The 57,671-nt window shown below is 44.9% G+C and carries 49 protein-coding genes and 3 tRNA genes (2 of these 52 cut by a window edge); 28 read left to right on the plus strand and 24 right to left on the minus strand.

Features of this window, described 5'->3' with window-relative positions; genetic code table 11:
- The 4 genes from C3B73_RS13540 to C3B73_RS13555 all read right to left on the minus strand — a co-directional run.
- Nucleotides 1-1,019, minus strand: partial view of a glycoside hydrolase family 53 protein gene (locus C3B73_RS13540; RefSeq protein WP_157939522.1) — the 5' portion only. 172 nt of this gene lie to the left of the window's left edge; only the first 1,019 of its 1,191 coding nucleotides appear in the window; the start codon lies at nucleotides 1,017-1,019; its stop codon lies beyond the left edge, outside the window.
- Nucleotides 1,020-1,183: 164 nt separating this feature from the next.
- Complete coding sequence (locus tag C3B73_RS13545) at nucleotides 1,184-2,203, minus strand: LacI family DNA-binding transcriptional regulator (protein WP_157939523.1); 1,020 nt, start codon at nucleotides 2,201-2,203, stop codon at nucleotides 1,184-1,186.
- A 76-nt stretch (nucleotides 2,204-2,279) separates the two neighbouring features.
- Nucleotides 2,280-3,431, minus strand: coding sequence for a 6-bladed beta-propeller (locus C3B73_RS13550; protein ID WP_103666137.1), 1,152 nt, complete (start codon nucleotides 3,429-3,431; stop codon nucleotides 2,280-2,282).
- A 105-nt stretch (nucleotides 3,432-3,536) separates the two neighbouring features.
- Nucleotides 3,537-3,611 (minus strand) — tRNA-Val (locus C3B73_RS13555).
- Nucleotides 3,612-3,780: 169 nt separating this feature from the next.
- Between C3B73_RS13555 and C3B73_RS13560 the strand changes: the two genes are divergently transcribed.
- Together C3B73_RS13560 and fadJ are read left to right on the plus strand one after the other, a co-directional pair.
- Nucleotides 3,781-5,085 carry a thiolase family protein gene (locus C3B73_RS13560; RefSeq protein ID WP_103666210.1) on the plus strand — a complete coding sequence of 435 codons (1,305 nt, stop codon included), beginning with the start codon at nucleotides 3,781-3,783 and terminating at the stop codon, nucleotides 5,083-5,085.
- Nucleotides 5,086-5,353: 268 nt separating this feature from the next.
- Nucleotides 5,354-7,471 carry a fatty acid oxidation complex subunit alpha FadJ gene (fadJ, locus tag C3B73_RS13565; protein WP_103666138.1) on the plus strand — a complete coding sequence of 706 codons (2,118 nt, stop codon included), beginning with the start codon at nucleotides 5,354-5,356 and terminating at the stop codon, nucleotides 7,469-7,471.
- 16 nt (nucleotides 7,472-7,487) lie between these two features.
- On the opposite strand, the gene C3B73_RS13570 is transcribed toward fadJ, so the two are convergent.
- Nucleotides 7,488-10,214: a non-ribosomal peptide synthetase gene (locus C3B73_RS13570; RefSeq protein ID WP_103666139.1), complete on the minus strand. Its 2,727-nt coding sequence runs from the start codon at nucleotides 10,212-10,214 to the stop codon at nucleotides 7,488-7,490.
- Between the two features lie 238 nt (nucleotides 10,215-10,452).
- On the opposite strand from C3B73_RS13570, the gene C3B73_RS13575 reads away from it, so the two are divergent.
- The 5 genes from C3B73_RS13575 to ribB all read left to right on the plus strand — a co-directional run bounded on the left by C3B73_RS13575 (nucleotide 10,453) and on the right by ribB (nucleotide 16,196).
- Complete coding sequence (locus tag C3B73_RS13575; protein ID WP_103666140.1) at nucleotides 10,453-11,667, plus strand: LVIVD repeat-containing protein; 1,215 nt, start codon at nucleotides 10,453-10,455, stop codon at nucleotides 11,665-11,667.
- 288 nt (nucleotides 11,668-11,955) lie between these two features.
- Nucleotides 11,956-13,581 carry a BCCT family transporter gene (locus tag C3B73_RS13580; RefSeq protein WP_103666141.1) on the plus strand — a complete coding sequence of 542 codons (1,626 nt, stop codon included), beginning with the start codon at nucleotides 11,956-11,958 and terminating at the stop codon, nucleotides 13,579-13,581.
- Nucleotides 13,582-13,590: 9 nt separating this feature from the next.
- Entirely contained in the window at nucleotides 13,591-14,502 is a 912-nt protein-coding gene (locus tag C3B73_RS13585; RefSeq protein WP_103666142.1) for a universal stress protein, read from the plus strand.
- A 126-nt stretch (nucleotides 14,503-14,628) separates the two neighbouring features.
- Nucleotides 14,629-14,946 (plus strand): preprotein translocase subunit YajC, encoded by a 318-nt coding sequence (yajC, locus tag C3B73_RS13590; protein ID WP_103666143.1) that lies wholly within the window; start codon nucleotides 14,629-14,631, stop codon nucleotides 14,944-14,946.
- A gap of 59 nt (nucleotides 14,947-15,005) precedes the next feature.
- Nucleotides 15,006-16,196 carry a 3,4-dihydroxy-2-butanone-4-phosphate synthase gene (gene ribB, locus C3B73_RS13595; protein ID WP_103666144.1) on the plus strand — a complete coding sequence of 397 codons (1,191 nt, stop codon included), beginning with the start codon at nucleotides 15,006-15,008 and terminating at the stop codon, nucleotides 16,194-16,196.
- Between the two features lie 244 nt (nucleotides 16,197-16,440).
- On the opposite strand, the gene C3B73_RS13600 is transcribed toward ribB, so the two are convergent.
- Genes C3B73_RS13600 through ileS form a run of 3 tightly spaced genes read right to left on the minus strand, consistent with a single transcriptional unit; the run spans nucleotide 16,441 to nucleotide 20,628 of the window.
- Nucleotides 16,441-17,046, minus strand: coding sequence for a signal peptidase II (locus tag C3B73_RS13600; RefSeq protein WP_103666145.1), 606 nt, complete (start codon nucleotides 17,044-17,046; stop codon nucleotides 16,441-16,443).
- Between the two features lie 11 nt (nucleotides 17,047-17,057).
- Nucleotides 17,058-17,459 carry a TraR/DksA family transcriptional regulator gene (locus tag C3B73_RS13605; protein ID WP_103666146.1) on the minus strand — a complete coding sequence of 134 codons (402 nt, stop codon included), beginning with the start codon at nucleotides 17,457-17,459 and terminating at the stop codon, nucleotides 17,058-17,060.
- A gap of 10 nt (nucleotides 17,460-17,469) precedes the next feature.
- Nucleotides 17,470-20,628, minus strand: a complete 3,159-nt coding sequence (gene ileS, locus C3B73_RS13610; protein ID WP_103666147.1) for an isoleucine--tRNA ligase — start codon at nucleotides 20,626-20,628, stop codon at nucleotides 17,470-17,472.
- Nucleotides 20,629-20,817: 189 nt separating this feature from the next.
- Here ileS and C3B73_RS13615 point away from each other — a divergent pair, with 189 nt between their 5' ends.
- From C3B73_RS13615 to C3B73_RS13630, 4 genes are all read left to right on the plus strand, one after another.
- Nucleotides 20,818-21,318 (plus strand): low molecular weight protein-tyrosine-phosphatase, encoded by a 501-nt coding sequence (locus tag C3B73_RS13615; RefSeq protein ID WP_103666148.1) that lies wholly within the window; start codon nucleotides 20,818-20,820, stop codon nucleotides 21,316-21,318.
- A gap of 3 nt (nucleotides 21,319-21,321) precedes the next feature.
- Nucleotides 21,322-22,176, plus strand: coding sequence for a fructosamine kinase family protein (locus C3B73_RS13620; protein WP_103666149.1), 855 nt, complete (start codon nucleotides 21,322-21,324; stop codon nucleotides 22,174-22,176).
- Complete coding sequence (locus C3B73_RS13625) at nucleotides 22,169-22,912, plus strand: helical backbone metal receptor (RefSeq protein ID WP_103666150.1); 744 nt, start codon at nucleotides 22,169-22,171, stop codon at nucleotides 22,910-22,912. Before C3B73_RS13620 ends, C3B73_RS13625 begins: the two co-directional genes overlap by 8 nt.
- Nucleotides 22,913-23,065: 153 nt before the next feature.
- Entirely contained in the window at nucleotides 23,066-23,464 is a 399-nt protein-coding gene (locus tag C3B73_RS13630) for a response regulator (RefSeq protein ID WP_103666151.1), read from the plus strand.
- Nucleotides 23,465-23,562: 98 nt separating this feature from the next.
- Here the strand turns inward: C3B73_RS13630 and C3B73_RS13635 are convergent, their stop codons facing one another.
- From C3B73_RS13635 to C3B73_RS13645, 3 genes are read right to left on the minus strand one after another with little or no spacing between them, the layout of a single operon-like run.
- Nucleotides 23,563-24,561, minus strand: coding sequence for a YhdH/YhfP family quinone oxidoreductase (locus C3B73_RS13635; protein ID WP_103666152.1), 999 nt, complete (start codon nucleotides 24,559-24,561; stop codon nucleotides 23,563-23,565).
- Between the two features lies 1 nt (nucleotide 24,562).
- Nucleotides 24,563-25,930, minus strand: coding sequence for an aldehyde dehydrogenase (locus C3B73_RS13640; protein ID WP_103666153.1), 1,368 nt, complete (start codon nucleotides 25,928-25,930; stop codon nucleotides 24,563-24,565).
- Complete coding sequence (locus tag C3B73_RS13645) at nucleotides 25,927-26,751, minus strand: SDR family oxidoreductase (RefSeq protein ID WP_103666154.1); 825 nt, start codon at nucleotides 26,749-26,751, stop codon at nucleotides 25,927-25,929. The genes C3B73_RS13640 and C3B73_RS13645 overlap by 4 nt, the downstream gene beginning before the upstream one ends.
- Before the next feature lie 115 nt (nucleotides 26,752-26,866).
- Here C3B73_RS13645 and C3B73_RS13650 point away from each other — a divergent pair, with 115 nt between their 5' ends.
- The 5 genes from C3B73_RS13650 to C3B73_RS13670 all read left to right on the plus strand — a co-directional run bounded on the left by C3B73_RS13650 (nucleotide 26,867) and on the right by C3B73_RS13670 (nucleotide 33,651).
- Nucleotides 26,867-27,949 carry a Kelch repeat-containing protein gene (locus C3B73_RS13650; protein WP_103666155.1) on the plus strand — a complete coding sequence of 361 codons (1,083 nt, stop codon included), beginning with the start codon at nucleotides 26,867-26,869 and terminating at the stop codon, nucleotides 27,947-27,949.
- Nucleotides 27,950-28,069: 120 nt separating this feature from the next.
- Nucleotides 28,070-29,722, plus strand: coding sequence for a M28 family peptidase (locus C3B73_RS13655; RefSeq protein WP_103666156.1), 1,653 nt, complete (start codon nucleotides 28,070-28,072; stop codon nucleotides 29,720-29,722).
- Nucleotides 29,723-29,832: 110 nt separating this feature from the next.
- Complete coding sequence (locus C3B73_RS13660; protein WP_103666157.1) at nucleotides 29,833-31,659, plus strand: PAS domain-containing sensor histidine kinase; 1,827 nt, start codon at nucleotides 29,833-29,835, stop codon at nucleotides 31,657-31,659.
- Between the two features lie 127 nt (nucleotides 31,660-31,786).
- Entirely contained in the window at nucleotides 31,787-32,422 is a 636-nt protein-coding gene (locus C3B73_RS13665; RefSeq protein ID WP_103666158.1) for a DsbA family oxidoreductase, read from the plus strand.
- Nucleotides 32,423-32,514: 92 nt separating this feature from the next.
- Entirely contained in the window at nucleotides 32,515-33,651 is a 1,137-nt protein-coding gene (locus C3B73_RS13670) for a DUF2911 domain-containing protein (protein WP_103666159.1), read from the plus strand.
- A 44-nt stretch (nucleotides 33,652-33,695) separates the two neighbouring features.
- Here the strand turns inward: C3B73_RS13670 and C3B73_RS13675 are convergent, their stop codons facing one another.
- Both C3B73_RS13675 and cutA read right to left on the minus strand, forming a co-directional pair.
- Nucleotides 33,696-34,460, minus strand: a complete 765-nt coding sequence (locus tag C3B73_RS13675) for an enoyl-CoA hydratase/isomerase family protein (RefSeq protein ID WP_232803235.1) — start codon at nucleotides 34,458-34,460, stop codon at nucleotides 33,696-33,698.
- Between the two features lie 4 nt (nucleotides 34,461-34,464).
- Complete coding sequence (gene cutA / locus C3B73_RS13680; protein ID WP_232803237.1) at nucleotides 34,465-34,806, minus strand: divalent-cation tolerance protein CutA; 342 nt, start codon at nucleotides 34,804-34,806, stop codon at nucleotides 34,465-34,467.
- 138 nt (nucleotides 34,807-34,944) lie between these two features.
- Between cutA and C3B73_RS13685 the strand changes: the two genes are divergently transcribed.
- From C3B73_RS13685 to C3B73_RS13705, 5 genes are all read left to right on the plus strand, one after another.
- Nucleotides 34,945-35,028: transfer RNA gene (locus tag C3B73_RS13685), tRNA-Leu, on the plus strand.
- A 66-nt stretch (nucleotides 35,029-35,094) separates the two neighbouring features.
- Nucleotides 35,095-36,390, plus strand: coding sequence for a trigger factor (tig, locus tag C3B73_RS13690; protein ID WP_103666162.1), 1,296 nt, complete (start codon nucleotides 35,095-35,097; stop codon nucleotides 36,388-36,390).
- 15 nt (nucleotides 36,391-36,405) lie between these two features.
- Complete coding sequence (clpP, locus tag C3B73_RS13695) at nucleotides 36,406-37,062, plus strand: ATP-dependent Clp endopeptidase proteolytic subunit ClpP (RefSeq protein WP_103666163.1); 657 nt, start codon at nucleotides 36,406-36,408, stop codon at nucleotides 37,060-37,062.
- A gap of 28 nt (nucleotides 37,063-37,090) precedes the next feature.
- Nucleotides 37,091-38,344, plus strand: a complete 1,254-nt coding sequence (clpX, locus tag C3B73_RS13700; protein WP_103666164.1) for an ATP-dependent Clp protease ATP-binding subunit ClpX — start codon at nucleotides 37,091-37,093, stop codon at nucleotides 38,342-38,344.
- Between the two features lie 145 nt (nucleotides 38,345-38,489).
- Nucleotides 38,490-39,755: a sensor histidine kinase gene (locus C3B73_RS13705; protein ID WP_232803239.1), complete on the plus strand. Its 1,266-nt coding sequence runs from the start codon at nucleotides 38,490-38,492 to the stop codon at nucleotides 39,753-39,755.
- Nucleotide 39,756: 1 nt separating this feature from the next.
- Here C3B73_RS13705 and C3B73_RS13710 read toward each other — a convergent pair whose 3' ends face one another.
- From C3B73_RS13710 to porQ, 6 genes are all read right to left on the minus strand, one after another.
- Nucleotides 39,757-40,332 (minus strand): sigma-70 family RNA polymerase sigma factor, encoded by a 576-nt coding sequence (locus tag C3B73_RS13710; protein WP_103666166.1) that lies wholly within the window; start codon nucleotides 40,330-40,332, stop codon nucleotides 39,757-39,759.
- 142 nt (nucleotides 40,333-40,474) lie between these two features.
- Nucleotides 40,475-41,200: a CPBP family intramembrane glutamic endopeptidase gene (locus C3B73_RS13715; RefSeq protein ID WP_103666167.1), complete on the minus strand. Its 726-nt coding sequence runs from the start codon at nucleotides 41,198-41,200 to the stop codon at nucleotides 40,475-40,477.
- Nucleotides 41,193-42,176 carry a LysM peptidoglycan-binding domain-containing protein gene (locus C3B73_RS13720; protein ID WP_232803241.1) on the minus strand — a complete coding sequence of 328 codons (984 nt, stop codon included), beginning with the start codon at nucleotides 42,174-42,176 and terminating at the stop codon, nucleotides 41,193-41,195. Before C3B73_RS13720 ends, C3B73_RS13715 begins: the two co-directional genes overlap by 8 nt.
- A gap of 6 nt (nucleotides 42,177-42,182) precedes the next feature.
- Nucleotides 42,183-42,506: a tetratricopeptide repeat protein gene (locus tag C3B73_RS13725; RefSeq protein WP_103666169.1), complete on the minus strand. Its 324-nt coding sequence runs from the start codon at nucleotides 42,504-42,506 to the stop codon at nucleotides 42,183-42,185.
- The gene (gene aroC / locus C3B73_RS13730) at nucleotides 42,503-43,693 is read right to left on the minus strand and encodes a chorismate synthase (protein ID WP_103666170.1); all 1,191 of its coding nucleotides are present in this window, start codon (nucleotides 43,691-43,693) and stop codon (nucleotides 42,503-42,505) included. The genes C3B73_RS13725 and aroC overlap by 4 nt, the downstream gene beginning before the upstream one ends.
- A gap of 39 nt (nucleotides 43,694-43,732) precedes the next feature.
- Nucleotides 43,733-44,707: a type IX secretion system protein PorQ gene (porQ, locus tag C3B73_RS13735; RefSeq protein ID WP_103666171.1), complete on the minus strand. Its 975-nt coding sequence runs from the start codon at nucleotides 44,705-44,707 to the stop codon at nucleotides 43,733-43,735.
- Between the two features lie 85 nt (nucleotides 44,708-44,792).
- Here porQ and C3B73_RS13740 point away from each other — a divergent pair, with 85 nt between their 5' ends.
- From C3B73_RS13740 to C3B73_RS13765, 6 genes are all read left to right on the plus strand, one after another.
- On the plus strand, nucleotides 44,793-45,560 hold the full coding sequence (locus C3B73_RS13740; protein WP_103666172.1) for an MlaE family ABC transporter permease: 768 nt from the start codon (nucleotides 44,793-44,795) through the stop codon (nucleotides 45,558-45,560).
- A 3-nt stretch (nucleotides 45,561-45,563) separates the two neighbouring features.
- The gene (locus C3B73_RS13745) at nucleotides 45,564-46,313 is read left to right on the plus strand and encodes an ABC transporter ATP-binding protein (protein ID WP_103666173.1); all 750 of its coding nucleotides are present in this window, start codon (nucleotides 45,564-45,566) and stop codon (nucleotides 46,311-46,313) included.
- Between the two features lie 45 nt (nucleotides 46,314-46,358).
- Nucleotides 46,359-47,258 (plus strand): MlaD family protein, encoded by a 900-nt coding sequence (locus tag C3B73_RS13750; RefSeq protein WP_232803243.1) that lies wholly within the window; start codon nucleotides 46,359-46,361, stop codon nucleotides 47,256-47,258.
- A gap of 137 nt (nucleotides 47,259-47,395) precedes the next feature.
- Nucleotides 47,396-49,168 carry a SurA N-terminal domain-containing protein gene (locus tag C3B73_RS13755; protein ID WP_103666175.1) on the plus strand — a complete coding sequence of 591 codons (1,773 nt, stop codon included), beginning with the start codon at nucleotides 47,396-47,398 and terminating at the stop codon, nucleotides 49,166-49,168.
- Between the two features lie 99 nt (nucleotides 49,169-49,267).
- Complete coding sequence (gene ribD, locus C3B73_RS13760) at nucleotides 49,268-50,398, plus strand: bifunctional diaminohydroxyphosphoribosylaminopyrimidine deaminase/5-amino-6-(5-phosphoribosylamino)uracil reductase RibD (protein ID WP_103666176.1); 1,131 nt, start codon at nucleotides 49,268-49,270, stop codon at nucleotides 50,396-50,398.
- 9 nt (nucleotides 50,399-50,407) lie between these two features.
- Nucleotides 50,408-51,013 (plus strand): riboflavin synthase, encoded by a 606-nt coding sequence (locus C3B73_RS13765; protein WP_103666177.1) that lies wholly within the window; start codon nucleotides 50,408-50,410, stop codon nucleotides 51,011-51,013.
- Here the strand turns inward: C3B73_RS13765 and C3B73_RS13770 are convergent.
- The 3 genes from C3B73_RS13770 to C3B73_RS13780 all read right to left on the minus strand — a co-directional run bounded on the left by C3B73_RS13770 (nucleotide 51,010) and on the right by C3B73_RS13780 (nucleotide 55,033).
- On the minus strand, nucleotides 51,010-53,634 hold the full coding sequence (locus C3B73_RS13770) for a putative LPS assembly protein LptD (RefSeq protein WP_103666211.1): 2,625 nt from the start codon (nucleotides 53,632-53,634) through the stop codon (nucleotides 51,010-51,012). The two genes, C3B73_RS13765 and C3B73_RS13770, sit on opposite strands and share 4 nt — an antisense overlap.
- 75 nt (nucleotides 53,635-53,709) lie before the next feature.
- Nucleotides 53,710-54,654: an ROK family protein gene (locus C3B73_RS13775; RefSeq protein ID WP_103666178.1), complete on the minus strand. Its 945-nt coding sequence runs from the start codon at nucleotides 54,652-54,654 to the stop codon at nucleotides 53,710-53,712.
- A gap of 73 nt (nucleotides 54,655-54,727) precedes the next feature.
- Nucleotides 54,728-55,033 (minus strand): FtsB family cell division protein, encoded by a 306-nt coding sequence (locus C3B73_RS13780; protein ID WP_103666179.1) that lies wholly within the window; start codon nucleotides 55,031-55,033, stop codon nucleotides 54,728-54,730.
- Nucleotides 55,034-55,111: 78 nt separating this feature from the next.
- Here C3B73_RS13780 and C3B73_RS13785 point away from each other — a divergent pair, with 78 nt between their 5' ends.
- Nucleotides 55,112-57,055, plus strand: a complete 1,944-nt coding sequence (locus C3B73_RS13785; RefSeq protein ID WP_103666180.1) for a phospholipase D-like domain-containing protein — start codon at nucleotides 55,112-55,114, stop codon at nucleotides 57,053-57,055.
- A gap of 96 nt (nucleotides 57,056-57,151) precedes the next feature.
- Here the strand turns inward: C3B73_RS13785 and C3B73_RS13790 are convergent.
- Together C3B73_RS13790 and C3B73_RS13795 are read right to left on the minus strand one after the other, a co-directional pair.
- Nucleotides 57,152-57,224 (minus strand) — tRNA-Lys (locus C3B73_RS13790).
- Nucleotides 57,225-57,288: 64 nt separating this feature from the next.
- Nucleotides 57,289-57,671: the 3' portion of a thioredoxin family protein gene (locus tag C3B73_RS13795; RefSeq protein ID WP_157939524.1), read on the minus strand. Its footprint extends 118 nt past the window's final position; only the last 383 of its 501 coding nucleotides appear in the window; its start codon lies off the right edge, out of view — the gene reads right to left on this strand; the stop codon is at nucleotides 57,289-57,291.

Genomic DNA, 57,671 nt, shown 5'->3' on the forward strand with positions numbered 1-57,671 from the left:
ACTTCATTGATCAGCTCTATCATGAAGTCACGCTGACCTTCCTGTGTGGCCGGAAATCCGTCAACCAGGCTTTCCGTGTAGAAAATATTCCCGTAATCATCGGCTCCTTCCAATGTCCACGGGTAAGCCGTTTCCAGGATCATCACTTCCCGGTTATAATCGTTTTTGAAGGTCTGCACGTAATCTGAGATCTCCCCCAGGGGTACATCAGAGTAGGGAGTGTAATATGAAAAACCGACGATCTCGAAATCTTCAACCGCACCCTCCGTTGTCACCTGATCGAACCAATAACCCACGTTTTCAGGCTGGGCAATGTGAAGCATCACCAGGATCTCCTCTCCACTTTCATTTTCAATATCCCTCACCGCGCTGATGCCGCTGTTGATCAACTCCCCGAGTTCCTGCCAGGTGGCATCCTCATACACCGCACCGTAAGGATGCACCATCCCGGAATTCGTTTCATTCCCGACCTGTACCATCTCAGGCAACAGATCCTGATCGCTCAGTGATCTCAGGGTGTTGTACGTGTAGTTATAGACTGAGTCCACTACGTCCTCAAATGATTCACCGCCCCAGGCATCCGGCACTTCCTGACTGGCAGGGTCAGCCCAGATATCCGAGTAATGAAAATCGAGCAGCACCTGCATGCCTTGTGCCTTGGCTCTTTGGATCCCAAGCGCAACATCGTCAAGATCGTGGTATAGAGGTTTGCCCGGATCATCATAGGCTTCTGTTATCCACTGTGGGTCATGAAATAATCTGAACCGAACCACATCAGTGCCTTTATCGGCAAAGATCTCGTAAGGATCTGTTTCAACTCCATCATTCTGATACACCCCACCATGATCCAGGATCTGATTCACGTACGACAGATCCGCACCCATCACAAAGGCAGAAGGGGCAACCGGTTCGCCATTGCCGTTATCATCGTTATCATAGTCATCCTCAATATCATGAGATGAGCAGGCCGCAAGAAGCCCCATCCCTAAAAGGATGAGCAGCATATTATTCTTATTCATATCAGTAGTAAGTCTGTTGGACCTCAAGGCCATTTCGGTTCCTGAGACCAGAATGTTAACGTTAACATCATTAATATACTATCAGACTGTGAAGAGTCAAAGAATATTCGGCTGGAAGAATGATATTCTTTTAAAACACTAACCCTAAGTGTTTAGAGCCAATATCAATGAACCCCACAGGAAGATCGGATCTTCATCTGCGTGAGAACTTCAATATTCTCAACCGACTCATTTTCTCCGTTTATGATACTCAATAAGGTCTCGGCCGCTTTCTTTCCTACCTCATACGCCGGTTGATGGACGGTGGTCAAAGGCACCGGAAGCAGTTCGGCGCGAATGTCGTCAGAAAACCCGACTATGGCGATGTCGTCCGGGATCACTAATCCTCTCTCCCGGATCGCTTCTATGGCTCCAAACGCTGCCGGGTCGTTGATGGCAAATACCGCTCTTGGCCGTTTGTCTTCAGGCAGATCCAGCAGCTTCATCATCGCTTCAAACCCGCCTTTTTCCTGTAAGCCGGACTCCACGATCCACTCATCCGCGATCTCAAGCTGATTCTCACTCATGGCTTCTATAAATCCCTCCAGTCTTCTTCTGCCAATGGACAGACCCTGTGCCCCTTTCAGGTGAGCGATCTTTTTGTAACCATGATCGATGAGATGTTGGGTGATCTTTTTTGCGGCGGCTTTGTCATCCACCCCCACACAACTGAAGCCTGCCTCATCCATGCAGCGGTCAAAGAATACAACAGGCAAGCCGCTGGAACGCAGCTCCTCAAAATAACTCAGGTCTGATGTAAATTGCGAGCAGGAGATCATGATACCATCCACCCGTTTTGAGCGCAAAGTTTCAATAGCCGCCTTTTCACGCTCGGCATCCTCGGCTGAATGGGTGAGAATAAGCTGATAATTTTCCTGATAGGCTACTTCTTCAATGCCTCTGATCACTTCCGGGAAAAAGGAATGAGAGATCTCCGGAACCACGACCCCAATGGTAAACGACTTGTTGGAAACCAGGCTTTTGGCCAGGTAATTAGGCGTGTACCCCATGCTTTTTGCTTTCTCCAGAACCTTCTTCCGGGTCTTTTCATCCACATTCTTTTTGTTGTTGATAACCCGGGAAACGGTCATGGCCGAGATACCGAGGGCTTCTGCGATTTGCTTTAGCGTGACGTTTGAACTCACCCTGTTACTCCAAAGAGATTCTTGTCAGGTTTTAGTTGAATGATAATGATCTGTTTTTCAGATCAGGCTAAATTAACTAAAATTTCAGGGTATATCTCTTTACCTCATCAGAATACCGATTGGCATTGTAAGATTTGATGTAAACCGTCTCTCCCACAACCGCTACGATCTGCTCTTCCCTCGAACGTTCAAAGGTAGCAAGTGGCTCTCCATCGGGGGATAAAATAAACCATTTATGGATATCCGGGTCTGATACAATAGAAGCCACCCACATTCGGTTCCGGTCATCAATAAAGGCGTGTGATAAGGCCGGCCACTGTTCAGGCAGATTGGCCCGGCGTATAGCTCTCCGCTGAAAGGTGTCTGTAAACAGATCGACCAACTCCGAGCTGATCAGGTCAGCTTTATCGATGGGGTAATGCCGGGTTTCAATGATATCGCCGGTGCTGTCTATCAGGGAAATTAAAAAGTGATCGGTGTCAATGGAGTAGATCCTTCCACCTGAATCTGTTTGGATGAGTATCTCCGGCTCATAGGGCATCATCATGATCAACGGGGGATCCATGGTTCTATCCACATGCAGCTTCCGGCTGGGAATCGTGAACATCTGATCAGAGATCACATTTCCGGATCCGTTGATCCTGTAATAAACGAGTCGGCGGTCTTCTGTGCTTTTAACCATCTGAAAACCCACCAGGTAATTTCCATCTTCCATCACCTCCAATTTCACCGGCTTAGCAGAACTAAGTGAATCGATATTCAAGGTCTTCATGACACCATCCAGTTCCGTCACACCGGTCAGTTCAAGCTTTGGCAGGTCATACTTGTATACCCGATTCAAGGCATTATCGAAAGCATAGAGATGGTTTGCCTGCACCTTTAGATATGCCGGATCCCGGTAATCGCCCGGATCACTGCCTAGTCCGCCAAGGCTTTCGATCTGATTACCAAACTCATCAAAGACCTCGATCCTTTTGTTGTAATCGTTGGCTACAAAGACCCGCCCACTTTTATCAGCCGCCACTGCTCCAATATCATTGACCGTTTGGCGGGAACCGATCCTGAAGGCATTATCTTCTATAAGCCGGACTTCCTTCACATCATCCAGACTGATCTGACGGGCATTTTCAAAAAGTTTTGGATCAGCTTCCCCGGAATCACTACAGGCTGAAAACAACAGGGGAATGGAAATAAGAACTATAACAGTAATAAAAGCTCGGTATATCATACAAGGTAAGCTAACTAATTTGACCGAGAACTTGTTTTCCTAATTCTTGGAAGTAAATTGGCTATAAACAAAAAAAGCTTCTCAAAATTGAGAAGCTTTAATATGTGGGCGATGAGGGACTCGAACCCCCGACCCCCTCGGTGTAAACGAGGTGCTCTGAACCAACTGAGCTAATCGCCCGACTTGCTTGAAGGGCGACAAATATAAGAACATTTCAAACACAGACAAAGAAAAAAGATTCAACATCTTGATTTATTGGTTAACACTGTTAACTTATACCCCGGTTATCAACTGTTATTTAGACCATACTTTAACCTTAAATGATCAGATTCCCGCTAATCCCACTTTTATGAGTAACACGAATTCAAATTCATTTAATGCTGTGATCGTGGATGGGTGCCGCATCCCTTTTTTAAGATCCGGTACGAACTATAACGACATGATGGCCTACGACCTTGGCCGCATGGCGATCAAAGGATTGCTGGCCCGCAATCCCGTGGACCCAAAAGACATTGATCGGGTCATCATGGGAACCGTGATACAAGAGGTGAAAACGAGTAACGTGGCTCGTGAAAGTGCCTTAGGTGCCGGCATCCCTAATACTGTTCCGGCCTTCACCAGCACCATGGCATGCATCTCCTCCAATCAGGCCATTGCCAGCGGGGTCGACCTGATCAGAACCGGTCAGGCCCGGATCATACTGGCGGGCGGAACTGAGACCATGTCAGATATCCCTGTTCGGTTCAGAAAGAAATTCCGGCAAAAAGTACTGGAGGCACGGAAGTACAAAAAACCCACCGATTTTCTGAAATTCTTCAAAGGACTGGGCTTCAAGGATCTACTCCCTGAACTGCCGGCCATTACTGAATTCTCAACCGGAGAAGTGATGGGCGAAAGTGCCGACCGAATGTCAGCCCGGTTTGGCATATCCCGGATTGATCAGGATGAATATGCCATGCGTTCACATCACCTGGCAGCCAAGGCGACCGAGGAAGGGTTACTGAAAGAGGAGCTCATTCCGGCCAAACTTCCACCAAAGTTCGAGGTGGTCAAACAGGACAATGGGTTTCGCGACGATACCTCCATGGAAAAACTTGGGAAATTACGGCCGGCCTTCATCAAACCGCATGGAACCGTAACAGCCGGCAATTCCTCCTTTTTAACCGATGGTGCCTCTGCTTGCTTCATCATGGAAGAACAGACAGCCCTTGAACTGGGACTCAAACCCAAGGCTTATTTACGAGAATACAATTTTGTATCCCAGGATCCCGGTGAGGAGCTTCTGCTGGGACCGGCATATGCCATCCCAAAAGTATTAGATTCCATGGGCCTGAACCTGAAAGATATGGACGTGGTCGAACTCCACGAGGCCTTTGCCGGTCAGGTACTTTCCGTACTGGCCGCACTGGATTCTGATTCCTTTGCCAAAGAAAATTTAAACCGTGATACAAAAGTCGGCACCATCGATATGGATAAGCTGAACACACTGGGTGGCTCACTTTCTTTAGGGCACCCATTTGGAGCCACCGGCGTTCGGCTTGTCACCACCGCCGCCAATCGCCTCATCCGCGAAGACGGCAAATACGCCCTGGTTTCCGCCTGCGCTGCAGGTGGGCAGGGTCATGCTATTGTATTGGAGAGGTATGAGGGTTAGGATTTGGCAATATAGCCCCATCCACGACCTCCTCTGTCTCCTCCTTAGCAAGGAGGAGGACGCCTAATTATAACTCAGAAGTATGAATCAATTTTTGATCTTAAAACAACTTCGAAAAGCCCTCTCCTTGAGAAGGAGAGGGTTGGGTGAGGTCGCATTTGGGGCAACCAAGGCTGACCTCACTCAAAAACCAATTTAAACATCATACCCTTCGGTAGCGTCGCGATGCATCGCGGCGCTACCGAAGGGTTCACATTAAACCACTATCATGAGCTACCTCAATATCTCACATAAAGACTCCGTCGCCATCATCACCCTTGACCTGCCCGGGGAGAAGGTGAATAAACTGAATGAAACAATGATGGATGAATTTTCTTCATTTTTAGACAAACTTGAAACGGATAATGATCTGAAAGGGGCAGTTCTCATTTCCGGAAAGAAAGATAACTTCATTGCCGGAGCAGATATCGACATGTTTCAGGCTCGTGAAACCGCTGAGGAAATTGAGCAACTCAGCAAGGATGGCCATAAGATCCTGAACCGTATTGCGGAGTTTAAGAAACCCATTGCCGTGGCGGTGCATGGCAGCTGCATGGGGGGCGGACTGGAGCTTTCCCTGGCCTGTCACTATCGAGTGTGCTCCAGGAGTTCAAAAACGGTGTTTGCCCTGCCGGAGGTAAAACTCGGATTGCTACCCGGCACCGGTGGCACACAACGGCTGCCACGGCTTATTGGACTTCAGAAGGCATTGACCTATATGCTCACCGGGAAAAACATGTACACTCGTCAGGCTAAAAAAATGGGGCTGGTGGATGAAGTCACCCATAAAGATGCCATCGAAGAAGCGGCAATCAAAGGGGTGCAGAAAATCGCTGATGGGAAATTCAAGCGGGATGACAAATGTTCTTTTGTGGAGAAACTGCTTGAAGGAAACCCTCTTGGGCGAAAGATCATCTTTTCACAGGCTCGTAAAAAGACGGCCGGGCAAACCAAAGGCAACTATCCGGCTCCTCCAAAGATCATTGATGCGGTTGAATATGGCTACAAACACGGATTGAAGAACGGCCTTGAGAACGAGACCGTACTGTTCGGAGAACTGGGAGCCACTCAGGAGTCACGCAACCTGGTGAACTTGTTCTTTGGTATGAATGCCTCCAAAAAGGTGCCTAATCCTGACCTGGTGAAACCCGTTAAAAAACTGGCAGTGCTTGGTGCGGGATTGATGGGCTCGGGCATCGCAGATGTCAGCATCAATAAAGGAGATTATCAGGTACTGCTAAAGGACCAATCCATTGAAAAAGCAGCAGAAGGTGAAAAGTCGATCTGGAAAGACCTGAATGAAAAAGCAAAGAAGAAGATCATCTCTGAATTTGAACGAGATCAGATAGCAAGTAAAGTCACCGGAGTGGATTCCTATGATGGATTTAAAAGTGTAGATCTCGTGATCGAGGCCGTATTTGAGGATCTGGAACTGAAGCAAAATATTGTACAGCAGGTGGAGTCAGCAACCGGCGAAAACTGCATCTTTGCCTCCAACACATCCTCACTGCCGATCACTGATATCGCAAAGGGGGCTTCACGACCTGAGAATATCATTGGAATGCACTACTTCTCACCGGTTCAGAAAATGCCCTTGCTCGAGATCATCACAACCGATCAAACCGCTGATTGGGTTACCCAGACTGCCATTCAGGTTGGAGTGAAACAGGGAAAGAATGTGATCGTGGTTCAAGACGGGCCGGGTTTCTACACCACCCGCATTCTGGCTCCTTACATGAATGAAGCCCTCAAACTGCTCGAGGAAGGAGCTTCCATCGAATACCTCGATAAGATCATGAAAGACTGGGGCTTCCCGGTAGGCCCCATGGCTCTTTTTGATGAAGTAGGCATCGATGTGGGAGCTCATGTAGCAGAAACCATGTCGCCCATGTTTGCCAAACGCGGTGTAGATACCAAGAATAAAGCTCAGGATCTTCTGGATGCGGGACTAATGGGGCGAAAGAACAAACTGGGCATGTATCGTTATACGGATGGCAAGAAAAAAGAAGTGAACTCCGATGTGTACAAGCAATTTGGCGGGTCGCAAAGAAATGATCCGGACAAAGAAACGGCTCAGCAGCGTATTGCCTTAACGATGATCAACGAAGCCGTATGGTGCCTGCAGGAAGATATACTAAGCTCTCCAACTGATGGTGATCTGGGTGCCATTTTAGGTCTCGGATTCCCCCCATTTTTAGGCGGCCCGTTTCGATACATCGATCAGACCGGTGTTCAAAATATAGTAGACACACTGAAAGCTTTCACTGAGAAATATGGGCCAAGATTCAAGCCGGCTCCGTTGCTTGAGGATATGGCGAAGAATGGTGAAAGTTTTTTTTGTGAATAGCTGAACCAGTGGCTGTTCATTTTTCTTCTTCCAAAGCTTCAGCAAGAAGCTCTTCTTCCTGCTGCCATATCGAACGGGTGACTTCAGCCAGCTGATTGACGTATGGAGACTTGAACATCAGATCACTCATAATAAATCCGTCATCATCTATCAGGTGAATATTCATCCTACCCTGAGTAAAACCGGACCAATCTTTCTGCGGATCTCTGGAATATTTTGATAGTAACTGTCTTGAAAGAATGATCTCAACGTTAGAAGCAAAGTCAGGATCCAGCTTCTTTGTGGATTTATTATGTGCCACCATATTGCACACCTCAACATCTTTTAAATAATTTGGAATAGGAATGTACACCTTGTTTTTGATGCCTATCAATATTCCAAGAAAAGCTTCATTGAATTTATTGAATACCTTTTTACCAGCTCTGTTGATGAGATAAATACTTTTTTTAATCAAACTGTTATGTTCTTCGACCCTGTCTTTATGTACCTCAACCCTTTGCCGGTTGGCTACTCTCTTAAATGCTGACACAACTTTTTTATTCAATAATCTCTCATATACATCAGGCTGTGGGTCGATCATGATTATCGGAAAACAACTTTCGCCCATTTCATCGAGTTTTTTTGCCATGACCCTAGCCACTAAAGTGCCATAGCAATATCCACCAAATGAATATGGACCAATTGGCTGAATTGTTTTCATCTCAAGAATATACCGGTCGGCCATATGATCTACACTTAACAGAGGTTCATCAGCTCCGTTTCTGCCAACTGATTGAATACCGTAAAATGGCCTTTCATCACCAAGTTTATTTGCCAGTTCTTTCAAAAACAAAATGTTTCCAAAATGTCCATGAATGCAAAAAAATGGACGACCTGACTTAGCTTCATTTATCCTGACAGCTACAGGTACTCTGACATCATTCTCTTTCAAGGCATCCTGAATATATCCCGCCATTTCCCGAATATTTGGTGCTTCAAAGAGCGCTGCTAAAGGCATTTGAATGCCAATTTCATTTCTGATCTCATCAAACAGGCTCACCGCGATCAGGGAATGCCCACCAATATCGAAAAAGTTATCCTCCACACCGATCGGATAAACATTCAATACCTTCTCCCAGATATCAAGTAACTTGCGTTCCATTTCACTTTCCGGAAGCATAATATCTCCACCGCCGGCAAGATGTTCCCGGTCGGGTTCAGGAAGAGCTCGTTTGTCCACCTTTCCATTTCTTGTAAGTGGAATTTCTCCCAGGCTTACAAATGCCGTTGGGATCATGTATCCGGCTAACACCGTTTTAAGCTCTTCTTTGAGCGACTTGGGGCTCGGTGTTTCACCTTCCGGCACAAAATAAGCCACGATCTTCTTATCTCCGGGGATATCCTCGTGAACGATCACCACACAAGCTTTCACCGACTCAAGTCGATTGATCGCCGTTTCAATTTCACCAAGTTCGATCCTGAGTCCACGTAATTTAACCTGTGAATCATTGCGTCCTACAAAAGTAATGTTTCCATCCGGCAGATAGCTGCAAACATCCCCTGTTTTATACATGACCCCGAAACGACCAGATCCAAATGGGTTTTTAATGAACCGTTCTTTGGTCAGTTCAGGACGGTGGAGGTATCCCTTAGATACCTGCGGCCCGGCTATATACAACTCACCTCGCGTACCGGGAGAGCATTGATTTAAGTCTTCATCCAGAATATAACATTCCACATTGTTGAACGGCTTTCCGATCGGAACCTTTCCCTTAGAAATATCATAATCCTGACAATCGAATCCCGTCACAACAACTGTGGCCTCACTTGGTCCATAGACATTCATCAACCTGACGGAACTGCCAAACTTTTGCTGCCACAGATCCAGCATATGCTCTGACATGGCTTCCCCTCCAAACACCATAAGTTTAACGTACTTCGCCATTTCAACATGCCGATCTTCCAATTGTGTGCATAAGGTGTGCCAGAAAGCTGTGGTCAATGTGATAAAGGTGACCTGATGTTTCTCAATGAACGACCAGAAAGCATCACCTCCAAGAGCCGACGCTTCATCCCGAAGAACTAAGGTGCCGCCAGCTAAATAGGTAGGAAATACCTCCTCGGTAAATACATCAAAATTCATGGTTGCAAACTGCAGGGTCACATCCTCGGTGTTCAACTGATATTCATCAACAGCCATCAACGTGTAACTCACCAAATTGCCAAAGGTCACCATGACCCCTTTTGGTGTACCCGTAGATCCAGAGGTGTAAATGATGTAGGCAAGATCATCCGCAGTTATAATTGGCAGCTCATAATCAGCTTTTTCCGAAGATATCTCCTCCCAATGTTCATCCACACAGAGTATCTCTGAATCAAATCCATCAAGCTTTTGGCGGTATTTTTCCTGCGACAATATCAACTTCGTGCCGGTATCCTCTACCATAAACCGGATACGGTCTTCCGGGTACTGGGGATCAAGTGGAAGAAATGCTGCCCCGGCTTTCAGGATCCCAAGAATACTCACCATCATTTCCTGTGACCGGTCAGCGTAAACCCCTATGATATCATTTGGCCTGACTCCTTTTTTCTGAAGGTGGCCCGCTAATGCATCAACGCGACCAAACAACTCACTGTAGGTCCACGCCTCGTCTTCGTGTACCAGCGCTATTGAATCAGGATCAGCCTGCCTGATTTTAGCCAACGCTTTGTCATACTCGACATCCCCTTTTGCAACTTGCAAGAACAGGTCCCTTAAACCCATATTAAATCTCTTTTTTAAATTCCCAATTTTACCCAACTGATTTGATCTTTATATCGTCAGATATAATATCAATAAATTTAACTTTTAAAAATATAAACCGTCATTATTACAGGAGTTTAATCTCATCTGCCACAACCATTAAGCAATCTTAAGAAATTCTATAAAACTATCTCTTCACTTCTGCATAGATTCAAGATAAACCAAAACATAGTTTTCAGCTTTAAGGGGTTAAAGAGTTATGGCAAATGTAAAAAAACTACTAATAGTACTGTTGGTGGCTTCCACCTTTGGTGCATGTGACATCTTATCCAACAACGACGGAAATAATTTCAAAGTCGATATCAACAATGATGTTGAATCACTGAACGAAAGAATTCAGCTCATCAATCAGCCTGTGGTTTTAGATTCCACCCGATCTAAATCGGCCGGCTCCATTACTGCCTCGGGCTCAGGCAGCTTTACGCATGTTGCCAACGTAGCCTCTCCGGAAGTGAACGGTAAAAAATTAAGTGCCACCAGTATAGAGCTTCGGGCCAACAAGGTGTACATCTCCTACCATTTGAATGGTAATGATTATGGCGGAGCCGTTGACATCATTGATATCCGGGATGAAGATAATCCAAGCCTTGTTTCCCATATTTCTTTCGCTGATACAGATGTTAATGCCCTGGATGTAGAAGAAAATAACAAGCTGCTATGGATAACCGGTGGACGAGATGTCAACAGCTCAGGTCACAGCACGGCCGACCATAATGGGGCCATCATCGGAGAGTTGGGTATCGATAAAGGCGAGTTCGAAGAAAACGATTATCGTGAAACCCCACTTCCAAGTTATTCGGGGAACGATATTGTAGATGCCCCGGGGCAATATCTTTATGTGGCAGCCGGCGCCACAGGTGGTGGCTATTATGAGCTAAGCAAAAACGATTTTCAGGTCACCAACCGTGTTGATAACACCTTTGCTAAAAGCATTGACCGGCGTCAGGACGACATAGTCGGATTGAATTTGACGGCAGACCACAAAGCGAATTTCACGATCATGGATTTCAAGAAAGAAACCGTGACCAATTTTCAGACCCCATTCACTGTAGCTCCGACTGACGGTAAAAATGTGCTTGAGCACACAGCTTCCATTACCTATGCTGCTTTGGGAGATCAAGGGGTTAAAGGCTATAAATTCAATACCGGAACAGATCCTGTCTATGAGTTTAATCCACAGGGTGATGATGTTTCCAATGGGGTGACCGTAGATGGCCAATATGTTTACATTGCCAACGGAACAGACGGACTTTTCATCACCACCATTGCCCGCAGTGGAAATAAAGAACCGGAAGAAGTGTACAGCTGGAAGGGTGGAACCGGATCAGCCAACTTTGTGAAAACGGATGGCAACTTCATCATCCTCGCCAATGGTATAGATGGACTCAATATTTTGAGAAAATCAAAAAAATGATATTTTAAGGCTGTAAAGCTTCCATATTTAGGCTTCGGAGTTAATTCTTCGAAGCCTTTTTTGTTTGTGTACTCTACAACAAACAATGGATACACTTTGATTTAATTTTGAACTGGTTTTCCATCAACCCAGATAAAAATGAATTGTATCAAACTATTTCTTGTAGTTAGTAGATGTAATTGCATTATTACCACCGGCACGATCGGGTACCTTTAGCTGCATTAATCCCGGGGCAACGTGTTCGGTTATTATCCTGAAGCCAATTTTTAATCCCTTAAAATCTCAATAATGGCCATTCGAGGAGACGATAAACCTAAAAGCAAACGTACGGGTATCAACAAATACTTTGATATTCACAAACCGGTTTTCTGGCCGGCTATAGCACTTATCACCCTCATGATAGCATCAACTCTGCTGTTGGGTGATCAGGCAGAAGAACTTTTTAATAATATACAGAGTGCCGTAACCGACAATGGTGGCTGGTTCTTTGTGATTGCCGTCAACATCTTCATAGTTTTTTCCTTATTCATTGCATTCAGCCGGTTTGGCAGCATTAAACTTGGAGGAGAGGACGCTGAAACAGACTTCAGCACCCTGGCCTGGTTTGCCATGCTGTTTAGTGCCGGTATGGGTATCGGCATCATGTTCTGGAGTGTGGCTGAACCGATCTTTCATTATCTCTCACCCCCTATGGCGGATGGTGAAACCGCCGAAGCCGCTCAACAGGCCATGAATCTGACCTACCTTCACTGGGGGTTTCATGCCTGGGGCATTTATGCTGTTGTGGGACTCGCCTTAGGTTTCTTTGCCTTTAACCGCGGACTCCCTCTTTCCTTTCGTTCTGTTTTCTATCCCTTGATCGGTGACCGCATAAAAGGCTGGATGGGAGATGTGATCGATGTGCTCGCGGTGCTGGCCACTTTATTTGGACTGGCTACCTCCCTTGGATTAGGCGTACTGCAGGTCAGTGCCGGTCTTGAACATGTGTTTGGGCTTCCTGACAATATCTACCTGCAGGTTGGGATCATAGTAGGGATCACCGCTGTAGCAACCGTATCTGTTGTATTGGGTATCGATAAAGGGGTTAGGGTCTTGAGCGAAATGAATGTCAGGATCGCGGCCTTATTCCTGGTGTTTGTGATCCTGGTTGGCCCAACCATTTTCATCTTCGATTCCTTTATTCAGAATTTTGGCGGATACCTGAATTCGGTTGCCACCTTTAGTTTCTGGACGGAATCTTATTCCGGTACCAACTGGCAATCATCATGGACCATCTTTTATTGGGCCTGGTGGATCTCATGGTCACCTTACGTCGGCATGTTTATCGCAAGAATATCCAAGGGTCGAACCGTGAAGGAATTTGTACTGGGTGTACTGATCGTACCAAGTATCATCACCTTCCTATGGATGTCTGCCTTTGGTGGATCGGCCATCAGTCTTGAAATGTCCGGAATTGGAAATATTGGCGATGCCGTAAACGATAATGTGGCTACCGCTTTATTTGTTTTCCTCGAACAGTTTCCACTTGAAATGGTGACTTCCCTCATTGCTATCGTACTCATTCTGAGCTTCTTTGTCACTTCATCAGATTCCGGTTCACTCGTTATCGATGGTCTGACAAGTGGCGGAAAACTGGATGCCCCGGTCGGCCAGCGTATTTTTTGGGCACAAACAGAGGGACTCGTGGCTGCCATCTTATTGATCGGAGGAGGACTTACGGCACTACAAACAGCCTCCATCAGTACCGGTCTTCCATTTGCACTGATCCTGCTGGTGATGTGTTACAGCTTACATCAGGGATTGAAGCGTGAGTACAGGGAAAATCAGCAGCGTATCAAAGACAAAGAGCGGGACTCATATAAAGAGCTCGTTGAAGACGCCATCAAAAATCAACAAAAAGAGAAAGAGCAATAGGAGATAGTTATGAAGAATTTAGATCATTGGTTCGTATGCTTAGATCTTTCTAAAATGGATGACATCCTGATCGGGTACACTAAATTCCTGACCTCTGTCATTCAGCCAAAAACCATTTCCTTTTTGCATGTCATTGAATCCGGCTCTGTAGCTGAAGAAATGGTGGAGCTTTTTCCTAACCTCAAGAATACGGATGATTTTGAGGATGTGATCCGTGGCGAGTTAAACAAAAAGATCGAAAAGGAATTTGACGATGATTCTGTTGAAACAAGGCTGATCCTTAAAAAGGGCCGACCTACCGATCAGATCATTGAAATGATGAAAACCATGGATCCCGACCTGTTGATGATGGGTAAGAAGACCGGTTATGTAGGAGAGGGAGTGATCGCTCGCCGCATTGTGAAATATGTGCCGGCTTCCATACTCTTTGTGCCGGAAAACAGCCGATATGCCATGGATACGGTTCTGGCACCGGTTGATTTTTCTGAGCAATCTGCCAACGCCGTTTCCTTTTCCGAACAACTTGTGGAAAAAACCAAGGGTAAGGTCCGGGCTCAGCATATTTTCAAGTACCCTTCCCACTTCTTTCCCTATATGCCATCGGATGAAGAAAAGGAGAAGATCAGATCACATATTGAAGAGCAAAAATCAGATTTCATTGAAGAATATGATATCTCTGATGAGGTCAATTTTACGCTAACTCTCCACAAAGAAGGCCGCCTGGCGGATGAGGTCTATGATGAAGCGGTTCGAAATCAGGCCGATCTCATTGTGGTGGGCGCCAAATCTACCAAGAAGATCACCAGTATCTTACGGGATGATTTTACCGATAAAATGACCTATTACTCTTTCGGAATACCTTTATTCATCGTCAAGAATAAGGAACGCCATCAGAAATTCCTGAAATCCTTGTTTGATTAGAATAAGTAATTGGTTAGTAACTGCAGAATTTTTCGGGAAAAGTTGGATCTTGGTTTTAAATCGTCATTATCCTGAGAAAATCGTATCTTCACACCGGAAAATTCAAACATACATTAATTTAATTTTATGCAGTTTCTACCTTTATTTTTGATGGGTCAGCCCGGTGATGAAAGCGCCGGTATTATCAACCTTGTGTTTCTTGGCGCTATCTTCCTGGTTTTTTATTTCTTTATCATCCGACCGCAAAGCAAGCGTCAGAAAGAAATTCAGAAAATGGTTGAGGAAATGAAAAAGGGCGACAAGATCGTTACCTCTTCCGGGATCATCGGTATACTCGACAAGATCGAAGAGAACGAAGTATTGGTTGACGTTGACAGCGGCACCAAGATCCGCATGCTCAAATCAGCGATCACTGATGTAAACCCTAATAAAAAAGATAAATAAGTAAGTCCTTATTTTACCTTTTTCAGTTCGCCTTCATCAAGATTTAGATTTAGTTCGCTATGAGTCAGGAGTTTACGTTTAATACCATCCCCGAAGCCATTGAAGACATCAAAAATGGCAAGATCGTCATTGTGGTGGATGATGAGGATCGGGAGAATGAAGGCGACTTTCTGATGGCCGCCGAAATGGTGACCAACGATGCCATTAACCTGATGGTGACCCACGGGCGTGGATTGGTTTGCGCCCCCATTACCAAAGAGAAAGCGGATAAGCTGAAACTGAAGCACATGGTTCAGGAAGGCGCAGATCCGGATGAGGCTAATTTCACCATCTCCATCGACCACAAGCGACTCACCACTACCGGGATCTCAGCTGCTGACCGTGCCAATACCATTCGTGAACTGGCCAGTGATGATTCCAAACCCGTTGACTTCCGGCGGCCCGGACACGTGTTCCCACTGCTGGCTGTAGAAGGCGGAGTACTCCGTCGTGCCGGACATACGGAAGCCGCCATTGACCTGGCACGACTTGCCGGGTTGAAGCCCGTCGGTATCATTTGTGAGATCATGAAGGAAGATGGGGAAATGGCCCGCGTGCCTGAACTCATCAAGATGGCAAAAGAGTTTGAGATGAAGATCATTACCATCAAGGATCTCATTGCTTACAGAAATGAAAATGAGACCCTGGTTCATGAGGTAATGGACGTGAATCTGCCAACCATGTACGGCGATTTCAGCCTGCGAGCCTTCAAGGAAAAACTCACCGGCGATATTCACCTTGCCCTAACCAAAGGAACCTGGAGTAAAGAAGAACCGGTGCTGACCCGGGTTCATTCTTCTGATCTGATCGGGGATATTTTTGGAGCCCGAAACAAAGATACGAGTGAGCAACTCCACCAGGCGATGTTGCAGGTGGAACGTGAAGGTCAGGGCGTGGTGCTTTACATGAACCGCAATCAGCGGGGTTCAGTGTTGGTCAATCAACTTAAAACCCTGAAAGCCCTTCAAAAAGGCAAGCTTGAGAGTAATGAGGAAGACATCTCACCACGTGGAGATGCCAGAGATTACGGGGTTGGAGCTCAGATCCTCCGCTCATTAGGTATTCGTAAACTGCGACTCATGACCAACAATCCCGTAAAACGCATCGGTATTAAAAGCTTTGGCTTAGAGATCGTGGATCAGGTCCCGATCAGCCCTAATTTTGACTTTTCAGCACAAAAGTATCCTATAGAGGGTGAAAAGAATAGTTAGATCCTCACACTCACTTTAACCCTCGTTGCGGTGCTCCGCTCCGCAATGTCCTTGTGATGCTTCGCCTCCAACTTTACAATAGGCGTAATTCTTTGATTGAATAAAGGTAGACGAGAGAACTTTATAATTGTACGGGTATGAGGCAGAGCCTCGAGATAGCGTTCCGCAGCACAGCGGAGGAACGAGTATTAAGTGACGGAGCGGCGTAATGAGTACTAAAGAGATCAGATTACCTATCCATCATTCACTTATCCCCGGAAACATCCTGAGATAACTGACCACCTTCCAATCCGATATCAGCCTCGGATTCAACTCCTGTAGCCACACCATCCCCCTCGTTATTGATAAGAAACCGCTTGTTGAACAGGATCAGCAGAATAATGGAAACAGAAATAGCAATGTCAGCTACATTGAATATGTAGGGAAATACGGTGAAATCACCGATCTGAAGAGAGAAGTAAATAAAATCCACCACGTGACCATCAAGCACGCCGCCGTAATCCATAATGAGTGCCATAAATAAACGGTCGGCGATGTTACCAAAGGCCCCGCCAATGATCAGCCCCATACACACCAGATACCCAATACCGGCCTGCCCTATATTTTTCAGGATGTAGATCAGGATCCCGGTCACAGCCAGAATAGCCACCATACTGACTACCGGAGTCGACAGAAAATCGATCCCCAACGCCATCCCGGGGTTCTTAGTGAAATAGAATTGTAACCAGCCTTCGATCAGAACTTTATTCTGAAGTTCAGGGGTGGTTCGTATCAGCCATTTCGTAAACTGATCGATCCCAAGCACAAAAATGGCCGGTACAATAAGAGCGGTTAATTTTTGTCGGTTCAAACCGGGCGTGCCTATCTGCGTTTAAGTTTGGCGTCGATACTCAACTGAGTATGCGGAACCGCTTCAAGACGTCCTTTGGAGATCTTTTTACCGGTTACTTTACACACACCGTAGGTTTTGTTATCAATCCTTTTCAGGGCATCGTCCAGGTACTTGATGAACTTCTTGGTGCGGTTAAAGAGCATGTAGGTTTTTTCACGCTCCTGAGCATCGGTGCCTGCATCAGCCATGTGATATGAGTAGGCCGATTCATCCGAAGCGTTTTCCATACTCTCGCGCAGCGTGCGTTGCAAAGCGTTTAATTCTTCCTCTGCATCTTCCATTTTCTTGATAATGATACCGCGAAAATATTCCAGCTCTTCATCGCTGTACGGAGATACTCTTTCGTCGTTTTTAGATTCGTTTGTAGCCATAGCTGCTTAGTTATGAATTAATATTTCTTCGGATGGAGATGGTGCACTCTTCCTCTCCGATATCCCAGGTTTTGGTAAAATCTGAGACTTCCAGTTCTTTAATTTGAATTTCCTCAGCCAGTGTCTCCTTCTTAATATAATCACTCATAGACACAACGGCTTCCTTAATCGTATCAGATCCTGTAAATCCGATAGCAATACGGTCGGTTACCTCAAAGTTTGCTTCTTTTCGCATATTCTGAACACGATTCACAAACTCACGGGCAATTCCTTCCTGCTTAAGTTCTTCACTCAGTGCGGTATCAACGGCCACACTCAGACCTCGTTCCGTTTCAACGGTCCAACCCTCAAGTCCGGTTCGGATGATCTCAAGCCCTTCCGAATCAATACGGATGGTCTCATCGTCGATCTCCAGGTCGATCCAGCCATTCTTCTCGAATTCCGTGATCTCTTCTGTGGTCAATTGATTGACACGGGCCGCCACGGCTTTCATCTTAGGACCAAGACGTTTACCCAATACCGGGTAATTTGGTTTCGCTGATTTTTCTACAATTCCGGAATCATCATCCACAAACTGAATGTCTTTCACATTCACTTCTTCAAGAATGATATCCCGAACAGATTCTATGGCCTGACGTTCACTTTCATCCTTGATCGGCAGAATGATGCGGCCCAAAGGCTGACGTACATTCATCTCGATCTGATTACGTACACGCAATACAATATAGGAGATGAGCCTTGCCATATCCATCTTGTGCTCAAGTGCCTTGTTGATGGCCGTTTCTTCCACGGTCGGGAAAAATGCGAGGTGAACCGATTCCTCGTCCTGCCCGGTCACTTCATTCAGTTTCTGATACAGCCATTCTCCCATAAACGGAGCGATCGGGCTGACCAATTTACTGAGGTTCAGCAAGCATTCATACAAGGTCTGATAGGCGGCCGTTTTATCCAGCGTACTGCCTTCTTTCCAGAAACGACGGCGATTACGGCGTACGTACCAGTTACTGAGTTCCTCTACAAAGTTCTCCAGTTCACGGGCCGCTTTGGTTGGTTCATAATCCTCAAGATATTCTTCAACCAGTTTAACGGTAGTGTTCAAACGTGATATCACCCACTTGTCAATTTCAGGTCGATCCGCAATTGGGATAGCCGTTCCGGAAAAGGTGAACTCATCGATATTCGCATACATCGCGAAGAATGAATACGTATTGACGATGGTATTGAAGAATTTACGCTGTACCTCTTTGAGTCCGTCATGACTAAACTTGAGGTTTTCCCATGGTGAGGAATTACTCATCATGTACCAGCGAACGGTATCGGCACCAAATTCCTGAATCACTTCAAACGGATCCACGGAGTTGCCTTTCGACTTACTCATTTTCTCGCCGTTCTCATCCAGAACCAATCCGTTGGAAACGACATTTTTGTAGGCTTCCTCATTGAACAACATGGTGCCCAAAGCGTGCAGGGTATAGAACCAGCCACGGGTTTGGTCTACGCCTTCCGCAATAAAATCTGCAGGGTAGTTCACCTGAAAATCGTGGTCATTATCAAACGGGTAATGCCATTGAGCAAACGGCATGGCGCCGGAATCGAACCAAACATCCAGCAGATCCGGGATCCTGCGCATCGTTCCACCATCCGGGGCTTCCCAGGTAATATCATCAATGTAAGGACGGTGCAGATCGATGTCCGCATCTTCATCCAGGCCGGCTTTTTCTTTCAGCTTGGCAATACTCCCGATACACTCAATGTATTCCGGGTCTTTATCACTCACCCAGATCGGGATCGGGGTTCCCCAATATCGTTGTCGGGAAACTGCCCAGTCCACATTGTTTTCCAGCCAGGTTCCAAATCGACCGGTTCCTGTACTTTCCGGCTTCCAGTTGATCTTTTTATTGAGTTCCACCATGCGATCTTTCACCTTAGTGGTCTCAATGAACCAGGATTCCACCGGGTACGACATCAATGGCGTGCCTTTTCTCCAGTCAAATGGATAGTTGTGAACCATGGTTTCATGCTTATACATCAAACCTTTGTCTTTAATAGCTCGTGCAATTTCCTTATCAGCTTCCTTGAACCACTGACCCTTAAATTCCGGAGCCAGCTCGGTAAACTTACCATCCCGGTCAATAGGATTGAACATCGGGATATTCGCTTTCTGACAGCTATCGTAGTCATCGGCACCAAAAGCAGGGGCCGTGTGCACTACACCGGTTCCATCTTCGGTGGTCACGTAATCAGCGGGAATTACCCTCCAGGCTTCATGCTTCTCATATTCATCAAAGGCAAAATCAAAGACCGGCTGATAGGTCTTCCCGATCAAAGCCGTACCCTTGAATTCATCCTGAATGATGTAATCCTCACCAAGAACTTCTTCCACACAATCTTTGGCCATAATGTAGGTCTCATCAAAATGCCCCACTTTCACATAATCCAGATTTGGATTAACGGCCAGGGCCATGTTTGAAACGATGGTCCATGGAGTGGTTGTCCAGGCCAGGTAGTAAACATCATCGGCTTCATCAGATCTGAACTTCACATAAATGGAAGGATCCTGAGTTTCCTTATAGCCAAGGCTTACCTCATGCGAGGATAATACCGTACCGCTACCAGGTGAATACCACTGGATCTTATATCCTTTATATACGAGTCCTTTTTTGTACAATTTGTTGAATGCCCACCAAACTGACTCTATATAATTATTTTCAAAAGTCACGTAAGGGTCATCCTGATCTACCCAATAGCCCATTCTTGAGGTCAGGTCATCCCAAAGATCTTTATACTTCAGTACACTTTTGCGGCACTCAGCATTGTATTTATCAATTCCGTATTCCTCGACCTGAGCTCTTCCCTCAAGTCCCAATGCCTTTTCAACTTCGATCTCTACCGGAAGTCCGTGCGTATCCCATCCGGCTTTACGTTCTACACGAAACCCTTTGAGGGTTTTATATCGGCAGAACATGTCTTTGACCGTTCTTGCCATAACGTGGTGGATACCCGGTTTTCCATTTGCAGTGGGTGGACCTTCATAAAAGGTAAAAGGTATACCATCCTCACGGGTCTTCACACTTTTGTTAAAGATCTTGTGTTCCTTCCACCAATTCAGAATTTCAACTTCTGATTTAGGGAAGCTTAGTTGTTTAACTTCTTTGAATTTTTTTGCCATAAAAAACTTTATTCAGGCGAATCATTTTAAGCCTCAAATATACAAAATATGATTGAAAAGCTTGTAGTTACTTCCATGAAAAAAATCCGGAACTCATCTAAACGCAGATTCCCTTATTAAATATGACTGCTAATTTTATAACCCTTAAGTTTTGAGCACTATTCAAAAACAACCCAATTTTTATAAATAATGAGACCAATCACCCAAGAAGATCCCTATAAACTTGTGTTTGTTTGCCTGGGCAATATCTGCAGAAGCCCGACCGCTGAGGGCATATTTATACATAAAGTAAAAGAGGAAGGCTACGAGAATTATTTCTACATCGACTCAGCCGGAACAGCAGCCTATCATGTAGGGGAATCTGCGAATAGTAAAAGTCAGGCTACGGCCAATAAATATGGCATTCACCTGCCTTCAAAAGCACGGAAATTTGAGTACGCCGACCTCGAAGAATTTGACCTCATCCTGGCCATGGATTCTGAAAACTATCGTAACATTCTTAACCTTGATACTAAAGGTAAATATGAGGATAAAGTAAAAATGATGAGAGAATTCGATCCCCACCCGGATATGAAGGATGTACCTGATCCCTATTATGGTGGCATGGATGGATTTGAGAATGTGTTTAGGGTACTGGAAAGAAGTTCAGAACAACTGCTTAGCGAACTCATTGAATACATTGAGGACTGAGCCGTGTTACCTGAATCCATTGCTAATGACATTCGGTTTTTTTTTAATTCGGATATCCTTGATTTCTCAAGGGTTCATGGGGGAGATATCAACCAGGGCGGGAAATTCCGATCAGGCCATGGAGATACCTATTTCATAAAATGGAACCTTTCAGCCAATCCCTCCATGTTTGCTAAAGAAGCAAAAGGATTGAAGCTACTTTTTGAAGCCAACACTGACCTTCGTATTCCTAAAGTTTTGAGATCAACAGAACATTACCTTGTTCTTGAATGGATACAGCAAGGTTCCAAAAACGACCAATCAGATCATGATTTTGGCAGGCAGTTAGCCCTTTTACATAAACACACGACTGAATTCTTTGGGCTTGACCATGATAACTTCATTGGCCGGCTGCCTCAATCCAACTCAAGGCACTCTAACTGGGCAGATTTCTTCGCCATTGAGCGCATAGAGCCTCAGATCCAAATGGCCATTGAAAGTGGCAAGATCGACCGGTCACTTTTTAGAACAGTTCAAAAACTGTATGCAAAACTAGGTCACATTTTCCCCACCGAAAAACCGGCTCTATTACATGGAGATCTCTGGAGTGGAAACTACCTGTTTGACGAGAATGGAAACGCCTCGATCTATGATCCCGCAGTTTATTACGGTCACAGAGAAATGGATCTAAGCATGACGCGTTTATTTGGCGGATTTTCAGCTGACTTTTACAAAGGTTACAGTGACGAATATCCTCTGGAAGATGGATTTGAAGACCGAATTAAGCTTTGTAATCTATATCCCGTTCTTGTTCATGCCAATTTGTTTGGCGGGAGTTATGCCCGTCAGGCCGAACAAATAATCCGACATTATGCCTAAACGCCCATATAAACGGATAATATCATTGGTTCCGAGTTTAACTGAATTGCTCATCGATCTGGGACTTGAAGATCAGCTGATCGGCAGAACCCGGTTTTGCATTCACCCCAAAAAATCAGTTAAAGATATCGAGATCGTTGGAGGCACCAAGAATCCGAACATTGAAAAGATCATTGGGTTTGAACCGGATCTCATTGTTGCAAATAAGGAGGAAAACCGGAAAGAGGATATTTCAAACCTTGAAAAACATGCCGACACATTACTTACTGAGATAAACACCGTAGAGGAAGCCCTATTTGAGATCGATCGGATCGGGCGCAAAACAGGTACGGCAAAACAGGCTCAAAAACTCATCACGAAGATCAATCGGGTACTTCAACAAAAGCCCGGATCGAAGGCCACCCAAACCGCTTACTTTATCTGGAAAGACCCATGGATGACAGTGGGTAGCGATACTTACATCCACGATGTGATGAAAAAATATGGCCTGATCAATATCTATGGCGATCAATTAAGATATCCCACCACAACTCTTGAGGAGCTCTCTAACCTTTCCCCTGAACTGATCCTCTTAAGCAGCGAGCCGTATCCATTCAAAGAAAAGCACATCAAGGAGATCAAAACACACTGCCCAAACTCCAGAATAGAATTGGTCGATGGTGAATGGTTTAGCTGGTATGGCTCGAGAATGATCTCATCTTTTGAATCTCTCAATGCATGGAGTACCGATCTCTAACTCCTGTCAATTCTATTCTTTTATACCTCTTACTTATTCCTGTTACTAAATAACTTATCCAAATATTGGATAAACATTTTCTATCTCTCCATTGCTTTTATTAAAAAACTCTAATATATTAACATTAGAAAATCTTAATACTAAAGGCTTGTTATGGGATCATTCAAAAAAGTCATGATTGTTGAGGACGACCCGCTTTTATCTGTTGTGGAACAGAAGATGGTGGAACGCCTTGGGTATGATGTGATCGGCAAAGCTGTAAGCGGTGAAGAAACCCTCGAGAAGATCCAGGAGCTGAATCCTGAGATCCTGCTTATTGATGTTCAACTTGCCGGACAGCTGAACGGTATTCAAACCGTGAAAAAGATCCGGGAACGGTTTATGGATCTCCCTGTGATATTCTTATCCGGTGATCGTTCACCTTCGGTGCTTAAAAATGCCCAAACCACAGACTATGTGGATTTTCTTCTGAAACCGGTGACGGTTCAGGAGCTATCGATCCCGCTTAACAAAGCTTCTGAAATGGTATCTGTAGCCCAAAACGCTGCATAAAGAACTTTTTAAATACCCATAACTCCCACAAAGTGGTTTGACCGCCGCTTTGTGATTATCCAAGCCCGCTTCCTATGGAAGTGGGCTTTTCTATTTTTTTAATCGTGGATCACAACGACTCTTCCTACTTGTCCGCCTTTCAGGATCCTCTCCACCTCATCCTTCAATCCTTCCAGATGAACGGTAGTGATGAACCGGTTAGGAAGTTTGGACACATCGATCTTTGAGATGCTATCCCAGATCTTGAGTCGCATAGGCATTTTGCAGATCGCTGAGTCGATACCGAGCAAACTCACTCCTCTCAAAATGAATGGGTAAATGTTGGTATTCAATTCATGGCCAAGAATGTTTCCGCAGCAGGCCACGGCTCCATCATGATTGGTTTGCCGAATAACTGCATCCAGCATTTCGCCTCCCACCGCTTCTATGGCTCCGTTCCACTTTCGGCTCAGCATTAAACTGTTACCCACATTGGTCACCTGCTCCCGGTTGATCACTTCTTTAGCTCCCAGCAACTTCAGAAATGATTCCTCATTCATCTTGCCGGTGGCAGCCACAACATCATAACCCAGTTCAGCCAGGAAAAATACGGCCAGCGAACCAACCCCACCGGTTGCACCCGTTACCAAAACCCTGCCCCCTTCCGGATCGATCTGTTCGCGCTGCAGTCGCTTCACGCCATACATGGCGGTAAATCCTGCCGTACCAAAAAACATAGCTGTTTCAAGCGTAAGGCCTTCCGGTAGTTTCACCACCCAGTCTGCCGGAACTGATATGTACTCTCCAAATCCGCCTGAGGTATTGGAACCAAGATCACGTCCTGTCACGATCACCTCATCTCCCTCACTAAACGTACCTGATCTATCTTCCTGAACGATGCCCGAAGCATCTATTCCCGGAATGTGCGGGTAGGTTCTTGTAACCCCTTTGTTACCCGAAGCAGACAAGGCATCCTTATAATTTAAAGAGGAATACCTTACCCGGATCAAAACCTCATTCTTTGGCAGGAATGAGAATGGAACCTGCTGAACCTCAGATTTAAAACTTCCTTCTTCCGTTTCCTCAACATAAAATGCTTTGAATGTCTTTGTACTCATATCAATTCAGAATCTTCTTTATCCATTTTAATTTTCCTTTGTATGGAGCATACCGAAAGGGGATATCCAGCCATGTTGGCTTTCGCATGATACTCTTGGTGTGCGAAAAGGTATCAAAACTTGATTTGCCATGATATACACCCATACCACTGTTACCAACCCCTCCAAACGGCAGGTATCGATTTCCCAGATGTGCCACCACATCGTTCACGGCTCCTCCTCCAAATGAACATTCCTTTAGAACAAGCCTTTCTGTAGTGGAATTTTCGGTGAATAGGTATAGTGCCAGTGGCTTTGGTTTAGCATTTACGAGATGAATGGCATCTGCTATACTGTTGAATTCCATGACCGGCAGAATGGGACCAAAGATCTCCTCTTCCATCACCCGGCTTTCACGTTTTACGCTGCTAAGAATGGTTGGCTCCAGATAGCATTCATCGGCGTCAAACCGTCCACCTGAATACACCTCACCATCTTCCAGATAGGAACACAGCCTTTCAAAATGATCACCATTGATGATCCTTGCATAATTCGGGCTTAGCTTCGGGTTCACGCCGTAAAAACCCTTTACAGCGTTCTTAAGCTCCTGCAAGAACTCATCTTTCACACTGCTGTGAACTAACACATAATCGGGGGCCACGCAGGTTTGTCCCGCGTTTAAAAACTTACCCCAGGCAATTCGTTTAGCGGCTGTTTTGATCTTTGCTGTGCCGTCAACAATACAGGGACTTTTCCCACCCAACTCAAGAGTAACAGGAGTGAGGTGTTTGGAAGCAGCTTCCATCACGATCTTCCCAACCCGGGTGCTGCCGGTAAAGAATATATAGTCGAAATCCTGATCCAGCAGATCCTTATTGACTTCCACACCTCCTTCAACCATCGTGACAAATTCTTCCTTGAACCAGGCATCTATGATCTTTTTTAGAACTGAGGAAGTATTCGAGGATAATTCAGAGGGTTTGATAACTACGGTATTTCCAGCCGCTATGGCTCCCACCATGGGCAGCAAAGCCAACTGAATGGGGTAGTTCCAGGGAGCAATGATCAGTACAGCTCCATAGGGCTCAGCCACCGTATAGTTTGAGGATGGGAAATTGATCAGTGTACCGGACACCCGTTTGGGTTTTATCCAATTTCTTAATTTTCGAATAGTGTAGGAGATCTCATCATGAAGGATGCCAAGTTCAGTGGCATAGGTTTCCATCTCCGGCTTCTTGAAATCTTTGTAAACCGCAGAAACCAATTCCTCTTCATGTTCAACCAGGATCTTTTTTAGAGTCTCAAGCTGATGTATCCTGAACGAGAGTGGCCTTGTAGCGCCGGACCTGAAGTAAGTTCTGTGCTTTTCAAGCAATTCCTTTGCACTCATATATGATCCGATCCTCTGCCCTTAAACGTATCCATAGAACGATAAACCCCAATCAATTTTCCGGCTACAAAATTATAAGCTTTTGCCGGTAAGATCCCCTTTATGAAGGGAGTCAGTTTTACCATGAATGGCTCCCTGAGTCTGTCTTTATTCTTTTCTACAGCACTAAGGATCTTATCGGTGATCTTATCCGGATCCAGTAGCGGCATTAAGAAAGGGGCTGTTACTCCTTCAAACATTCCGGTATTGATATAGCTGGGCATCACCGTCAACACCTTAACTGGATACCCGTTCTTTTCCATCTCAAGATTGAGGGATTCTGACCAACCGACAGCAGCCCACTTACTGCCTGCATAAACTGTCATACCGGGATTGGGAGTTAGTCCTGCAGCTGAAGCAATATTGATAATATGTCCGAATCCATTTTCTATCATAGCCGGCAAAAAGGCTTTTGCCATATACATCAAACCCAGGCTATTTACATCCATCGTTTTTTTAATGCTTTCCATGGAGTGCTCGGTAAATTCTTTTCCCGCTACAATTCCGGCATTATTGAAGAGCATATCAACCCTGCCATGTTCCTTTAGGGTTTTTTCTGCTGCTTTTAGAACACCGGCATGATCACTGACATCGATCAACTCAGTAAAAACTTTATATCCCCTGGATATAAGCTGATCAGACACCGCTTTCATAGCCTCTTTATTCACATCCCAAATTATTAATTTTTCTGCACCTTGGCTAAGTGCTTTTTGCCCCATCATTAACCCAATTCCACTGACACCACCGGTTATTAAAACTATTTTATTTTCAAAAGAAGACATATAAAAAACTTATATTTAGGATTGGAAAATAAACAATTTCTGAACGCGAATTTTTCGGTTACATAAGGTGTTCAGGGTAATCAAAAATCAGGCAATAAGTCCACAAATTATACAAATGAAAAAAATATTAACACTATTCACCCTCGCAATTCTGGCAGTATCCTGTCAGCAGGCTCCCAAACAAGCAACCCTTGAATGGGAAGAGGCAGCACCACTGCCTATTGAAATTTCCAACAATGCCATCGCTTCTGCAACAGTTGATGGCGTTCCTTATATCTATTCATTTTCCGGATTGGAAAAAGGTAAAACATACAGCGATGTGAGTGATTTCGCAGCACGCTATAATGCCAATGAAAATATCTGGGAAGAGATTCCCGGCGTACCTGATAAGATCGGAAGACTTGGAAGCACAGCCGAAACCGTGAACGGCAACATTTACATTTTTGGCGGTTATACGGTTGATGAAGACAGTGCCGAGGCTTCTACCTCCGAAGTATTTAAATACAATCCTGTAGCAAATTCTTATGAACGGGTGGCTGATATGCTGCTCCCGGTTGAAGATGCTGTATCACTGGTTTATCAGGATCGTTACATTTACCTCGTAAGTGGCTGGAACTACACCAACAACGTATCCAATGTGCAGGTTTATGACACTGAAACTAACTCCTGGGAACATGCCACTCCTTACCCGGGACCTCCCGTATTTGGCCATGCCGGCGGAATGGTAGGCAACACCATGGTACTTTCTGATGGCGTTCAGGCAATCGTGGATGATGGCGAGCGATTATTTAAAATGTCACCGGGTAGCATTAAAGGTGAGATCGATGCGGAAGACCATACAACCATAAACTGGTCACGCATTCCAACACATCCCGGAGAAGCCCGCTACCGCATGGCAGCTATGGGCGTAAGCTCTCCCGTTGAAATGATCGTATTTGTAGGAGGAACATCCAACCCTTACAACTACAACGGAATTGGATACAATTTACGTCCTGCCAACCCACAAACCGAAGTGTTCGGATATCGACTTGATACTCAGGAATGGGTCATCTTGGGTGCGCAGCCAACACCAACTATGGATCACCGGGGCATGGGTAAAGCCAATGGTGAATACTATATCATAGGTGGAATGACTGAAGGTCAGTCTGTAACCGATAAGGTTCAGAAATTTTCCATTGAGCTTTCTTCGGCTAACTGATCTTTCCCTATCTTAGAAATTCACACTGAATTTAAGCGAAAGACCTACCCGTCTTTCGCTTTTTTTATTTTGTACATTATCTTCACAGAGATACCAAGAACTCAAACTTACTTTCATCCCATGAAATCTACTCCTCTATTCGTCATTTTGATCACTTTATTGGCTTTTGGCTGTTCAAACGCCCCTGAACAAAAAGCAGCCAATTCCATTAACAAAGATTCTTTGTTAAGACATGTTGAAACACTGTCTTCAGATGAATTCTTAGGCCGTTCTACCGGAACCGAGGGGGAGCAGATGACCGTAGATTACCTGGTCAATGAGTTTGAAAAAATGGGTGCCACACCGGGAGCCGAAAACGGGAGCTTTGTGCAGGAATTCCCGCTGTTGGGTCAGCAGACCTCAAACGTTCAAATGTCTGTTTCTACCAATGGAAGAACGCCGTTCAGTGTGGAATACTTTGACGAATTCATGGCCTGGCCTGCAAATCAGTCTGAGGAAATTGATGTACAAAATGCAGAGCTGGTATTTGTGGGATACGGTATACAGGCCCCTGAAGAAAACTGGGACGATTTTAAAGGAGTGGATGTAGAAGGCAAGATCATTGTTGTGAAAAACAATGACCCTGAGCATGACCCCGAGCTCTTTGACGGGGAGACCCGCCTCTACTACGGCCGCTACGATTACAAATACGAAAAAGCCAAAGAGATGGGAGCTTTGGGCGCCATTATCATTCATACCAATGAAACAGCCGGATACGGCTGGAATGTGGTTTCAAATGGCTGGAGCCGTGAACGATTTTATTTAAAGGGTGAGGGTAATGCCTCTTCATCACCCACCAAATTTAACGGTTGGATGACCTATCAGGCTTCGCAGTTATTATTTGAAGAAGCCGGACTGAATCTCAATGAACTTATGGAAGCTGCCAACAGTACCGATTTCGAGCCGGTTTCGCTGAATGGTGTTCGAATGAATGTAAGCATGGAAGCTGATTATCGCGAGATCATGGGTAAAAACGTGATCGCAGAGATCAAAGGAAGTGATGAAGAGCTTAATGATGAGTACCTGGTACTGACAGCACACCACGATCACCTTGGCATCACCGCGCCTATAGAAGCGGATTCTATCAACAACGGGGCTTCCGACAATGCCGCCGGAGTGAGCGCACTGCTCGAAATGATGGAGGCTTACAAGTCCATTCAAACCGAGATCAAGCGAAGTGTTCTGGCGGTTGTGGTCGGAGCTGAAGAAGTGGGACTGTTAGGTTCTCAGTACTGGGCCGAAAACCCAACCGTTGAGCCGGGCAAAGTGACTGCCAATATCAATCTTGATGGCATGAACGTATATGGGCAAACCAAGGATGTGGTTATTGTAGGTCATGGCCGCTCTTCATTTAGTGACCTGTTGGTTGAAGAAGCTCAAAAACAAGGGCGAACCGTTAAACCTGACCAACACCCCGACCGCGGATACTTTTACCGGTCCGACCATTTTAACCTCGCAAAAATTGGGATCCCTGCCATCTTCCCGAATCCGGGACGTGAGTTTATAGGCAAACCGGATAACTATCTGGCTACCGTTGACAGCCTGTCGGATGCCAACTACCACACCGTTAATGATGAGATCAATGAATACTGGGACTTAGCCGGGGCAGAAGTTGACACCCGTCTGTTCTTCCTGACCGGCTTCAGGGCCCTGAATGCCGAAGATCTTCAGACCTGGAGATCCGGTGACGAATTTGAAGCCACCAGACTGCGAATGCTTGAGCGAATTGAGTGATCGGTGGTAATTACAGTGCAGTTTGTTATATTGTAAACGCCTGTAAAGATACAGGTTAATACTCTACTTAACAGCACACCTTTAAATACCATCACGTTATTGTCTCTGATATGCTAACACATTCTTACTGGAAGTGGAATATTCAGGAAGAACAATTTGTACTTGGTTCATCATTTTGGGAAAGCCTTTCAGAAAGGTATCCTGAGCATTTTTTCAATGCAGATAAAGCCAAAAGTCTGTTTACCAACACGGATCTGGATCGGGTCAAGGAACTCCTTCATAAGGCTATGCATAGGTCGGATACTCCCGTTTTTTCTGCATCATCCAATCATCAGCTGACTGATCCGGTTCGCAGCTTTTCCCTTCACTGGACCGGCGAAGTATTTGGTTCATCGTCAGCGTCAGAATACTATGCCATTGGTGAGGTTAGGTCATTATCCCGGGGCAAAGAGTCATCCCTGCAGATGCCTAATAATCCTGAGTTCTATCAACAATTGATGGACAGCCTGCCGGATAGTGTGTTCTTCAAGGACCTGGAAAGTCGGTTCATTGCCATTAACAAAGCCTGTGCCGATAAGTTTGGTATCGATGACCCCTCTGAGGCCATTGGTAAAACAGATTTCGATTTCTTTAATCTGTCCCATGCACAGCAAGCTTTTGAAGATGAGCAGTCGATCATAAAAACAGGCAAACCCATCATTCATAAAACGGAGAAGGAGGTTTACCTGAATGAAGATATGCGAACCACATGGACCTCAACCAGTAAGCTTCCGCTTTATAACAGTGACGGTATCATCATCGGCACCTACGGGGTTTCAACCGAAATTACCGATCAGAAAAGGGCTCAAAAACAAAATGAACGGCTGAGAAATCAGCTTGTTGCGGTTTTTGACACCGACCCAAATATGCTTTTTGTTAAAGATGAAGATGGCAAATATGTGATCGTCAATAAGGCCAAAGCAGATTTTCATAACCTCCCGAAAACTGAGATCATTGGAAAAACTGATTTTGACCTTCCGGATGTAAGTGAGGAAACCGCTGAATCGTTTTCCAAAACAGACCGTTATGTCATTGATCAAAAAGAGTCTGTTTTCATTCCTGAAGATTCTGAGGTTGATGAATTTGGGAATACAACGTGGTATCAAGCCATCAAGGTACCATTTCAACTTGTAGAAACCGGGCAACTGGCTGCCCTGACCATTGTTATGGATATCACAGAACAGAAGGAGCGAGAACTTGAGCTCAATAAAACTCTCGATATCATCAGTCAACAGAATCAGCGGTTGACGAATTTTACCCATATTGTATCACACAATCTCAGAAATCATGCCGGTAGCATTTCCATGATCCTTGAGCTCATTTCACTCGATGATTCCGAAGAGGAGAGGTCCGACAATTTGAAACAGCTTAAGATCGCATCCGACCGGCTTAACGAAACCATTCAGGATCTGAACGAGATCATTGATCAACAGTACAAAGATCAAAAAGTAGAAAGAGATGTTAATCTCAAACAGTTTACTGAAAAAGTCCTGCAGGTTCTTACTACCGAAATTCGTGCTAATCAGGCTACCTTCAATGTTGATATTCCTGAAGACCTTAACTTAGAATACAATCCGGCCTACCTGGAAAGCATTCTTCATAATCTGTTCTCCAATGCCATAAAATACAGGCACCCTGACAGAACTCCTCAGGTTAAGGTCAAGGCCCATCGAAAAGATGAACATATCCATCTCATCGTAAAGGATAACGGCCTGGGAATCGACCTGGATAAACATGGCAAACAACTCTTTGGCATGTACAAAACCTTTCACGGAAATGACAACTCGAAAGGCATCGGTCTTTACATCACCAAAAATCAGATAGAAAGTATGGGTGGGGAGATCAACGCGAAAAGCACTCCGGGTGGAGGAACTACCTTTAACATTCGCCTCAATTGATCCTATCCATTCAAACGTTTTTTTCGTCTTTTACTCATAATTAATGACAACTGATATTCACCTGCCTTTTTGAACTTCACTGCGGCAGAATGGGTTATAGGTACTGAACCCAAAAGCAATAAATGCGATGAATATTGATATCTGGTCGGATGTGGCCTGTCCATTTTGCTACATAGGTAAAGCACATTTTGAAAAGGCATTGAAGGAGTTACCCGATTCCCTGCAGGTTAACGTAACGTGGAAAAGCTTTGAACTTGATCCTAATGCCCCCAAAGAACCCACAGCCGATATCTATGACACCCTTGCCACCAAATATGGCAAGGATCGGAACTGGGCCATTCAGATGAACAAAAACATGACACAGAAGGCCGAGCAAGCAGGGCTCAAATTTAACATGGATGACGTAAAACCCGTCAACACGTTCAACGCTCACCGGGTCATTCATTTAGCTAAAAACAAAGGACTTCAACATGAAATGAAGGAGCGTTTACTTAAAGCTTACTTCACAGAAGGAGTTAACGTTGCTGATCCTGATGAGTTAGCCCGATTAGGTTATGATGTAGGTTTGAATAGGGACGAAATCCTAACCGCACTGAATGAAAAACAATATACCGAGGAAGTTGTGCAGGATATTGAACAGGCTCACAAGATCGGAGTTCAGGGCGTTCCCTTCTTTTTGATCAACAATAAATATGGCCTATCTGGAGCCCAACCGGTAGATGTTTTTGTGAACGCTCTGACAAAAATTGAACAGGAGTCATAAGTACATTTAACAACATTTAAGTCCCCTTTTTTGGGTTTAATGATATTTTGAAATAGATTTTCAACTTAACCTCAACAACCAACTGACACATTATGCGAAATCTTATTTTTGCGTTATTGATCACATCTCTTTTTGCCGCCTGCAGTTCGCAGGGCAGTAACGAGAGTTATTTTGTTACTAAACTGGGCGATGACACCCTTGCTGTTGAACAATTCCTGAAGACAGAATCAGGCATGGCCGCAACGGTGATTCTGCGAAGCCCCGAAACCCGATTTTCAAAATATTCCCTTGAACTGGATGAAGCCGGTGGGATCTCCCAAATGCAACGAACCGACTATCCTCCTGCTGTTGGATTTTCAGGGGAAGGTGCTCTTACCCAATCTATCGTCAGGCAAGGCGACAGCCTGAGTGTTGAAATATTTGGTGAAAATGAAACCCGCTCTTACATGGCTCCTTACGAAGAAGGGGTGCTGCCTTTTATAGATATGGTTCACTGGCCATTTGAGCTCGCTTTTAATTCAGCTGTTGCTGCCGGTCAGGACACCGTGAATCAACCGTTACTCAGTGGCAACAGAATTTCCAATTTCATCATCGCTGATATTGAAGGGGATTCCATGACTATCCGGCACCCTTTCCGTGGAGTCATGGGAGTGAATGTGGATACTGAAGGAAATATTAAGCACCTGGATGCCGGACTTACCACTCGTAAACTTAAGGTCAACCGGGTTGATGCCGTTGATATGAATGCCCTTGCAACCCGTTACGCCCAAAACCCCATTGGGGAACTATCCGGAGCCGTAAGTGCAGAATATTCCATTGGCGATGCCAATTTCCGAGTGGACTACGGTTCACCTCAAAAACGAGGCCGTGAATTATTCGGCGGCATTGTTCCCTATGGTGAACTCTGGAGAACCGGAGCTAACCGTGCTACACATTTTTATACTTCGGAAGATATTAAGATCGGTGATCTTGACATCCCGGCCGGAGAATACACGATCTTTACCATACCGGAAGAAGATGGAGGCACAATGATCATCAACAGCGAAACCGGACAAAATGGAAACTCCTATGATGAAGAACAGGACTTTGGTCGAGTGCCGATGCAGGTTGAACAAACCGATAATATGACGGAAGCCTTCACCATTACGGTTGAAGAAACGGATGATGGCGGAAGATTAAACCTTATCTGGGGTAATACCGTGTATTACGTCAACTTATCGATGAACTAAACCGATCAGATATTTACAGATAAAGGCGCTTAACGGCGCCTTTTTTATTTTCGGTTCATAAATGTGTCAACACGGGAGATATGCTGTTCATCAACCCAAAGTTCTGAAAAAGGCTCTATTTCAGCTTCTAATGCTTCCTTACGGTTAAGCGATAACCGCTCTGCCCCAGCCTTGATGGTTTTTATGAATGTCCGGTCGTTTTTGGTAAGCTTTTCGACCCAACTCAAAACTTCGTCTTCAGTATCTTCACCCGGCAACACCTGTTCTATCAATCCATGCTCTAACACATTCTTTGCATCGGTGATCACGGATTTACCCAACCATTCGAGGGCTTTGGATCGCCCTACTTTTTCAATAAGCCGGGTTAGCCCTCCCCAACCGGGAACCAGATAAAATCTTCCCTGAGTAAAACCAAATTTTGCTGAAGGAACTGCAAGGCGGAAGTCAAAAGCCAGCATCAGCTCTATGCCCCCACCGTAGGCATCACCATTAACACAAGCTGCCGTCCAGCAGGGAAGCTGCTCGATCCTTAACAACAAATTTTGCATGCGCCGGGATTTGGCAACCGCATCTTCTTTTGATTTTATAGAATGGAATTTCTTTAGGTCACCCCCCGAGACAAATGACTCCGACCCCTCTCCACTGAGAATAAAGACCCGGATCTCATTATTCACTTCAAGCTCTCCGACCAAACCCTCAAGCTCATGCATCACATCAAAGTCGATAGCATTCCGGGCTTCCGGCCGGTTGATCTTAGCCCATAAAATATGTTCAGAGATGTGTGTTTTGGTCAGAACAGGTGTTTCCAATGATCTAAAGCTTGAAGGGTTGTTTGGAGTTATTTTCCAGCCAGTCCAGGTATTCCTCATTCCCTTCATCTTCAGTAATAGTGAGAGAGATCACGCAGGGTACTTCATAGCTGTGCATTTCCTTGATCATCCTTGTCACTTTTCGGACACGGGAGTAATGGGTTTTTACGATGAGGATACACTCAGCATCTTCCTGGATCTCACCTTCCCATTTATAGATGGAGTTCATTCCATCTATAATATTCACGCAGGCAGCCAAATTTTCCTCAACCAATGTACGGCCGATCTTTCGGGCTTCTTTCTTGTCGGATGTGGTAACGTAAAGCAAGCGGAGATTTCTATACATAATAATCTAAAATTCCAACATTCGAATCCCAAATTCCACTTCTTTTTTCCCGAAAACACATGCCACTCACATCTACTTTATTCACAATTAGTTTGAATTCAGAATATGAAAGTCTTATCTTTGCAAGCTCTGAATTTTGCGAGAGTGGCGGAATTGGTAGACGCGCTAGATTTAGGATCTAGTATCTTAACCGATGTGGGGGTTCGAGTCCCCCCTCTCGTACTTCCTTCCTAATTTTAATTGAAATCCTGTTCATTTACTGAATAAAATAAATAAAGCGGAGATCACGTGGATATTTCTGTAGAAGAGCTCACATCTGTCGATAAAGAAGTAACCCTGAAAGCAAAAAGAGAAGACCTTCAGGAAGATTTCGACAAAGCCTATAAAAAGTACAAAGCCCAAATTCAGCTGCCCGGTTTTCGTCCCGGTAAAGTCCCAATGGGGATGATCAAAAAGCGTTTTGGCAACGAGATCGAACAAGAAGAGATCAGTAACATTGTTCAGAAGATCTTTGAGAAAGAAGTGGTACCTGAGTACGAACCTATCGGGGAAACTGAGATGCTGGACTTCTCCTGGGAAAACGATGAGCTTGAAGTGAAATTCAAGATCGGTTCCAAGCCTGAGATCGAGATCTCGGATCTTTCCAAGATCAAAGTGAACAAAATGGTTCACGATGTTTCAGACGACGAGGTTGCTGAAGAAATTGAGCGTACCCTTGAGCGTGAAGGAAACTGGGAAGATGTAGAAGAAGCCGCCACCGACGACTCCAAGGTCATAGTTGATGTTCAGACCCTTGATGCAGACGGAAATCCCGTTGAAGGCGATATGGATGAAGGTCAGGAGATCGACTTGCGTCAGGATGGGGCAGAAGATTTCAGAAAAGAACTCTCCGGCAAAAAACCCGGTGATGTTGTTGAAATGGAGCTGGGAGGGGGAGACGAAAAAGATCGGTTCCGCGTAACCATTAAGAAAGTTCAAAAGCTGAACAAGGCTGAGCTCAACGATGAGCTGATCGAGAGCCAGAGTAACGGTGAAGCGGAAGATGAAGAGCAGTTCAAGAGCTATATCAAAAGCCGTATGCAGGAATACTACGATCAGACTGCAGAGGACCTTTTCAAGAATGATGTGGCCGATGCACTTGTTGAGGCACATGAATTCGAAGTTCCTGAAACCTTTGTGGCTCAGATCCAGGGTTCCTATGTTGACCAGCTGAAACAACAGCAAGGCGGTCAGCTTCCGGAGCACTTTGATGCGGAACAGTACAAAGCCGGCATGAAAGACCGTGCCGTTCGTGAAGCCAAATGGTCATTCATCAGTCAAAAACTGCAAGAAACATTTGAAGATATCGAAATAAAACCCGAAGATATCGACGAGCATTTAGCTATGGAAGCAGCCCGTTATGGCATGCCTGCCGATCAGCTGAAGCAATATTATGCACAGCAGCCGCAAATGCTTGAGCAACTGCGCAGCAGTATTCGGGAAAACAAAGTATTTGATATCTTGCAGGACAAGGTGAAGATCAACGAAATGGGCAAAGACGAATATCGCGAGCAGCAGGAAAAGAAAGACAAGAAGAATAAATAACCTATACAGGACAACATGATTACCAAGCAACCGCTTTTTGAAGACCCGAATTTAGATTCTGTTCAACCTATTCAGAACAACCTCGTACCGATGGTCGTTGAGACCACGAGTCGCGGAGAACGGGCTTATGACATCTACTCCAGATTGCTCAAGGATCGCATTGTGATCCTCGGTACTCCGGTGAATGATGCGGTTGCTAGTTCAATCACAGCTCAGCTGCTTTTCCTTGAAAGTGAGGATCCTGAAAAAGACATTCAGTTTTATATAAACAGTCCGGGTGGGGTCGTTTCTGCCGGTTTGGCTATTTATGACACCATGCAGCACATCAAGTGTGATGTTGCGACTACCTGCATGGGAATGGCTGCCAGTATGGGTGCCGTTCTTTTAACAGCCGGAACCAAAGGTAAGCGAAGTGTATTGCCACATGCCCGCGTGATGATCCACCAGCCATTAGGCGGCACACAAGGTCAGGCGAGTGATATTGAGATCGAAGCAAGAGAGATCATTCGTGTTAAAAAAGAACTGAGCCAGATCCTGGCAGACCACAGTGGCCAAACTGTAGAGCAGATCATGAAAGATTCTGACCGTAACAATTGGATGACCGCACAGGAAGCCGTTGATTATGGGTTGGTTGACAATCTGATCTCCAAGACCAGCAAAAATTCAAAATAACCGGCATTTTCATTAAATTTAGCTTGTTATGAGCGATAAAGAGAAAAACAGCGATATTGTACACTGTTCATTTTGCAGTCGCTCCAGCCTGGAAGTGAACAGCATGGTAGCCGGTCCCGGGGTTTATATTTGTGACCGCTGCGTGGAAGATGCGTCAAGCATCATTGAAAGTGACTTAGCCTCATTGGCCCGCCGAAGAGAAAAGAGCTACAAACCGATGCTCAAACCCGTCGAGATCAAGAATAAACTCGACGATTATGTGATCGGGCAGGAAATGGCCAAGAAAACCCTGTCTGTAGCCGTCTACAATCACTATAAGAGAATTTCCGGTGAAAACTCTGAGATCGATGATACTCAGATCGAGAAATCAAACATCATGCTACTGGGTCCTACCGGTAGTGGTAAAACCCTGCTTGCCCGTACGCTTGCACGGATCATTGATGTACCCTTCACCATTGCCGATGCCACGGTACTGACCGAAGCCGGATATGTGGGTGAAGATGTTGAAAGTATTTTAAGTAACCTCCTTCAGGCCGCCGATTACGATGTAGAGCGTGCCAAGCGTGGTATCGTATATATCGATGAGGTGGACAAAGTTGCCCGCAAGAGTGATAACCCCTCCATCACCCGCGATGTAAGCGGAGAGGGCGTTCAGCAGGCTTTACTGAAGATCCTGGAGGGAACCGTCGCCAACATTCCGCCTAAAGGTGGACGTAAACATCCGGAACAGAGTTTTATTCAACTTGATACGGCTAACATCCTGTTTATTTGCGGTGGAGCATTTTCCGGCCTTGAAAACATCATTGCCAAACGCCTTTCCACCAGCGTAATGGGTTTCCATACCAGCGAGCAGGTTAAATTCGACAAAGAAGATCCTGAGATATTCACTCACGTTGAGCCTGAAGACCTTCAGCATTATGGATTGATCCCTGAACTGATCGGTCGACTGCCGGTTATTGCGGGACTACACGAGCTTTCGGATGTAGCCATGCTTGATATCCTCACCACTCCAAAAAATGCATTGGTGAAACAATATACCAAGCTTTTTAAGATGGAAGACGTGGAACTCGAATTTGAGGAAGAAGCCCTTAAAGCGATTGTAAAACGGGCCAAAGCTCGCAAAACAGGGGCACGTGGGTTGAGATCTATCATGGAGGCTTCCATGCTTGATATCATGTTCACCCTGCCATCGATGAACAATATCTCTAAATGTGTGATCACAAAAGAGACCATTGAAAAGCAGGCACCTCCTGTGTACGAAAAACAAAAAGCATCCGCTTAAATCAAATCTATTCCTGAATAGCCTTCCCTTCTATGGATCGGAAGGCTTTTTTCTTTCTTATCTTTCTATTTTTCCACAATAGGTGTATCCTTTGCCTATGAAACTGTTCGTTCCCGCTAATAAAATTAAGCTCATCCTGGTTTTTTTGCTCATCACGCTTGGGATCGGTTCAGTGATCTATAACCAATACCTGGTAACCAAGATCATCGATCAGGAACGTGCCAGTGTGGAATTATGGACGAAAGGTGTGGAATTCACCAGTAAGCCGGTAAACGAACAACCGGGGGCTATGCTGCTCGAGGCTATTTCTTTGCTAAGGCAGATCGAAGAAGTCCCCGACAGTATTATTACAATACTTGAGGATGCTGAATCGGCAGGCAGCTCCACTGATTTTGTGAGAGAAGAGATCATCCTTCAGGATCGATTCAAAATTCCCACACTTGTGCTGGATGAAAGTGATTTCATCATTGCGTACAAAAATATTGATACGACCAGAATTGAAGATGATAAACTCCGGGATGAGCTCATCAGGGAGTTCAAGAGCCTGAATGAGCCTTTTCAATTTTCTATCGGTGATGAATACCGGCAGTTGAATCAATATGTGTATTATGGCGAAAGTCCTACCGTACAAATGCTTCGCTACTTTCCGTACATACAGATCCTGTTATTAGGACTTTTGTTAGGCATAGGATATACCACTTACCGAAGTATCACCCGTTCTGAACAATCCAACCTTTGGGTTGGAATGGCTAAAGAAGCAGCCCATCAGCTCGGGACCCCAATATCAAGTTTATATGGCTGGCTTCAGCTTCTAAAGGACGAATATCGTTATGAAGAAACCGCTGTGAATATCGCCAATGAGATCGAAAAGGATGTTCAAAGGTTAAGAGGAGTGGCTGAACGATTTGGCAAGATCGGTTCTGAGCCTGAACTGAAGAATATGGAGATCGAGCCTATCCTCGATCAGGTGGCTGCCTATATGGAGCGTAGGCTTCCACGTCTCAGTAAATCCATAGAAGTACGTAAAGACCTGAAAGCTCAGGCGGTCGTAAACATCAATCCGGAACTCTTTCAATGGGCCATTGAAAACTTGGTGAAGAATGCCATGGATTCCATGAAGGAAAAGGAAACCGGCGGGTACATTTCCATTAGTTCTAAAGTGCAGGAAGGTGAGGTGATCATCGATATTGAGGATTCCGGTAGCGGAATTGAGATCCAGAATGTCAAAAACATCTTCAAACCCGGTTTCAGTACCAAAAAGAGAGGGTGGGGACTTGGCTTAAGTCTCACCAAGAGGATCATAGAGGAATATCACAAAGGACAGGTTTTTGTGCTTCGGTCAGAGCTTGACGAAGGAACAACTATGCGTGTTACCCTTAAGATCAAAGATTCAGAAGAAGAGAAAGCGTAGATCAGTCGCCCGTATAACCGCGTTTTTTGGCGTATTCCAGTAATTCTGTCTTAAGAAGATTTCTTCCACGATGTAACCTTGAACGAATAGTTCCAATGGGTACATCCAGCATATTGGCGATCTCTTCGTAGGTGTACCCTTCCACATCACATAACAATACAACGGTTCTGAAGTCTTCAGGTAATCGGGTCAGGGCATTGGAGAGGTCATCATCCATCATTTCCCTGAACATCAGGCTTTCAAGATCGGAGGTATCCGTGCGTTCTGCCCGTATGGATTCGTAATAGGATGATACCTCATCATAATCAACCTGAGAGGGTTTCTTAGATGTTTTACGGTAATTATTGATGAAAGAATTCTTGAGGATCCTGAACATCCACGCCTTCGCGTTGGTCCCCTTTTCATAGCTGCTAAAAAACCGGTACGCTTTTACAATAGTATCCTGCACAAGATCCTCTGCGTCATTTGGATCTGTGGTAAGCCGAAGTGCAAAATTATACAAAGCATCCATATGAGGTAATATTTCCTCATCGAAATCCTTTTGCTTCTGCTTTTCATCTCTTGTTAACTGAGACATTTAACCATCCCTAATTTTTTCGAAATATATCTCTGAACTGTAACGCTACGCTTAATAAATAATATTTACTGTAACCGAATACTACCCATAGATTAGTTTAATATTAAATAGATTGTATTGATTAACCCGTTAGTGATTTCTTTTATGATAGGAACGCAATCACCATTATATCATAAATTGCATGTGTCCACGCAGCCACTCCGAATCCTCTCCAAACATAAATCCCATTTAGAATTAATCCAAATAAAAAGCGATACAAAAAAGAACCCAGGGTAAAGGCATCCCCCATAGACCCGATGTAATGCACAGCTGAGAATAACAAGGCAGAGAGTACGACCGCGGCGGTAACGGCCGCCCATTTTTTACCGAAAACTTTGGTAAAGACGAGGATCAACACCGTCACTAAAATGACCCTGAAAAACAGTTCTTCATATAACCCGGCTCCAAGTGAAAGGGCTAACTTTTGGGTGGTTGTCAGTGTAGCAATGGGGTCGCTTGCCGCCATGTTCAGCATAAACGAAACCAAAGACTGACTGATAAATGCCACCACTATCGCATAAATGGTCGATTCCAGTAAAAGTGTGGGGAAGTAAACAAACTTCAGTGTTTTCAACCTTTCCCTTTCCTTATAAAGGATAAACAAACCTATGATGGCTACGATAAGGAGTGAAAAGGAAATGGCACTGACTCCAAGAGAGGTAAACAGCGATTTGATCCACACATCCACACTGATGCGCACAATGGCATCGCCGGATGGCTGAGAGATAAGGATCAGAACTTCATACAAAAAGAACAGTGGGAGGCTAACCAGAAAGCTGTATAGCAGGGTGTGGGTGTTCTCGAAGTACTGTTTAACCTGATTAGTCATTGATTTCGGTATAGATCGTTACAGAGGGCTGGGTCATGCTGCTTAATTGAAGTGTTTCAAAAGCTTTTTGTGATAACTTTAAGCCCGCTCCGGTAATTCTATCATTTATCCTTACGTAAATACCGTTTCCTGTTTCACTGTTTTCAACAAAAATTATGCTGCCCAATGCCATATTTGAGTGAGCGGCCGTTAAACCGTTTGGATCATATAATTCTCCATTTGTAGTCGTTTCCTGAGCATCACTTGCGCTGTATCGTGAAACTGATACTTTACCAAGATCCTGCAGGTTTGCTTTCTGTAAGTATGGATTGCCGTAATTTCTTGAGGGTGGAAGCAACACCGTGACTTCTTGCCCGGCAACCAAACGGTTTGGATCTACATCCGGATTCAGCTTCAGAAATTCCTCTTCGGTCATTTTAAAGCGCCGGTTTATGGCACTTACCGTTTCTCCACTTTTTATACTGTATACAGAAAATACACCCTGTGGGGTAGATTCTTCTGAAAATTCTGCCACAGAAGGTAGTGCTTCATTTTTCTTCTTAACGGAGAGTGTCTGCCCTACACGTATATTGTCTCCTGAGATGTTATTCAGATCCCTAAGCTGACTGATGGTCATGCTGTGTTCGCGCGCAATACCATATAGAGTGTCCCCGCTCTTCACGGTGTAAAATACATTTTGTGAAGCAGAGGGCTGATTGATCAACGGTTCAGAATTACCCTCAGCATTTCCTTCTGCACTTTCCTCACGCACATAATAGATCAACTCCTGACCTAGCTCGATATCATTCCCTGATAAATTATTCCATTGCTGAAGCTCGGCAATGGTCACATTTAAAGACTTCGAGATCCCATAAAGCGTATCACCTGCTTTAACTTCATACGTAGCCTGCTGTTGAGCAAAAACATTTCCGGCTGAAAACAGAAGAATTCCTGCCAGTATTGCCATTGGGAGTATTTTATACTTTTTGAAAGTCATATCGTTTTAGTCCATTTCTAATTCGAGATCAAACTTAGCTGACATAAGCTCGGACTTTGCATGTCCATCCTTTATCTGATCCGCTTTCTCAATTCCTTTTATATACGTTCTTAATGCCAATTCATTTTCCTGAAGATCAACGTATAATTTACCTAAATGGTAATAAACCCCAATATATTCGGGATCATTATTTAAAATATTCTCAAATAAAACCTGAGCCTTACGCTGTTCACCGATCTTCAGCATTTCCAAAGCTAATGTAAACTTGTAAAATGAATCATCCGGATGATCCTTTACCGCTTTAGCTAATGTTTGTATGCGGGAACTCATTTTTTGTTCGCCTCAAAATTCCTTTTTATCTCAGCTATAGAATCACCGCCAAATTTCTCCAGAAATGCATTTGCAAGCACGGGTGCGATCACGCTTTCTGCCACGACCACAGCTCTTGGCAAGGCACACACATCAGAACGTTCATAACGGGTTTCCGTAGCTTCTTTTGTTTCCATATCAACGGTTCCAAGTGGATCCAGCATGGTGGGAATCGGCTTCATCACACCTCTTAAAATGATTGGCATTCCCGTTGTCATACCACCTTCCAACCCGCCCATGCGGTTTGTTTTTCTCTCGAACCGATCTGTATCGTTGTTATAAGTGATCTCATCATGCACTTCATGCCCCGGGCGGGAACCGGATTCAAAACCAAGTCCGAATTCCACCCCTTTCATAGCCTGAGTACCGAGAATGGCCTGCGCCAGCTGACCATCCAGCTTTTTATCCCAATGCACATAACTTCCCAGCCCGGCAGGCAAACCGGTGATCACGATCTCATAGATCCCACCAAGGGATGAGCCTTTTTTCCTGAATATCTTGATCTCTTCCCTCATCCCGGCAGACAGATCTTCATCCAAACAGCGCACATCTGATACATCTGCGGCTTTATAAACCGATTCAGCTCCGTTTTTCATTAATGGATCTGCTTTTTCGCGAACCGCTTCCCAGCTGTCATAGCCAACTGAACCGATCCTCAGTACATGCCCACCGATCTCAATTCCAAAATATTTCAAAAACTGACGCGCTATGGAGCAGCAAGCCACCCGCATCGCGGTTTCCCTGGCACTTGACCGTTCAATGACCGGGCGAATGTCATCAAAATTGAATTTTTGCGCTCCCACCAGATCAGCGTGGCCGGGTCTTGGCAATGTGATCTTCTCGATTCCTTCAGCTTCCGTCTCTTTATTCATGACGGTTGGCCAGCCGGCATCATCCTTCTTGAAGGCCCGGTTCGGCAGGGTCATCGCAATAGGTCCGCCCATGGTCTTGCCAAACCTCAAACCTGATGTGATGGTCGCAAAATCTTTTTCAAATGCCATCCGGCCACCGCGCCCATATCCCTGTTGCCTCCTCACCAAATGGGTTGCGATCTCTTCCTCAGTTACCGGTAATCCCGCAGGCACACCTTCAACGATCCCTGTGAGTTCGGGGCCATGTGATTCTCCTGCTGTTAAATATCTAATCATACTTTACTTAGTTAAATATGCCTTAAATCAATTCAGGCATCATAATTTAGTTTTTAAACTCAATCGTGTAAGACCGCCGAGATCACTGTAAGAGTTCCGGCTTATGTCAAACGTAAGGTCGCCAATATTGATTCCTACACCAAATGCCATTCCGGCCAGATCAAAATTTTCACTGGACCTGGTCATTTCATGCAGGTAGTGGTCATAGCCTAATCTTAACGTAACTGATCCGTCAAGGTCTACCTCTCCGCCAATGATCGTGTGCCTCATTACATTCTCAAAAAATGAAGGGTCTGATTCATCAGAATATAAAGCTCGGTTCCAATCATTCACTTCATTGAATGTGAGTGTGATCAGAAAAGGAAAAGATTCCGGCTTTTTTGAGATCCCTGCAGAGAAATTGAGGGGAAGCGGCTCCCGGCTTTGGCCGTAGTTAGATATTTGCGAACCTGCATTTCGAATACTGAGTCCGGCACTAAAATCCTGTTCCACATTTCGATATAAAATTCCGGCTGCCATCGATATTCCCGAGGACCTTACATCAGCATAGGTGGAATGGATCAGGCTCAACTCAGCTCCTGCAGTCACATGTTCCAGTAATCGTCGACTGTAAGCTCCCGATAACGCCAGGTCACTGGCCCGAAACGAACCATAATTATTGCCTTCCGTATCCAGAAAATCGAATTCACCATAACTGACATATCGGACTCCAAAGGACAAGGTTCCCCACTTTTCCTCCTCCAGTCTAAAACTTGAAAACCCTATGTTCACCTCACCCAAAAAATTGATATAAGACCCTGAAACAGCCATATCCTTTACTGATCCAAGATAAGCAGGGTTCAGATGCATGAGTGAAAAATCACCATGCAGGTATCCTACATGGCTCCCTCCCAGAGCCGAAACACCCGCCGTGGGCGAAATTTCTAAAAATCGATATACACTTGATGAGTTCGACTGACCTGCAGTATTTTCAGTGGCCAGTAAAATCAAAAGTAGCGCTGTTAAGACTCGCATTAAATATTTATAAATCACAATTGGCCGAAATGTTTTGTAATATAATCAAATGCTTCGGCAATACGTCAAGATTATTGATTAAGAAATGATATCCGCAATAAGAGAACTACGAATAGCAGGTGGTATAAGAGAGTTTGGCAGGTACGGTCAACTACTATATCAGGCACTCAGATCATCCACAGAATTCAGTACTTACCGAAAAAACCTCTTCCACGAGTTCGTGAAGGTAGGGTACGAATCTATACCCATTATATTTTTGGTGGGCATTTTTACCGGAGCGGTCATGACCCTTCAAACCGCCTATCAGCTTGATACAGATATTTATCCCAGTACCATTATTGGTTCCATTGTGGTTCAGTCTCTTATTATTGAACTGGCCGCTGTGATCAGTGCCCTGGTACTTGCCGGAAAAGTGGGTGCCCGGATGTCAACCGAGCTGGGGACGATGCGGGTCAGTGAGCAAATCGATGCCCTGGAAGCCATGGGCTTTAATTCTGTCTCATTTTTGGTGGTACCACGTATTGCAGCCGGTATTTTAATGTTTCCGATCCTATACACCACCGCTGCCGTTTTTGGAATTTTAGGAGGGATCACAGCCGGTGCCGTTGATGGGATCCTGCCTGTAGCCGAGTTTATGGAAGGCGGCCGGGCATTTTTCTTTGAATCAGATATTATTTTCGGGATCATCAAATCGTTTGTTTTCGGATTTGTGATCACTTCCATCGCCTGCTATAAAGGCTACTACGCGTTTGGCGGTGCAGAAGGTGTTGGTAATGCCACTACGCGTGCAACGGTTTTAAGTTGTATCTTTGTTCTCTTGGCAGATTTCATTTTAGCAGCCCTATTGTTGTAGATCATGATCGAAATTAAAAACCTGACAAAAAGCTTTGGCGACCTATTGGTATGGCGTGATGTTTCACTCACTATACAAGACGGGGAAACTACGGCCATTATCGGGCGATCCGGTTGCGGAAAATCTGTACTGCTTAAACACCTTAATGCCCTCATGTATCCTGATGAAGGAAAGATCCTGATTGATGGAAAGTCGGTTTTTGACCTCAGCTACACCGAACTCCGAAAGGTTCGACAGCGTTTTGGGATCCTGTTTCAGGGTGGTGCCCTTTTTGATTCCATCAGTACCTTTGAAAATGTGGCCTTTCCGCTCAGATATTTTACCGATCAATCGGAAGAGGAGATCTCGCATAACGTGAATGAAGCACTCACTATGGTAAACCTTAAGGATTCAGGGTCAAAATCCACTGCTGAGCTTTCGGGCGGTATGCGTAAAAGAGTTGGGTTGGCGCGAGCCATTATCCTTAAACCGGATTACTTATTATATGATGAACCGACCTCAGGACTGGATCCCCGCACTTCCGGAGAGATCAACGAACTTATAGTAAACCTTGCTGACACCATGGATATCACTTCGGTCGTTATCACGCACGATATGCACAGCGTGTTATCCATTTCCGATAAGGTGGCTTTTTTAGATGAGCAAAAACTTAGCTGGTTTGGCAAAACCGACGACATGAAGCACAGTGATAATAAAAACCTTATGGATTTCATTACAGCAAGCGAATATCAAATTAACAAACAAACTGCATAGGAGACCATAACCTTGGCAAAAGTTTCCAACGAATTAAAAATTGGTTTGACTACAATTGTAGCTATCATAGTGGGCTTTGTAGGCTATAGCATCATGAAAGATCAGCCGTTGTTCAAGTCCTCAACCATTATCTATACCAAATTCAGTCAGGTACACGGCCTGATTCCCGGCAACCCGGTTAATATTAAGGGTTTCAAGATCGGCACTGTAAAAAATATGGACCTGTTGATCTCTGATTCTACCCTGGTAACCCTCAGTATTGAAGAAGACTACCAGATCCCTAAGGGTTCTATGGCGGTCCTGAAATCGAGCGGTGTTTTAGGTGGAAAGTTCATCGAGATACAGAAATCCGACTCCCGGGAAATGATACAGGACGGACAATCTATTGATGGTGTCTATGAACAGGGCATTATGGATAGTTTTGCTGCCGAGGGTGAAAAACTAAGCAACGATATATCTGCTTCAATACAAGGGGTAGAAAAACTGATCGAAGGCTTGAATGAGACCTTAAGTGATTCAAATAAAAAAAATATCTCCGGCATTCTGGGTGATCTGAGATCCACCACCTCATCCCTTGATCAGGTGATCTCTCAGCGACAGGATGATCTCGATCAAATGATCATTCATGCCAAAGAAACACTGGGTAATGTGAATGACCTCAGTGCTGATAACAAAGAGAAGCTGACCTCAATGATCACCAATCTTGAAAGCACCAGTAAAGAGCTGGAAACGCTGAGTAAAGGCCTGAACAAGACCAATACCACGCTTGACGAGGTGTTAACCAAGATCAACAACGGAACCGGAACGCTCGGAAAGCTTGCCAATGACCCCTCTTTATATAACAACATAGACAGCTTATCCGTGAACCTGAACGAGCTGATCAAAAACATAAATGAAGATCCGGGTAAGTATCTTAAGCACATGAGGCTGATCGAGGTATTTTAAGCACCCTTTTCTTTGAAACAGCTTTCAATTCCTAAGGTATTGGCTTATATTTCCAAGCTTACTACCTAAGGTACCGAAATGGCCTTGGTGGTAACCAAATCGCAAATTTATAAACGTTTTTTTAGAGGTAACCTTTTATGGGTGTAATGGAAAAAATGAGAAACAGCACCGGAATCATCCTGTGGGTGCTGATCGGATCTTTTGGTTTACTATGGGTTTTGGCCGATGTAAACTTTTTTGATGCTATGCAAGCCGGTCCGAATTCACTGGGTGCTGTAAACGGTGAAAAGATCTCAAACGAAGAATATCAGAGTAGAATACAGTATTACTCAAACACTTACAGTCAGCAAACCGGGAACTCAATGACTCCGGAAATGCGGGCATTTTATGAGAATCAAGCCTGGGATGAACTTGTTAACTCCCGTTTGTTAGATCAGAAAATGAAAGAACTTGGCATCACCGTTTCCGATCAGGAAGTTTTGGATATGGTGTTTGGAGACAATCCTGCCCCGATCATCCGTCAGAACTTCACCCGGGAAGATGGCACTATCGATCGTGCTGCTATACAACAGGTTCTTTCCTCAAGTGAGTTTTCACAACAAGCTGTAGCCCTTGAAGTTCAGCTCCGCAATCAACGCAGACAGCAAAAACTTCAGAACTTTATTGCAGCCGGGCTTCAAGTTACCGAGCAGGAAGTGGAAGATGAGTTCATTCGCAATAACACCACTGCTGAGGTTAACTACCTGAGATTTCCTTACAGCGAAGTAGCCGAACAAGATCTTGAGATCTCAGATTCTGAACTTCAAAGTTATTACAATAACAATAAAGATCGTTTTACACGCGATGAAAGCTACCGCTTCCGTTATGTTACATTCAGCAAGCTGCCAACCGCAGCAGATACGGCTCAGATCATTGAAGATGTCAGAGAACTGAGTGAACCTTTTGCACAGGCTGAAAATGATTCCTTATTTCTGGCTCGTCAGGGCTCTTCCACTTCATATAATTCCTCTTTTGTAGCCGAAAATGATGTGAGAGAAGAATATCAAGCAGTACTGGATCTGGAAGTTGGAGAAGTCTCTGACGTGATCTTGACTGCCAATCAGGCGGCTATCCTCAAAAAGGAAGATGAGCGTGGCGATGAGATCAAGTTTCAGATCATGAGCTACAACATTCAGGCACTGCCATCAACTATTGATGATGCCAATGAGAGAGCGGCTGATTTTGAGTTCTTCGCTTCCGAAGAAACTGATTTTGAAGAAGAAGCCAACTCAAGAAACCTTGAGATTAAAGAAGCCTTTGCAACCAAAGGAAACAACTTTATCTCAGGCCTCGGAACCAGTCAGCAGATCATGAATTTCTTAGACGGTTCTGATGAAGATGACATATCAGAGGTTCTGGAACTCAATTCTGATTTCGTCGTGCTTGAAGTACTTGAAATCACTCCGGAAGGCTTCCGTCCATTTGAGGAAGTCAGAACGCAGGTTGAAAACCTTGTTAAGATCGAACGTCGCAAAGAACTGACCACTGAAAAGGTTCAGGGACTGATCGATCAATATTCAACGCTGGAAGCCATTGCTGAGTCTTCAGAACAGGAGGTGCAATCTCTAAGCAACCTGAGAGCTAATGCAACCGTTATTCAGGGTGCCGGACGAGAGCCAATGGTTATTGGAGCTGCCTTTGCTTTAGATGCCGGTGAAACCTCCGGTGCCATTGCAGGCAACAGCGCGGTCTTTATCATGGAAGTGGTCAGTAAAAATGAAGCCGACCTTGCCAACCTTGATGCACAGACAAGAAATGAGATCCGTCAAAGATTAGAGCAGCAAAAATTTCAGGAATTCAACTCTGTTTGGTTAGAACAACTCAAAGAGGATGCCGATATCGTCGATAACAGAGATCGTTTGCTTCGATAATTCACAGACATTTTTAATAATGATTTGGGGTGAGGAGTTTCTTCTCACCCTTTTTTGTTTCAATAATATCTCAAAATTCAAAATACCCTACATTACTGTATGACTGAAAACAAATCCCATAACAACCACACCCAATGGATGGCTGAAGCCCTTGAGCTGGCACAAAAAGGAAAGGGTATGGTAGCGCCAAACCCTATGGTTGGATGTGTGATTGTTTCTAAGGATGGTGAGAAGATCGGTGAAGGGTATCACAAACAATTCGGTGAAGCTCACGCCGAAGTCAATGCTGTAGATTCCGTGAAAGACCCGAGATCCCTGAAGGAGGCTACCGTTTACGTTACGTTGGAACCCTGTTCCCATCACGGTAAAACACCGCCCTGCGCAAACATGCTAGGTAATTTGCCCATCAAGAAAGTGGTAGTGGCCATGAAGGATCCAAACCCTTCTGTGAATGGACAAGGCATTCTTCATTTAAGGAATAAGGGCATTGACGTTGAAATCGGGATTCTCAGGGATGAAGCTGAAAAACTGAATGAGTTTTTTGTTCACCACCAAACGTTCGGCCGACCATTTATTACTCTTAAGATCGCCCAAACGGCTGACGGTTATCTTGCGGCCGCTGATGGCGAGTCACAATGGATCACCGGTAAGGCTTCCCGAAAACTGGTTCATCAGTGGCGGTCTGAATATGATGCCGTTATGGTAGGACGAACCACTGCCATGGCAGATAACCCAAGCCTGACCGTCAGGCACGTAGCCGGGCGACAACCCAAGCGCATTGTCATTGATGGCCCCTATGAACTGCCTAAAGACCTGAATCTTTTTTCTGATAAATTTGAGGAAAAGACCACCATCATAACCTGGAATAAGGAAGCCTCAGCCACTGATGCCGACCCTATGCTTAAACTGATGAAGCAAAATTATTTCAGAGGTGATATTTTGCAGGTCTCTAAAGTGGATGGGCATGCAGACCTCAGGCAGGCCTTTAAATTACTGGGTGAAAAGGGTGTTACCTCCGTTTTGGTGGAGGGTGGGCAGCAGCTATCTTCAGCCTTGTTGAAACAAGGTCTGGTTGATAAGATCGAACTATTTATTGCTCCCAAATTGTTGGGAGCCGGAACCCGTTCCCTGATCGGGATCGGCATTAACAGAATGAGAGACATTGCTGAGCTGAAGGACGTTAGCTGGACTCAGGTAGGTGATGATATGTTACTAACCGGATATTTTTAATACAGAATTATGTTTACAGGAATTGTACAGGAAGTAGGATCAGTTAACGAGATCAGATCTTTGAACGGTGGTGGTCAGGAAATGAAAATTTCATGTTCTTTTGCTCATACATGCCATGAGGATGAAAGCATCTCAATCAACGGTGCCTGCCATACCGTGGTCGCTTTTGATGAAAATACCTTTACCGTTCAAAGTGTGGAAGAAACCCTTCGCAAAACATCCATAGGTTCCCTCAAAAATGATGATCCGGTTAATCTGGAACGTTCGCTTACTTTACAGAAAGGCATTGAAGGCCACCTGGTGCAGGGCCATGTTGATACCACCGGTGAGATCACAGATATTGAGAAGGAAGAAACCGGATGGTTGCTTACCATTGAATTCCCGGAGGAATTTGAGAATATGATCGTTGGCCGCGGTAGCATAACCCTGGAAGGCATTAGCCTGACCGTTGCCCGGGAATCCGCCAATACCTTTGTTGTGGCCATCATTCCCTACACCTGGGAACACACGAACCTGAAAGACAAAAAGGTGGGTGATCCGGTGAATCTGGAATTTGACGTGATCGGTAAGTATGTGGTCAAATACCTGGCAAATATCGGCCGCGACTCCCTTTAAAAACCGCCGTATCCTCTGCCTCGGGCTCCGGATGGACTTGAGCTTCTTTCCAGGTTCTTTAGAACCGGTAACTTCTGGAACAAACTCTGTATCTGTGAACTGTTCACACTCAACCTGAAGAAGTAATACTTGAACTCCCCAAACGGATTGATCTGAAATGACAGGTTCCAGCACTCCAGATCACGGTTAAGAGAAAACTGCGAAGGCGTGAATTCTTTCCCTACAAAATCGTATCCAACATCTGTATTGAATCTCCATTTTGGGGTTAAATTGAATGAGATACTGGATGCGCGCAGCGTCGCTCTTTTGGTCGGTTCATCATTAAAGCGATAGGTCCAGCTGTAACTGAAGTTCAGTGATACACTCCATGGCGAGTTCAAGGGGGGAACCGGTTCGTAACCAAACCTTGTATCGATCGGATGAAAAGTAGATTGATCGAAGGGGTCGTATCGCCGGCGATACTCGGGTGTGTAAACCTGAACCCCATCCCCGCCTCTGAAAGAAGTGCTCGCGTTTAACGAAAATGACCTGAGTTGAGCTAACTTTTTACTGTCCTCAATAAAGAAACGATCCAATTCTCTTCCGGTGGAATCAAACTGATAGAATGAAAAGTTAGCCGTAGCACTTAAATTCAACCCGTTTATGGCACTGGAGCTGATCCGGGTTCTCAGGTCACTTAGGTTCAGGCTGTCGGCCGCAAAATTATAAGAAGTGTTTAACGACAGGTTATCTATGAACCGAATGTTCTTTTCGCTCACCTCTCCGGTACTATCACGTTTCACCCGCTTTGTTTCGAACACATTTTGCAGGGAGAAATTAAGTGAGCGGGATTCCCCTCTTCCCGGACCTCCAAAAACGGCATCCTCAAAGATCGAATATTCCTGAGTTGCGCCAAGCGAATCCGTTTGAACGGTCTTGTAATATCCCCAGCGTTCGGCACTGAAATCCGGCCGATAACTGAAGCTAAGTGAAGGCCTTACCGTATGTCTTAAACCCTGAAAATTACCAAGCTTCATATCTGAAACCCCATAAAATGTGGTTCCAAAATTGAGATTTGTACTGAATTCCCTGGAAGCCGTAAATCCATAAACTTTCTCCGTTTCAACACGATTTGAGTCCGCATTAAAGCTCTTTCGAATGGATGATGGGTACCAGTTTTCTGTGTAGTTGATGCCCGTAGAAATATTTAAAAACTGACTTGGTATGATCTGCCCAACCTGAATTCCCGCCTGATGCTGTAACCCGGCCTGTATATAGCGGTCATTACCTGTCGCTTCCTCGTATTTATCCTTGTCTGTTAACGCCTCGAAAAAAGTTATATCGGAACTATCTGCATCAATAGGATCAAAATTGAATTGCGACCTCAGGTTATTGCTGTAGCTCAGGCTAATGGTTTCATACCAATCCTGATCTCCGCCACCACTGTTATTCTGAAAAGGTGAGATATTCTTTAACCTGAAATTGGCCGAAGGACCGCTCACCCGGGTTGAGTAGTTCGTAAAGTTCTGAACAAGCTGGGCATTCGTACTGAAACTATAGAGGTTTTCAGGGTGACGATAATTGTATGATATTTTCGAATTTGAGTTTACTTCAGCCCGGTCATCAATATCATAGGAGTTTCTACGGTTGAAATCGGCGGTTCTCAGGTTCACATTCGCTGATAAGCTTGCATAAGGAGAAATGGTTTGGCTATGCTGAACCGATACGGATCTTTGTATGGTTTCGGAAAAATCGGGATCCGTTGGTTCCATACCACGGTCATTTGAATAACCCAGCCTGATCGACCCATTGTACTGATCGGTTCTGCGATATTGCATCAGCCCGTTCAGGTAGAAGGATCCGGAGGTATAAATATCACCATCAACCTGACCGGTCAGGTGATCATTGAAATACTGAAACCAACCTACATTTTGTAACCCCAACCCACGGTCGTTTTGATCCTGAAACGCATAGGTTGGCGTAAGTAAACCGGAACGCTGTTTTTCAAGGTCCGTTGGCACATAACCGAACGGAAAAATGATCGGATAGGGAATATCCAGGATGTACAGTTGTGCATTGCTAAAGAACAGCTCGTCTTCATCAACCACCTTCATTTTCTTGGCCTTTAGGTAGTAGTACATATATTCGGGTGGACAGGTAGAATAGATCCCATCCTCAATAAACACCTCGCTTTCGTTCACATTCTTTATTTTTGAACCGATCAGGTGACCTTCAGATACCTTCACCTGTGCCGCTTCAAATTTCCCCTTCTGGGTCTTATAGTTGAACAAAATGCGGGTGCTTTTTATCTCATCCGACTCCCGTACAAGCACCGGACGCGAGAGTGTATCTTCCGGAGTCAGTGTTCTAGCTTCAACCGTGGTGTTATCAATATCCATGTTGATCTCACCGGCCTTCAGTTCACCGGCTGAATGCTTTACGTTAGCTGAACCGAACAGAAAAGCTTTTTTACCCCCTTTAAAATCGATCACTAGCGAATCACTGGACTGGAACCTTACCGCATTATCCGGAACATTAGAAATTACAGAACCACCGGGTGGTTCTGATTGATTCTGCTGTAGAGTTGTATCCTGCCTGACCGCAGTCGAATCTGATTGCTGGGCTTTTGCGGGTGTCGCCATCAACACTAACAGACAAAACAGAAAAAGGTACTTGCCCATATGTGTTTTAGTGGCGTGGATCATACATAATTACAATTAAGAAAAAGAATCGAAAGCCAATCCGGCCGCACCCAGTAAGGCACTGTCGTTTCCAAGGTCTTCATAAGTGAGCTCAAATCCTTCCTTGAGTGGCTCCATCATATGTTTTCTAACGATCTCTTTGGCCGGCTCAAACAGATATTCACCCGCTTTGGATACACCTCCACTTACCACAAACTTTCGGATATCCATCATATGCACATAGTTTATGATCGCATATCCGAGTCGCTGCCCGCTTTTAGCAAGGATCTCAATGGCAAGCTCGTTACCTTCTTTGGCTGCATTCGTTAAGTCAACGGGTTCAAGCTGACTAAAGTCTTTTGAAAACTTTTTGTACAACGGGTTTGAGGTATTCTGTGAGATCAGGTCTGAGGCATAGCGGCTCAGGAATCTCTGACCAAGATAGGCTTCCACGGTTCCACGCGTTACACTGTTTGAGAGAGGTCCATGATAATCGATGATCACATGCCCCAGTTCACCGGCCATACCCATGGTTCCCTTAAAAAGCTGACGTTCATAGATGATGCCACCGCCAACTCCTGTTCCAAGGGTGATCATAATAAAACTGTCGTATTTGCTGCCCACACCAAAGTGTAAAGATCCCAGAGCCGCAATATTTGCATCATTCTCTATCTTACAAGGAATGTTAAGGCGGTCTTCCATTTCTTTGGCGGCATTTACGGAGCCCCAGCCCGGTAAATTAGGTGGATTATTGACCGTGGTTTGATCCTTGGAAACCATCCCAGGCATCCCCATGCCCATTCCAATGATCTCATTCTTTTTGATCAGATCTCTGACTGTATCTGCGATCCGGTCCAGCAGGTGGTCCCTTCCAAGATTTGCCTGTGTGGGAGTTGTAACCTGTTCTATAATCCCTGTTTCCTTGTCAACAACGGCCGCTTTAATATTGGTACCGCCGAGATCTACACCAATAGCTTTCATTTAATCAGATTTATGGATCAAAAATTGTTCAGGTGAAGATAACAGGCAGGTAATCACGAACCAAGCCGAAGCCTTAATTCTCTCGTTTTACTTTATAGACCGTTTCGCCCGGTTTTCGCATCCCGTATTCTTCACGGGCAATTTTTTCAAGCAGAGCCGGATCTTCGTTCAATCGGTCGATCTTCACCTTGAGTTCTTCAGATCGGTTGTTAAGATCTTCTGTTCTCTCCTTCAATTCTTCTTTCTGAGTATAAAGATCCCAACGGGTTTTAAGGCTGTAGGTATCTATAAAAGTAAACCATGCCACTACAAATGCGGTAAGTAATATTACCAGAAAAGATTTCTTCCACCTGAGCGGATTAAAAAATTGTAGGTTCATAAATTAGCCTGTAGATTATTTGATGCCGCTAAAATACATTAATTTGCCAATTAAGTACAATCTGCCGATAAACCTGTCATGATTAGATCTGCATTTGCAATACTCAGTTTGGGGATGACCCTCATCCTTTCCCTGCATACACAGACGGTTTTTTCACAACCTGATAGCGATGAATGGATCAAAGTGTATTTCAATATGCCTTCCGACCATTCTGTGGCCTTTCCGGGTAATGAAAGTCATGATGACTGGGACCTGATCGGAACCCTGGAAGCTCTCATTGATTCGGCCTCCACCAGTGTAGATCTGAATATCTATGATCTCGAGCATCCACGCATTGCCTATGCATTGGCACGAGCCAAACAAAGAGGGGTTAGAGTGCGCGTGGTAACCGACAACCATAACCGCACCGATGGCGGCGAGCTCGATCAAATGATCTGGGAAATTCTTGAAGATGCGGATATCGTTTCCATTGACGACGATGGTGATATTTATGATTCCGATGGATCCATCATCGATCATGATCTGGTAAATGACGGGGCAGACATGCACAACAAATTTGCTGTGATCGATCATTTGTCTGATTCACCCCATGACGACTACGTGTGGTCCGGTTCAACCAACCTGACCTACACCGGAGCTTATAACACTAACCATACAATCGTCATCAAAGACGCTGATATTGCTACTGTCTATACTGAAGAATTTGAGCAGATGTGGGGTGGAAGCGGGGATATTCCAGACCCGGAAAAAGCTCGATTTCATAAGGACAAAGAGAATGTAAGCCAGAATGTATTTGATGTGGGTGGTACAAGTGTAGAAGTCTATTTCGCACCCATCAATCGAGACCGGACCAAGCCGAGTGTGAGTGACAGGCTCGTGGATCTCATCAGGAATGAGGCTCAACATGACATCAACTTTCAGGCTTTTGCCATCACGCCCGGCATTCCTATCAGTGAGCAGATCTGGGAGCAAACCGCTGATGGACACATACAATTGCGCGGTGTGATAGACCGCAGTTTTTACAGTCGCTACGAAAGTACAGGAGATATCTGGGGAAGTCCTGAAGCAAGAATGGGAAACCGCCTGATCTTACCCGCCCAGGAAACGAGGAAATTACATCACAAGATCATTCTCTTAGATACCGAACACCCTGATTCAACAGATGTGGGAGTTGCCGTTGCCGGTTCATATAATTTCTCATCAAACGCTGAAATGAACAACGATGAAAACACCCTGATCATTTTTTCGGATGAGATCACCAACCAATTTCATCAGGATCTGATGGGGGTGATCAGCCGGGCTCAGGGCACCACTCATCCTCCGGCTCCGGAGATCGATCCTGAACAATGGTATGATATCTATTCCATTACCGACGGAAGTCGTTTTGAGATCGAGGTGGTACCGGGTTTTGGCTATGGCGTCCGCTTTTTAGGAGTAGATGTTCCCTCCATATACGCCGATGGTGATTCAGCAAGATTCTATTCAGGTGCTGCAGCAGATTACCTTCAGACTATTCTCGAAGGAAGGAAGGTTCGGATAAAAGGATATGATGGAGGCGTTCCGGATTCCCGTTACAATACATTTCAGGCCTATGTTGAAATGGAACACGAAGATGGTCCTGTTAGCCTGAACAAGCTTTTGCTTGAAAAAGGGTATGGTACAACCAGTGTGTATTACCGGCAACACACCGATTCTGCCCGTGCCTTTAATGAATACGAGAATCGTGCAAAAGATAATGAACTCGGCTTATGGAGAGCACCGGATAAGATCGGCACGAAAGTATTAAGAGCTCAGGAGCTTGATACCGGAAATCCACTTAATGTGGTGTTTCCTGTAAACCTCAATACCGCAGATTCAGCCACCCTTCAACTACTTCCCGGAATAGGACCGGCTTATGCGAGCCGCATTATTGATTATCGTGAGGAACATGGGGGATTTAACAGCATCGATGAGATCACAAACATTCGGGGAATTGGGCCAAAAACTCTGCAGCGGCTACGGCCAATTGTTACTATCGACTAACTGACCTGAAAAGAAATGCTAAAAAAAACCCCATCCGAGATCAATCGTATGGGGCTGGTCAAGAGAGAGTCATTATGAAAGTCTTCAGAAAAAAAGTGAATCGGGAGGGGCTCGAACCCTCGACCCACGGCTTAAAAGGCCGTTGCTCTACCAACTGAGCTACCGATTCTCAATTCAGATTCCAAAGATAAGGCATTTATAAATTAGAGTACAAGGAAAAATTGAATTTTTTCTCAATTTTCTTGCAGCCTTTTCAATATCTGAACCAGCTCGGTTTCAATTGGTTGCTGTGGTTTTTCTACGATCCTGCCAACTTCAATTCCGTTCTTTAAAACCACAACGGTCGGAATATATTTGATATCAAACAGTTTTAAAAATCTATCCGGAAATTTTTTTTGAGCATCCACACCCATGTAGGTCGCCTTGATCTCATTGTTATTCACAACATTTAGCGTTTTCACCAATCCCGGCAGGTACTTGGTTGATTCCCTGCACCAGCTGCCAAAAAATACCCGTAAGGAAATATCACCCTCCACTCGTTTTAAAAACTGCAGGGCTTCTTCATCAGGCTCATATCTTTCTGTGTAGATCCTGAAGATCCTGTTGTGATCTAAAA

The organism is Gracilimonas amylolytica (genome assembly GCF_002911695.1).
Lineage (GTDB): Bacteria > Bacteroidota > Rhodothermia > Balneolales > Balneolaceae > Gracilimonas > Gracilimonas amylolytica.

What these genes read in the sequence shown, in the direction of transcription:
- C3B73_RS13625 (WP_103666150.1), top strand. Translation starts at nt 22,169, where the DNA reads ATGCCTAAACGCCCATATAAACGGATAATATCATTGGTTCCGAGTTTA.
- C3B73_RS13575 (WP_103666140.1), top strand. Translation starts at nt 10,453, where the DNA reads ATGGCAAATGTAAAAAAACTACTAATAGTACTGTTGGTGGCTTCCACC.
- C3B73_RS13615 (WP_103666148.1), top strand. Translation starts at nt 20,818, where the DNA reads ATGAGACCAATCACCCAAGAAGATCCCTATAAACTTGTGTTTGTTTGC.
- C3B73_RS13585 (WP_103666142.1), top strand. Translation starts at nt 13,591, where the DNA reads ATGAAGAATTTAGATCATTGGTTCGTATGCTTAGATCTTTCTAAAATG.
- C3B73_RS13630 (WP_103666151.1), top strand. Translation starts at nt 23,066, where the DNA reads ATGGGATCATTCAAAAAAGTCATGATTGTTGAGGACGACCCGCTTTTA.
- yajC (WP_103666143.1), top strand. Translation starts at nt 14,629, where the DNA reads ATGCAGTTTCTACCTTTATTTTTGATGGGTCAGCCCGGTGATGAAAGC.
- C3B73_RS13645 (WP_103666154.1), bottom strand. Translation starts at nt 26,751, where the DNA reads ATGTCTTCTTTTGAAAATAAAATAGTTTTAATAACCGGTGGTGTCAGT.
- C3B73_RS13570 (WP_103666139.1), bottom strand. Translation starts at nt 10,214, where the DNA reads ATGGGTTTAAGGGACCTGTTCTTGCAAGTTGCAAAAGGGGATGTCGAG.
- C3B73_RS13755 (WP_103666175.1), top strand. Translation starts at nt 47,396, where the DNA reads ATGGGTGTAATGGAAAAAATGAGAAACAGCACCGGAATCATCCTGTGG.
- cutA (WP_232803237.1), bottom strand. Translation starts at nt 34,806, where the DNA reads ATGTATAGAAATCTCCGCTTGCTTTACGTTACCACATCCGACAAGAAA.
- clpP (WP_103666163.1), top strand. Translation starts at nt 36,406, where the DNA reads ATGATTACCAAGCAACCGCTTTTTGAAGACCCGAATTTAGATTCTGTT.
- C3B73_RS13560 (WP_103666210.1), top strand. Translation starts at nt 3,781, where the DNA reads ATGAGTAACACGAATTCAAATTCATTTAATGCTGTGATCGTGGATGGG.
- C3B73_RS13655 (WP_103666156.1), top strand. Translation starts at nt 28,070, where the DNA reads ATGAAATCTACTCCTCTATTCGTCATTTTGATCACTTTATTGGCTTTT.
- ribB (WP_103666144.1), top strand. Translation starts at nt 15,006, where the DNA reads ATGAGTCAGGAGTTTACGTTTAATACCATCCCCGAAGCCATTGAAGAC.
- C3B73_RS13635 (WP_103666152.1), bottom strand. Translation starts at nt 24,561, where the DNA reads ATGAGTACAAAGACATTCAAAGCATTTTATGTTGAGGAAACGGAAGAA.
- clpX (WP_103666164.1), top strand. Translation starts at nt 37,091, where the DNA reads ATGAGCGATAAAGAGAAAAACAGCGATATTGTACACTGTTCATTTTGC.
- fadJ (WP_103666138.1), top strand. Translation starts at nt 5,354, where the DNA reads ATGAGCTACCTCAATATCTCACATAAAGACTCCGTCGCCATCATCACC.
- C3B73_RS13725 (WP_103666169.1), bottom strand. Translation starts at nt 42,506, where the DNA reads ATGAGTTCCCGCATACAAACATTAGCTAAAGCGGTAAAGGATCATCCG.
- aroC (WP_103666170.1), bottom strand. Translation starts at nt 43,693, where the DNA reads ATGATTAGATATTTAACAGCAGGAGAATCACATGGCCCCGAACTCACA.
- C3B73_RS13605 (WP_103666146.1), bottom strand. Translation starts at nt 17,459, where the DNA reads ATGGCTACAAACGAATCTAAAAACGACGAAAGAGTATCTCCGTACAGC.
- C3B73_RS13740 (WP_103666172.1), top strand. Translation starts at nt 44,793, where the DNA reads ATGATATCCGCAATAAGAGAACTACGAATAGCAGGTGGTATAAGAGAG.
- C3B73_RS13710 (WP_103666166.1), bottom strand. Translation starts at nt 40,332, where the DNA reads ATGTCTCAGTTAACAAGAGATGAAAAGCAGAAGCAAAAGGATTTCGAT.
- C3B73_RS13770 (WP_103666211.1), bottom strand. Translation starts at nt 53,634, where the DNA reads ATGGCGACACCCGCAAAAGCCCAGCAATCAGATTCGACTGCGGTCAGG.
- C3B73_RS13780 (WP_103666179.1), bottom strand. Translation starts at nt 55,033, where the DNA reads ATGAACCTACAATTTTTTAATCCGCTCAGGTGGAAGAAATCTTTTCTG.
- C3B73_RS13665 (WP_103666158.1), top strand. Translation starts at nt 31,787, where the DNA reads ATGAATATTGATATCTGGTCGGATGTGGCCTGTCCATTTTGCTACATA.
- C3B73_RS13715 (WP_103666167.1), bottom strand. Translation starts at nt 41,200, where the DNA reads ATGACTAATCAGGTTAAACAGTACTTCGAGAACACCCACACCCTGCTA.
- porQ (WP_103666171.1), bottom strand. Translation starts at nt 44,707, where the DNA reads ATGCGAGTCTTAACAGCGCTACTTTTGATTTTACTGGCCACTGAAAAT.
- C3B73_RS13640 (WP_103666153.1), bottom strand. Translation starts at nt 25,930, where the DNA reads ATGAGTGCAAAGGAATTGCTTGAAAAGCACAGAACTTACTTCAGGTCC.
- ileS (WP_103666147.1), bottom strand. Translation starts at nt 20,628, where the DNA reads ATGGCAAAAAAATTCAAAGAAGTTAAACAACTAAGCTTCCCTAAATCA.
- C3B73_RS13745 (WP_103666173.1), top strand. Translation starts at nt 45,564, where the DNA reads ATGATCGAAATTAAAAACCTGACAAAAAGCTTTGGCGACCTATTGGTA.
- C3B73_RS13660 (WP_103666157.1), top strand. Translation starts at nt 29,833, where the DNA reads ATGCTAACACATTCTTACTGGAAGTGGAATATTCAGGAAGAACAATTT.
- C3B73_RS13765 (WP_103666177.1), top strand. Translation starts at nt 50,408, where the DNA reads ATGTTTACAGGAATTGTACAGGAAGTAGGATCAGTTAACGAGATCAGA.
- C3B73_RS13650 (WP_103666155.1), top strand. Translation starts at nt 26,867, where the DNA reads ATGAAAAAAATATTAACACTATTCACCCTCGCAATTCTGGCAGTATCC.
- C3B73_RS13720 (WP_232803241.1), bottom strand. Translation starts at nt 42,176, where the DNA reads ATGACTTTCAAAAAGTATAAAATACTCCCAATGGCAATACTGGCAGGA.
- C3B73_RS13580 (WP_103666141.1), top strand. Translation starts at nt 11,956, where the DNA reads ATGGCCATTCGAGGAGACGATAAACCTAAAAGCAAACGTACGGGTATC.
- ribD (WP_103666176.1), top strand. Translation starts at nt 49,268, where the DNA reads ATGACTGAAAACAAATCCCATAACAACCACACCCAATGGATGGCTGAA.
- C3B73_RS13775 (WP_103666178.1), bottom strand. Translation starts at nt 54,654, where the DNA reads ATGAAAGCTATTGGTGTAGATCTCGGCGGTACCAATATTAAAGCGGCC.
- C3B73_RS13670 (WP_103666159.1), top strand. Translation starts at nt 32,515, where the DNA reads ATGCGAAATCTTATTTTTGCGTTATTGATCACATCTCTTTTTGCCGCC.
- C3B73_RS13785 (WP_103666180.1), top strand. Translation starts at nt 55,112, where the DNA reads ATGATTAGATCTGCATTTGCAATACTCAGTTTGGGGATGACCCTCATC.
- C3B73_RS13550 (WP_103666137.1), bottom strand. Translation starts at nt 3,431, where the DNA reads ATGATATACCGAGCTTTTATTACTGTTATAGTTCTTATTTCCATTCCC.